The 45985-nt window shown below is 58.1% G+C and carries 42 protein-coding genes, 2 tRNA genes and 2 pseudogenes; 40 read left to right on the forward strand and 6 right to left on the reverse strand.

Translation table 11 applies throughout. From position 1 onward, the window contains the following. A partial coding sequence (locus A7D16_RS12515; protein ID WP_153043143.1) for a transposase occupies positions 1-765 on the forward strand: 765 nt, incomplete at its 5' end. Positions 766-986: 221 nt separating this feature from the next. Here A7D16_RS12515 and A7D16_RS12520 read toward each other — a convergent pair. The 3 genes from A7D16_RS12520 to A7D16_RS12530 all read right to left on the reverse strand — a co-directional run bounded on the left by A7D16_RS12520 (position 987) and on the right by A7D16_RS12530 (position 3258). Continuing rightward, the gene (locus tag A7D16_RS12520) at positions 987-2045 is read right to left on the reverse strand and encodes a DUF2272 domain-containing protein (RefSeq protein ID WP_064633179.1); all 1059 of its coding nucleotides are present in this window, start codon (positions 2043-2045) and stop codon (positions 987-989) included. A gap of 62 nt (positions 2046-2107) precedes the next feature. After that, positions 2108-2992 carry a carboxylating nicotinate-nucleotide diphosphorylase gene (gene nadC, locus A7D16_RS12525; RefSeq protein ID WP_064633181.1) on the reverse strand — a complete coding sequence of 295 codons (885 nt, stop codon included), beginning with the start codon at positions 2990-2992 and terminating at the stop codon, positions 2108-2110. Further along, on the reverse strand, positions 2989-3258 hold the full coding sequence (locus tag A7D16_RS12530) for a Trm112 family protein (protein WP_064633183.1): 270 nt from the start codon (positions 3256-3258) through the stop codon (positions 2989-2991). Before A7D16_RS12530 ends, nadC begins: the two co-directional genes overlap by 4 nt. A 58-nt stretch (positions 3259-3316) precedes the next feature. Here A7D16_RS12530 and purE point away from each other — a divergent pair, with 58 nt between their 5' ends. Both purE and A7D16_RS12540 read left to right on the forward strand, forming a co-directional pair. Beyond that, positions 3317-3820, forward strand: coding sequence for a 5-(carboxyamino)imidazole ribonucleotide mutase (gene purE / locus A7D16_RS12535; protein WP_064633185.1), 504 nt, complete (start codon positions 3317-3319; stop codon positions 3818-3820). Then, positions 3817-4962 (forward strand): 5-(carboxyamino)imidazole ribonucleotide synthase, encoded by a 1146-nt coding sequence (locus tag A7D16_RS12540; protein ID WP_064633187.1) that lies wholly within the window; start codon positions 3817-3819, stop codon positions 4960-4962. Before purE ends, A7D16_RS12540 begins: the two co-directional genes overlap by 4 nt. A 246-nt stretch (positions 4963-5208) precedes the next feature. Here A7D16_RS12540 and A7D16_RS12545 read toward each other — a convergent pair whose 3' ends face one another. After that, positions 5209-5787: a superoxide dismutase gene (locus A7D16_RS12545; RefSeq protein WP_064633189.1), complete on the reverse strand. Its 579-nt coding sequence runs from the start codon at positions 5785-5787 to the stop codon at positions 5209-5211. A gap of 121 nt (positions 5788-5908) precedes the next feature. On the opposite strand from A7D16_RS12545, the gene grxD reads away from it, so the two are divergent. The 12 genes from grxD to A7D16_RS12590 all read left to right on the forward strand — a co-directional run bounded on the left by grxD (position 5909) and on the right by A7D16_RS12590 (position 20043). Further along, entirely contained in the window at positions 5909-6229 is a 321-nt protein-coding gene (gene grxD, locus A7D16_RS12550) for a Grx4 family monothiol glutaredoxin (protein ID WP_064633191.1), read from the forward strand. Further along, positions 6226-6969 (forward strand): SDR family NAD(P)-dependent oxidoreductase, encoded by a 744-nt coding sequence (locus A7D16_RS12555; protein ID WP_064633193.1) that lies wholly within the window; start codon positions 6226-6228, stop codon positions 6967-6969. The genes grxD and A7D16_RS12555 overlap by 4 nt, the downstream gene beginning before the upstream one ends. Then, positions 6966-7565 carry a YhgN family NAAT transporter gene (locus tag A7D16_RS12560; protein WP_064633195.1) on the forward strand — a complete coding sequence of 200 codons (600 nt, stop codon included), beginning with the start codon at positions 6966-6968 and terminating at the stop codon, positions 7563-7565. The genes A7D16_RS12555 and A7D16_RS12560 overlap by 4 nt, the downstream gene beginning before the upstream one ends. A 618-nt stretch (positions 7566-8183) precedes the next feature. Then, positions 8184-11429, forward strand: coding sequence for a TonB-dependent receptor (locus A7D16_RS12565; RefSeq protein WP_064633197.1), 3246 nt, complete (start codon positions 8184-8186; stop codon positions 11427-11429). A 106-nt stretch (positions 11430-11535) separates the two neighbouring features. Continuing rightward, positions 11536-12921 (forward strand): nucleotide 5'-monophosphate nucleosidase PpnN, encoded by a 1386-nt coding sequence (gene ppnN, locus A7D16_RS12570; RefSeq protein WP_064633199.1) that lies wholly within the window; start codon positions 11536-11538, stop codon positions 12919-12921. A 116-nt stretch (positions 12922-13037) separates the two neighbouring features. Next, entirely contained in the window at positions 13038-13553 is a 516-nt protein-coding gene (locus A7D16_RS21615; protein WP_082925796.1) for a GspH/FimT family pseudopilin, read from the forward strand. Then, a complete protein-coding gene (gene pilV, locus A7D16_RS12575; RefSeq protein WP_064633201.1) occupies positions 13550-14023 on the forward strand; it encodes a type IV pilus modification protein PilV in 474 nt (157 codons plus the stop codon). The genes A7D16_RS21615 and pilV overlap by 4 nt, the downstream gene beginning before the upstream one ends. A 3-nt stretch (positions 14024-14026) precedes the next feature. Next, positions 14027-15181, forward strand: coding sequence for a PilW family protein (locus tag A7D16_RS21620; protein WP_082925797.1), 1155 nt, complete (start codon positions 14027-14029; stop codon positions 15179-15181). A gap of 2 nt (positions 15182-15183) precedes the next feature. Then, entirely contained in the window at positions 15184-15702 is a 519-nt protein-coding gene (locus A7D16_RS12580) for a pilus assembly PilX family protein (protein WP_064633203.1), read from the forward strand. A 12-nt stretch (positions 15703-15714) separates the two neighbouring features. Next, a complete protein-coding gene (locus A7D16_RS21625) occupies positions 15715-19461 on the forward strand; it encodes a pilus assembly protein (RefSeq protein ID WP_082925798.1) in 3747 nt (1248 codons plus the stop codon). Further along, entirely contained in the window at positions 19458-19904 is a 447-nt protein-coding gene (locus tag A7D16_RS12585; RefSeq protein WP_275655046.1) for a type IV pilin protein, read from the forward strand. Before A7D16_RS21625 ends, A7D16_RS12585 begins: the two co-directional genes overlap by 4 nt. Before the next feature lie 62 nt (positions 19905-19966). After that, a tRNA-Asn gene (locus A7D16_RS12590) sits at positions 19967-20043 on the forward strand. A 49-nt stretch (positions 20044-20092) separates the two neighbouring features. Here the strand turns inward: A7D16_RS12590 and A7D16_RS12595 are convergent. Then, positions 20093-20632, reverse strand: a complete 540-nt coding sequence (locus tag A7D16_RS12595; protein WP_064633205.1) for a GspH/FimT family pseudopilin — start codon at positions 20630-20632, stop codon at positions 20093-20095. Positions 20633-20773: 141 nt separating this feature from the next. Between A7D16_RS12595 and uvrB the strand changes: the two genes are divergently transcribed. The 25 genes and pseudogenes from uvrB to A7D16_RS21645 all read left to right on the forward strand — a co-directional run. After that, positions 20774-22795, forward strand: coding sequence for an excinuclease ABC subunit UvrB (uvrB, locus tag A7D16_RS12600; protein WP_064633208.1), 2022 nt, complete (start codon positions 20774-20776; stop codon positions 22793-22795). Between the two features lie 95 nt (positions 22796-22890). After that, positions 22891-22965 (forward strand) — tRNA-Val (locus A7D16_RS12605). A 208-nt stretch (positions 22966-23173) separates the two neighbouring features. Then, positions 23174-23416: a hypothetical protein gene (locus tag A7D16_RS12610; protein WP_064633210.1), complete on the forward strand. Its 243-nt coding sequence runs from the start codon at positions 23174-23176 to the stop codon at positions 23414-23416. Between the two features lie 36 nt (positions 23417-23452). Continuing rightward, a complete protein-coding gene (locus A7D16_RS12615; protein ID WP_064633211.1) occupies positions 23453-25126 on the forward strand; it encodes a type IV secretory system conjugative DNA transfer family protein in 1674 nt (557 codons plus the stop codon). Positions 25127-25459: 333 nt separating this feature from the next. Next, a complete protein-coding gene (locus A7D16_RS12620; RefSeq protein ID WP_064633213.1) occupies positions 25460-25870 on the forward strand; it encodes a TcpQ domain-containing protein in 411 nt (136 codons plus the stop codon). Positions 25871-25996: 126 nt separating this feature from the next. Continuing rightward, positions 25997-27016 carry a VirB8 family type IV secretion system protein gene (locus tag A7D16_RS12625; protein WP_064633215.1) on the forward strand — a complete coding sequence of 340 codons (1020 nt, stop codon included), beginning with the start codon at positions 25997-25999 and terminating at the stop codon, positions 27014-27016. Continuing rightward, positions 27013-27780, forward strand: coding sequence for a TrbG/VirB9 family P-type conjugative transfer protein (locus tag A7D16_RS12630; RefSeq protein ID WP_064633218.1), 768 nt, complete (start codon positions 27013-27015; stop codon positions 27778-27780). Before A7D16_RS12625 ends, A7D16_RS12630 begins: the two co-directional genes overlap by 4 nt. Continuing rightward, the gene (locus A7D16_RS12635) at positions 27777-28946 is read left to right on the forward strand and encodes a TrbI/VirB10 family protein (protein ID WP_064633220.1); all 1170 of its coding nucleotides are present in this window, start codon (positions 27777-27779) and stop codon (positions 28944-28946) included. Before A7D16_RS12630 ends, A7D16_RS12635 begins: the two co-directional genes overlap by 4 nt. A 5-nt stretch (positions 28947-28951) precedes the next feature. Next, positions 28952-30001, forward strand: a complete 1050-nt coding sequence (virB11, locus tag A7D16_RS12640; RefSeq protein ID WP_005996067.1) for a P-type DNA transfer ATPase VirB11 — start codon at positions 28952-28954, stop codon at positions 29999-30001. A gap of 61 nt (positions 30002-30062) precedes the next feature. Beyond that, complete coding sequence (locus tag A7D16_RS12645) at positions 30063-30887, forward strand: lytic transglycosylase domain-containing protein (protein WP_064633240.1); 825 nt, start codon at positions 30063-30065, stop codon at positions 30885-30887. A gap of 58 nt (positions 30888-30945) precedes the next feature. Then, positions 30946-31362 (forward strand): TrbC/VirB2 family protein, encoded by a 417-nt coding sequence (locus A7D16_RS12650; RefSeq protein WP_064633242.1) that lies wholly within the window; start codon positions 30946-30948, stop codon positions 31360-31362. Further along, positions 31355-31666, forward strand: coding sequence for a VirB3 family type IV secretion system protein (locus A7D16_RS12655; protein ID WP_064633222.1), 312 nt, complete (start codon positions 31355-31357; stop codon positions 31664-31666). Before A7D16_RS12650 ends, A7D16_RS12655 begins: the two co-directional genes overlap by 8 nt. Positions 31667-31765: 99 nt before the next feature. Continuing rightward, a complete protein-coding gene (locus tag A7D16_RS12660; RefSeq protein WP_064633224.1) occupies positions 31766-34219 on the forward strand; it encodes a VirB4 family type IV secretion/conjugal transfer ATPase in 2454 nt (817 codons plus the stop codon). Continuing rightward, positions 34212-35033 carry a hypothetical protein gene (locus A7D16_RS12665; protein ID WP_409350102.1) on the forward strand — a complete coding sequence of 274 codons (822 nt, stop codon included), beginning with the start codon at positions 34212-34214 and terminating at the stop codon, positions 35031-35033. The genes A7D16_RS12660 and A7D16_RS12665 overlap by 8 nt, the downstream gene beginning before the upstream one ends. A gap of 88 nt (positions 35034-35121) precedes the next feature. Then, a complete protein-coding gene (locus A7D16_RS12670; protein ID WP_064633228.1) occupies positions 35122-36183 on the forward strand; it encodes a TrbL/VirB6 family protein in 1062 nt (353 codons plus the stop codon). Between the two features lie 24 nt (positions 36184-36207). Beyond that, entirely contained in the window at positions 36208-36699 is a 492-nt protein-coding gene (locus A7D16_RS21630; protein ID WP_082925799.1) for a DUF4189 domain-containing protein, read from the forward strand. A gap of 36 nt (positions 36700-36735) precedes the next feature. Next, positions 36736-37362 carry a lysozyme inhibitor LprI family protein gene (locus A7D16_RS21635; protein ID WP_082925800.1) on the forward strand — a complete coding sequence of 209 codons (627 nt, stop codon included), beginning with the start codon at positions 36736-36738 and terminating at the stop codon, positions 37360-37362. 71 nt (positions 37363-37433) lie between these two features. Then, positions 37434-38750: a peptidoglycan-binding domain-containing protein gene (locus A7D16_RS24330; protein WP_330469366.1), complete on the forward strand. Its 1317-nt coding sequence runs from the start codon at positions 37434-37436 to the stop codon at positions 38748-38750. A gap of 43 nt (positions 38751-38793) precedes the next feature. After that, positions 38794-39879: pseudogene (locus A7D16_RS12680) on the forward strand (TraG/VirB4 family ATPase); the annotation flags it as partial. Positions 39880-39943: 64 nt separating this feature from the next. After that, positions 39944-40693 (forward strand): hypothetical protein, encoded by a 750-nt coding sequence (locus tag A7D16_RS12685; RefSeq protein WP_064633230.1) that lies wholly within the window; start codon positions 39944-39946, stop codon positions 40691-40693. Between the two features lie 88 nt (positions 40694-40781). After that, positions 40782-41843, forward strand: coding sequence for a TrbL/VirB6 family protein (locus tag A7D16_RS12690; protein ID WP_064633232.1), 1062 nt, complete (start codon positions 40782-40784; stop codon positions 41841-41843). A 32-nt stretch (positions 41844-41875) separates the two neighbouring features. After that, on the forward strand, positions 41876-42376 hold the full coding sequence (locus A7D16_RS21640) for a DUF4189 domain-containing protein (protein ID WP_082925801.1): 501 nt from the start codon (positions 41876-41878) through the stop codon (positions 42374-42376). 39 nt (positions 42377-42415) lie between these two features. Further along, positions 42416-43294, forward strand: coding sequence for a hypothetical protein (locus tag A7D16_RS12695; RefSeq protein WP_239686997.1), 879 nt, complete (start codon positions 42416-42418; stop codon positions 43292-43294). A gap of 118 nt (positions 43295-43412) precedes the next feature. Next, on the forward strand, positions 43413-44735 hold the full coding sequence (locus A7D16_RS24100) for a peptidoglycan-binding domain-containing protein (protein ID WP_064633236.1): 1323 nt from the start codon (positions 43413-43415) through the stop codon (positions 44733-44735). Positions 44736-44774: 39 nt separating this feature from the next. Beyond that, positions 44775-45203 (forward strand): annotated as a pseudogene (locus A7D16_RS21645) (type IV secretion system protein); the annotation flags it as partial. 17 nt (positions 45204-45220) lie between these two features. Here A7D16_RS21645 and A7D16_RS12705 read toward each other — a convergent pair. After that, positions 45221-45985 (reverse strand): transposase (locus A7D16_RS12705; protein ID WP_153043143.1); only part of this gene is annotated, 765 nt, incomplete at its 5' end.

Below are 45985 nucleotides of genomic sequence, written 5' to 3' on the forward strand. Positions count from 1 at the left end.
CCGGTCTTGAGCCGCAAGGCCGGGCGCTATGCGCATGCGCGCCAGTTCAAGCGCATGCACAAGGTGCTGCGACGCCAACGCACGCTCCTGGGACGCGTATTACGCGATCTGCAACGCAAGCTGGACCCCTTGATGCGTGAGCGCATCAGTGTCTGGCTGGAACGCGCACAACGGGTGTTGACACAACGCCCCAAGGACAAGCAAAAGCTCTACGCCCTGCATGCGCCGGAAGTGGAATGCATGAGCAAGGGCAAGGCACGGACACCTTACGAATTTGGCGTCAAGGTCGGCATTGCGGTGAGTGCGCGCAAAGGCTTGATCGTGGGCGCGCGCAGTTTTCCCGGCAATCCCTACGACGGCGATACGTTGGCCGAGCAGCTGGAGCAGACGCGTGGGTTGCTGCAGGATGTGAATGTGACCCCGCAGGTAGCGATCGTGGACCTGGGGTATCGCGGACGTGAGGTAGATGGCGTGCAGATCCTGCATCGCGGCAAGGCCAAGACGCTGACACGACGGCAATGGAGCTGGATCAAACGCCGGCAAGCGGTGGAGCCGGTGATTGGACATCTGAAACAGGACTGCCGCTTGAATCGCTGCTATCTAAAGGGTGCCCAAGGCGATGCACTACACGTGCTCGGCTGCGCCGCCGGCTACAACCTGCGCTGGCTGCTGCGCTGGATCGCCTTTTTGCGTGCCTGGTTGCAGGCGATGGCAGGGGCATCCTTGAGCCTGGTGCACCGGTCGCCGCTGACCTTTGGTGCTTGAAGGGGGTTTTTCAGGGGCGACTAAGTGGCTTCGCCTGCATCCTCACCCCACCCATCTCCTGCAGGTGAAGGGCTTTGATTCCTGTTCATCTCGGAAGAAGGTGGCGCGCAGCGCCGGATGAAGCTGCGTGCAAAGCCACATGGAGTGGGAGCGAAAAAGGGCTTCGCCCCTTACCCTCACCCCAACCCCTCTCCCGCAGGAGAGGGGCTTTGAACCCGGCTTTACTCAGGCTGCTGTTGCTGCGTCGGCGCAGGTTGCGTTTCCGGGCGCGGCGGCACGACGCGTGGAAAGCCTGGCGGCATCGTTTGTTCTGCGGGCGTGGTGCCGGGTGCCGGCAGCGGCGCCGTCGGTGGCGGTGCGACCATTGCCGCATCAGGCCGCAGTTTCAGCAGTGCGGCCCAATCGCGACGATTGAAATCGCAGAGTTCTTCGTGTGCCGGCGTGCATTCGCTTGCAATGCCCAGGCTGTCTTCGTTCTGATCCTGATTGCTATCCGATTGCGGCGTCGGCAATACCACGCGGCCGGCGCGATCCAACGGCATCTTGCGCATCATCACCGTATTGAATACGTTGCCGCCGATCAGATACAGCGTGCGATCGCCACCGACGTTGGCGGCCACCACCACATCGCAGTGCGATTGCCACGGCATCGGTGCGCTGCCACCCAGCGCAGCCTTCAGACCCGCGTAGCCCAGCGCCACGCTGCGGCCGCGCAGCAGACACAGCATGTCACCGGGCGCGGGTTTTTCGACTGCCGGATCGGTGAACTGGTAAGGGCCGGTGGCGCCGTCGTTGTAGGCGCTGCGGATGTAATCCAGATGGCGTGCGGAGCGATGAAAACCGCTCAGCCCGGACTGTGTCATCACCCAGGAAATGAAAGCGGCCGACCACGGGTTGTCGATCAGAAATGCGCGGCAGTCGCTGGCGGTGTAGCGGGTTCCATCCAGTGCCGCGCAGCTCGATGCACCGGGGCGGCCGCCCATCGAGGCAAGTGTGCCGCTGTCGCGCCAATAGCCTGCAACGCGCTGCCAGGCCACCACACCGTGATCGGCGAGATAACCCGACTCGGCTTCGGTCACGCCCAGGCTGGCAAGACGGCCCTTGGCATCGATAAACGGGTGCTGCCACAAACGGTGCTCGTTGCAGGCACTGCGCACGATGGCGATCGCGGCGGGACTGGTGCCGAACCGCGGCGGCATATCGCAGACTTCTGCAGCTGCTGCGCTGCTTCCCCATCCTGCCAACAATAGGCAGAGCCACGGCCAAGGTTTTACGGTCATCGCAGGTCCTGCACAGAACAATCGCAGCAGGCTGACAGAGCTGCCTGCGTACATGCGTGAAATCAAGCCGGCGGCGGGCCGAGTTTGAGCGACAGATCCACCGCCTGCACGTGCTTGGTGAGCCCGCCGATGGAAATGCAGTCCACGCCGTCTTCGGCAATCGCGCGAATGCCGGCCAGATCCACGCTGCCGGAGACTTCCAGCGGAATGCGCTGTTCGCTCGGTAGGGCGGCAACGATACGCACGGCCTCGCGGCGCATGGCCTGGTCGAAGTCGTCGATCAGGATGCGCGTGCAACCGACCTGCAATGCTTCGCCCAGCTGCTCCAGCGTTTCCACTTCGACCACCAGCGGCAGCTGCGGTTGCTGCACGCGTGCGGCATGCACCGCCGCGCTCAACGATCCGGCGGCGCGGATGTGGTTTTCCTTGAGCATCACCGTGTCGAACAGGCCGATGCGGTGATTGTCGCCACCGCCGCAGCGTACGGCGTATTTCTGCGCGGCGCGCAGACCCGGCAGCGTCTTGCGCGTGTCCAGGATGCGGGTGTGCGTGCCGGCCACTGCAGCCACATACGCAGCGGTGGTGGTGGCCGTGGCCGACAGCGTCTGCATGAAATTGAGCGAGGTACGTTCGGCACTGACCAGGCTGCGGCTGCGGCCCTGCAGCAGCGCCAGCACCGTGCCTGCGTTGACGTGCTGGCCTTCGTGCACCTGCCAGTCGATGCGCACCTGCGGGTCCAGCGCGCGATGCGTGGCATCGAACCAGGGCCGGCCGGCGATCACCGCATCCTGCTTGCACAGCAGGTAGGCGCTGTCGGCCTGGTCGGGCAGCAGCGCGGCGGTGACATCGCCGCTGCCGACGTCTTCGGCCAGCGCGCGCGCCACATCGGCCTCGATCGATTCGGCAGGCGGCGCGTCCGGCACGCTCATGCGCACGGGCGGGCTCACTTTTCGGGGAAGTCGGCGATATGCGTGGTGGCGATGGCCTCTTCGGCCAGCAGCACCGGAATGCCATCGTCGACGCGGAAGATCTGCTTGCGGTCGCGGGTAATCAGCGCTTCGCGCAGTGGCTGGGTCTGTGCGGTGCCATCGGCGCGCTGCAGGGTTCCGCCAGCGATGGCGGTGTTGAGTGCCTCCAGGCCCTTGCCGTCGAGCAGCGAAAGCGGCTGGCGGGTGTCGGGCGAGCACAGCAGGTCGAGCAGTTTGCGATCCATCGAAGTCTTGTCTTGCGTGGAGATTGGCTAGAATACGTCTTTACCGCAGGGCAGGGCCATGACCTCCAACCACTCCGCGCCGCTGGTCGGCATCGTGATGGGCTCCCGTTCGGATTGGGACACCATGCAACACGCAGCTCAGAAGCTCGACGCGCTGGGCGTGCCGTACGAAGTCAAGGTGGTCTCGGCGCATCGCACGCCGGATGTGTTGTTCACCTATGCCGAGCAGGCTGGCGAACGCGGCCTGCGCGCGATCATTGCCGGCGCCGGCGGCGCGGCGCATCTGCCGGGCATGCTGGCCGCCAAGACCGCGGTGCCGGTGCTTGGCGTGCCGGTGCAGTCCAAGGCGCTCAACGGCATGGATTCGCTGCTGTCGATCGTACAGATGCCGGCAGGGATTCCGGTGGCCACCTTTGCCATCGGCAATGCGGGCGCAGCGAATGCGGCGTTGTTCGCCGCGGCCATGCTGGCACCCGAGCAGGCGCAGATCGGGCAGGCGCTGGCGCAGTTCCGCGCCAACCAGACCGACGATGTCATGGCCAGCGACGACCCGCGCCAATGAGCACCGTCGGCATTCTTGGTGGTGGCCAGCTGGCGCGCATGCTGGTGCTGGCCGGTGCGCCGCTCGGCGTGCGCTTTGCGGTGTTCGACCCGGCGGCTGATGCCTGCGCGGCACAGGTGGCGCCGCTGCAGGTCGGCGCGTTTGATGATGCCGCCGCACTTGCCGCGTTCGCCGCGCAGGTGGATGTGATCACCTTCGATTTTGAAAATGTGCCGGCCACCAGCGCGCAGCAGCTCGCCACGCAGGTGCCGGTGTTTCCAAGTCCGGCTGCGCTTGCGGTTGCGCAGGACCGGCTCAGCGAAAAAACCTTGTTCCGCGAACTCGGCATCCCGGTGCCGGAGTTCGCAGCGATCGACGACCGCGCCGGTCTGGACGCGGCGCTCGCGCGCATCGGCACGCCGTGCGTGCTCAAGACGCGTCGTTTCGGCTACGACGGCAAGGGCCAGTTCCGCATCAAGACGCTTGCCGATGCCGATGCAGCGTGGGACGCACTGGGCGCGCAGGCGGCCAAGGTCGGATTGATCGTGGAAGCCTTCGTGCCGTTCCAGCGCGAGGTCAGCGTGGTCGCGGTACGCGGGCGCGATGGCGAATTCCGCGCCTGGCCCTTGACCGAAAACTGGCACGTGGACGGCGTGCTGTCGGCCAGCCTTGCGCCGGCACGGGTGGATGCGGCACTGCAGACCTTGGCCGAAGCGCATGCGCGTGCGGTGGCGGAAAAACTCGGCTATGTGGGTGTGTTTGCGCTCGAATTGTTCGTGCGCGACGGTGAGCTGCTGGCCAACGAAATGGCGCCGCGCGTGCACAACTCCGGCCATTGGACCATCGAAGGCGCCGAGACCTCGCAGTTCGAAAATCATGTGCGGGCTGTGCTTGGCTTGCCGTTGGGCAGCACGGCGATGCGCGGCCAGGCCTGCATGCTCAACTGGCTGGGTGCGATGCCGGACGCCGCGGCGTTTCTGGCGGTGCCCGGCGGGCATTGGCACGACTACGGCAAGCAGGCGCGCGACGGACGCAAGGTGGGACACGCAACACTGCGCGCGGAGACGGCGCAGGCGCTCGCGGCGGCAGTGAGCGACGCAGGCACAGCGCTGCAGCGCGATGCGCAAGTTCGGCCGGTGGTTGCGCGCTTGAACGAAGCGTGATGCGCATAGCGCGCTGACGACAGCGTTTCAGCGCTGGGTGGCCTGGTGGCTGCGATGGCGCCGGATGTGCTGCGTTTGAGACGCTATACACGGCAACGAGCCCTCGCTCGTCGTCGCCCAGCCGGTTACGCAGCGCGTCGCTCATCGTCCCTGCGTTCCGTCGACGAGCCGGAAGACTGCATTGGTGCTGGGCCGAAACGTCGCAGCATGTGAGCAACGTCTCATCTTCTGCGAGCGTGCGAGCGCTCAGCCCAGCCGGCTTGCCACAAAATCCCAATTGATCAGTTTCCAGAACGCGTCCAGGTACTGCGCGCGATCCTGCTGGTAGTCCAGGTAATAGGCGTGCTCCCAGATGTCGCAGGCGAGCAGCGGAGTGTCTGGCCCGGTGAGCGGCGTGGAGGCGTTGGGCGTGGCGACCACCGCCAGCGTGCCGTCCGGGCGCTGCACCAGCCATACCCAGCCCGAGCCGAAAGTGCGCAAGGCCACGCGATTGAATTCCTGCTTGAAGTGCACGAAATCGCCGAACGATGTGGCGATGCCGTCGGCCAGCCGTCCAAGCGGCTCGCCGCCGCCGCGCGGTCGCAGGCACTGCCAATAGAAATTGTGGTTCCACACCTGCGCGGCGAGCTGAAACAACGTGCCCTGCGCCTGCGCGATGATCTCCTCCAGCGTCAGCTCGGCAAACTCGCTGGCTTCGATGCGCGCGTTGAGCCGTTCGACCTCGCTGCGGTGACAGACGCCGTGATGCGCCTCCAACGTTGCCGACGACAGATGCGGCTCCAGGGCGGCGCGGGAATAGGGCAGTGCAACGTGTTCGATCGGCATGATGTCAGTGGCAGCGAAGGGAGTGCGGCGACAGGTCGCGCCGAAGGCTTACAATGCGCGCCTTTGCGGAAGTCTATCCGACCCGGCGGTCGGGCCTGCCGCTCCCAGTCAGGAGAGTCCAATGCCGGTGATGGAACGGATCCAGGCCGAAGTCGAACAACACCCCATCGTGCTGTTCATGAAAGGCACCCCGCAGTTCCCGATGTGCGAGTTTTCCAGTCGCGCCGTGCAGGCCCTGGTGGCTGCCGGCGCCGACCAGCTGCGCACAATCAACGTGCTGGAAGAACCCGAAGTGCGCGCGAATCTGCCGCGCTACTCCAACTGGCCGACGTTCCCGCAATTGTTCATCCATGGCGAGCTGATCGGCGGCTGCGACATCACGCTGGAACTGTTCGAAGCCGGCGAGCTCAAGCGCATTGTCAGCGAGGCGTACCAGCCGTGAGTTCTGCGCAGCTGCAGTCAGAGACCGCTGCCTTGGCTGGCCGCGTAGTGCTGATCAGCGGCGCCGCCGGCGGTCTTGGCGCCGCCGCGGCGCAGACCTGCGCTACTGCAGGCGCCACGGTGGTCTTGCTTGGCCGCAAGCTGCGCCCGCTGGAGCGCGTTTACGACGCAGTCGCCGCGCTGGGGCCGGAGCCGTTGCTGTATCCGCTGGATCTTGCCGGCGCCACGCCCGACGACTACGCCGCGCTTGCACAGCGACTGCAGTCCGAGCTCGGTGGCCTGCATGGCCTGCTGCACTGCGCTGCCGACTTTGCCGGCCTGACCCCGGCCGAACTCGCCGCGCCTGCGGATTTCGCACGCAGCGTGCACGTCAACCTCACTGCGCGTGCGTGGCTTACGCAAGCTTGCCTGCCGCTGTTGCGGCAACAGCAAGACGCGGCGGTGGTATTTGTAGTCGACGACCCCGCGCGCGTTGGCCAGGCCTACTGGGGCGCGTATGGCGCCGCCCAGCATGCGCAGCGTGGTCTGATCACCAGCCTGCACCATGAAACTGCTGCTGGCCCGGTCCGTGTCAGCGGCCTGCAACCCGGCCCGATGCGCACCGCACTACGCGCACGCGCCTTCACGCATCAGGAAGACAGCGACGCGGTCGACGCCGCGCGTTACGCCCCAGCGTGCGTCAGCCTGTTGTCGGATGCCGGTGTGGCGCATCGCGGTGTGATCTGGAGCCCTTCAGCATGACCATTCTCTCTGCGGCGCTGCTGCTGTTCCTGATCCTGGACCCGCTCGGCAACATCCCGGTGTTTCTCAGCGTGCTCAAGCCGCTGCCGCCCAAGCGCCAGCGTTTCGTGCTTGCGCGCGAACTGTTGATCGCCTTGGTCGTGCTGATGGCGTTCCTGTGGGGCGGCAAGTACGCGCTGGAGCTGATGCACCTGCGCCAGGAGTCGGTAGCGATCGCCGGCGGCATCGTGCTGTTCCTGATCGGCATCCGCATGATCTTCCCGCGGCCGGAAGGCCTGATGGGCGAAATCCCCGATGGCGAGCCCTTCATCGTGCCGCTGGCCATCCCGTTGGTGGCCGGCCCGTCCGGCATGGCTGCCGTGATGCTGATGGGCAGCAACGAGCCCACGCGGCTCTGGGACTGGAGCCTGGCGTTGATGATCGCCTGGATCGGCGCCTCGTCGATCCTGGCCTCCGCACCGTTGCTGTACAAACTGCTGGGACACCGCGCACTGACGGCCATCGAGCGCCTGATGGGCATGCTGCTGGTGGCGATTTCGGTGCAGATGTTCCTGGACGGGCTGGGGACGTATTTCAAGCTGCCGGTGTCGATCTAGGGTAGCTGCAGGAGGAGGGCTGCTTCGGGTTCCACGGCATGCGGCCGGTGCCTTGCAGCAGTGGGATTGGTCTGCGTCCCGTGCTCGCTGCCCTGGTGCGATTCGCCCCTAGTGCGGGAGTGTCACAGCGAGATTGAGGCAGCATGCTGGGGCTTGCAGATGCATGCCGCAGATGACGCAGGTACCGGCGCTGGCTACCGTTCTTGATGGCCTCCCTCATCGCAGCCGGGTTGAAGCGAAGTGTCATCTTCGCAATCTGGTTCGACATGCGGCGTCCACAGCTACGGCGTACAGGCAATGGACCAATCGATTTGCGCTAAAAGGCCGAACCCGCTTCCCGGCCAAGCAGCCGGCTCAAGTCGCGACACACGTCTCCCTCCTGCTACGACCTTGCGCAATCTGGCGCTTACGCCTTCACATGCGCAGTTCATGTTGCAGTGCGCGAAGTTTGTCACACCGCCGTCACAATCAGGCCTTAGCGTGTTAATCTGTTGTTAACCGTTGCGGCAGCAACCAGCCGCGCGGCAAGGGACCCCAGATCATCGGCAGCCCACCCCGGGAACGGTTGGGCTGACTGCGCCTTTTTGTCACTGCCCAACCTGTATCGAGGCTACCGAAATGACCCACCCCCGCTGTCTTCGCATGTCCAAGCTGACGCTTGGCCTGGTCGCCGCACTCGCTGCTGCCCCTGTCTTTGCCCAGAGCACCTCCGCCGGCGTCGCTGGTTTGGTCACCAGCAGCGGCGGCCAGCCGGTGCCGAGTGCCGAAGTGACGATCACCCACGTCGAATCCGGCACGGTCAGCCGCGCCACCACCGATGCCAGCGGACGCTACAACGCGCGCGGCTTGCGTGTGGGCGGGCCGTATACGATCACGATTACCAAGTCGGGTGAAGGCACGAAGACCGAAGAGGGCGTATATCTCAACCTCAATCAGGTCAACAGCGTCGACGCATCCCTGGGCGGTGACGTCACCACGCTGGGTGCTGTGCAGGCCATCGGCGGCGATTACGGCTCGGCACTGTTCAGCGCCAACAAGATGGGTACCGGCACCAACGTGACCCGCGAGCAGATCGAATCGCTACCGTCGATCAACCGCAATCTGCAGGACTACGTGCGTCTGGATCCGCGTGTGGCGCAGACCGACAAGGCGCGTAACGAGATTTCGGTGGGCGGCCAGAATCCGCGCTTCAACCTGATTCGCGTTGACGGTATCAGCACCAACGATGCGTTCGGCCTTGAATCCAACGGTCTGCCTACTCCGCGTCAGCCATTTTCGATGGATGTCATCGACGAAATCTCGGTCGACGTAGCGAATTACGACGTGACCATCACCGGCGCCACCGGCGGCGTAATCAATGCCGTCACCAAGTCCGGCACCAACGAATTCCACGGCTCGGTCTACGGCACCTATCGCGAGAACGATTGGTCTGGCAAGAACCAGAACGACATCCGTCCGCAGCTGTTTGACAACGAAACCACGTACGGTTTGACCCTGGGCGGCCCGGTGATCAAGGACAAGCTGTTCTTCTTCGCCAACTACGAAAAGTACAAGGGCAAGGGCGTGTTCACCGGCGCTTCCGGCTACGGTCCCCTGGGGTCGGGCGAGAGCAATATCGTCGGTATTTCGCAGGCGCAGGTCGATCAGATCATCGACATCTCGCGCAATGTCTATGGCTTCGATCCAGGAACCTTGGCACTGCCGGCATTGGATTCGGACTCGGAAGAAAAGGGCTTCAAGCTCGACTGGAATATCTCCGACAAGCACCGTGCGTCGTTTCGTTACGGCGAGAGCGAGCAGAGCACCGCCAATCTCAATGGTTTCGGCAATCAGGCGTTGTCGCTGAATTCGTTTCACTACGTCCGTGATTTCAGCCTCAAGACGTACACGGCGCAGCTTTTCAGTGACTGGACGGACACGTTCTCCACGGAAGCCAAGGTGTCGTACCGCGACTACTCCGCTGTGCGCACTGCGGCCTCGCAGCTGCCGGCCGTAGCGGTGCGTATCGGCAACAACACCGTCAATCTGGGCACCGAGCAGAGCACCCAGGCCAACGAACTGCGCACCGAAACGTGGAATGCCTTCTTTGCGGGCACGTTGTTCTTGAACGACCACACCGTCAAGTTCGGCTTCGACTATGAAGACAACGACCTGTTCAATCTGTTTGGTCAGCGTGTTTTCGGTTCCTACACGTTCAACTCGATTGCCGACTACGCCGCCAATCGCCCGCTGAACTACCGTTATTCGCGCTCCAACAGCGGCAACATCGACGACATCGCGGCGAACTGGGGCATGCGCAATGTCGGCGTGTTCTTGCAGGATACCTGGGCCGTCAACAACAACCTGACGCTGACGTTCGGTGTGCGTTATGACGAGCCGATGGTCAAGAACAGCCCGGCCTACAACGCAACCGCGTCGACGCTGTTCGGCTTCCGCAACGACCAGACCATCGACGGGAATGGGTTGTTCGAGCCGCGCTTCGGTTTCAATTACACCTTCGACAGCGATCGCCCCACCCAGTTGCGCGGCGGCGTGGGCCTGTTCCAGGGTGCTGCGGCAACCGTGTGGTTGTCCAATCCGTACTCCAACACCGGTCTGGCTTACACGGATTACAACTTCTCCAGCCAGACGCTGGTGAACACCAATGGCATCCGCTTCACGCCTGACATCAATAACCAGCCGATCGGTAATGGTTCGTTGAATGGCGCTACGCAGTCCGTCGACTTCGTCGACAGCAAGCTGGGTCAGCCGTCGGTATGGAAGGCCAACTTAGCATTCGATACCGAACTGCCTTGGTACGGGATCGTAGCGTCGGCCGAAGCGGTGGTAACCCAGGTCAACGAAGCGATTTATTACCAGCAGCTCAATCTGGGCAATACCACCCGAGTGGGCCAGGACGGCCGTAATCTGTACTGGAATACCCCGGGCTTGAATCCGGCTTGCTGGCTGGACGACGGCCGCAATCCGACAGGTGCGGGCGCTCCGTCAGCATGTCTGCGTGGCACCGGTTCGTCGGTTGACGCTCGCGGCTCGCGCGATCCTCGCTTCAACGATGCGATCATTGCGCGTCCTACAGATAAGGGCGGCAGCGAGAGCTTCACCGTCGGTCTGAACAAGCCTTTCAATGGTGGCGATTGGTCGTGGGGCCTGTACTACACCTACACCGATGCCGACGAAGTCAGCGGCCTGACCAGTTCGATCTCGGGTTCGCAGTTGGGCAACAATGCGGTCTTCCAGGCTAACGAAAACGTCGCCTCGACCGCTGCGTACGAAGTGAAGAACAGCATTCTCGGCACCTTGAACTGGAAGCATGCTTTCTTCGGCGACTATGAAACCAAGTTGGGCCTGATTTACCAGGGCCGCAATGGTCGCCCGTACAGCTATGCGTTCGACAACGACGCCAATGGCGACGGTCGCTTGAACGACCTGTTGTATATCCCCGCCGGCCGTGGCGATGTGTTGTTCGGTACCGCTCGAGAAGAGCAGGCGTTCTGGAACTACATCGAAGGCAACGAATATCTGGCCGCCCGTCGTGGTCAGGTCGCCGAGCGCAATGGCGCACGTAACTCCTGGATCAACCAGTTCGACCTGCATATCGAGCAGGAAATTCCCGGCTTCTTCAAGGGCAACAAGGCCTCCCTCTGGCTTGACGTCATGAACGTGGGCAACCTGCTCAACAAGAAGTGGGGCCGTGTCGAGGAGTACGGTTTCCCGGGCATGCGTGGTGTGGTGGAATACGGTGGTGTCGATGCGGCTACTGGCAAGTACGTCTACCGCTTCAATACGCCGGACCAGTCCACGGTCTACGACGATCGTGGCATCTCCCGCTGGGCGCTGCAGCTGGGCTTCCGCTACCAGTTCTAACGCTGGCTAGCGTGTCAGGGTTTGCAAAAACGGCCGGGGTCTCCCGGCCGTTTTCTTTTGTGCGGGTGAGTACGCTAAAGTCGTGCAGATACGACAGGAGCAAGCTATGGAACTCAGCAGTACGGCAGCACGGGCGCTGCCGGTGGTGGATGCGCGGATCTATCCGCGCGGTGGCCTGGACGTGCTGTCCAAGGCGGAAGTGGCCCGGTTGCGCGATGCATCCAGCGGCGGCATGCACGAGTTGTTGCGCCGTTGCGCGCTGGCCGTACTCACCAGTGGCAGTGCCTCGGACGACCCGCGCGCTGCGCGCGATCTGTACCCGGATTTCGATATCCAGGTGAACCAGCAGGACCGCGGCATCCGCATCGATCTGAGCAACGCACCGGCAATGGCCTTCGTCGATGGCGAGATCATCCGCGGCGTGGCCGAGCTGTTGTTTGCGGTCGTGCGTGACCTTGCGTACATGGCCATCGAGCTCGAAGCGCAGCGCGCCGATCTCGACACCAGCGAAGGCATCACCAATGCAGTGTTCGGCCAGCTGCGCAATGCGCGCATCCTGCAGCCGTCCGACCCGAATCTTGTCGTCTGCTGGGGTGGCCATTCCATCTCGCGCGACGAATATCTCTACACCAAGCAAGTCGGCTACGAGCTCGGCCTGCGTGGGCTGGATATCTGCACCGGCTGCGGCCCGGGCGCGATGAAGGGCCCGATGAAGGGCGCCACCATTGCGCATGCCAAGCAACGCAAGCATCACACCCGCTACATCGGCGTCACCGAGCCCGGCATCATCGCCGCCGAATCACCGAACCCGATCGTCAACCACCTGGTGATCATGCCGGACATCGAGAAGCGCCTCGAAGCCTTTGTTCGCATCGGTCACGGCATCCTGGTGTTCCCGGGCGGCGTCGGCACCGCGGAGGAAATTCTCTACCTGCTCGGCATCCTGCTGCGCGAGGAAAATGCCAGCTTGCCGTTCCCGCTGATTCTGACCGGGCCGACCATCGCCGCGCCGTACTTCGAACAGATCGACCGCTTCATCCGCCTGACCCTGGGCGATGCCGCCGCCTCCCGTTACGAGATCATCGTCGGCGACCCGGTCGCCGTCGCGCGCCGCATGGCCGAAGGCATCCACGAGGTGCGCGCGCACCGCAAGGACCAAAAGGACTCGTATTACTTCAACTGGTCCGTGCACATCCCGCTCGAGTACCAGCAGCCGTTCGAGCCCAGCCACCAAGCCATGGCTGCCCTGGACCTGCACCACGGCCGCCCGGCACCCGCCCTGGCCGCCGACCTGCGCCGCGCCTTCTCCGGTATCGTCGCCGGCAACGTCAAGGAAGACGGCATGCGCCGCATCGAGGAATTCGGCCCCTTCGAGATCCACGGAGACCCCGACATCATGCAGGCCCTGGACGAACTCCTGCGCGGGTTTGTCGAACAGCGCCGGATGAAGATCTCGGGGGATTACCGGCCTTGTTATCGGGTGGTGACGTGACTCGCTAGCCACGGTGTTGACGTTTGTCGGTCAAGATAGCCGCTTGTCGGTAGATCGCTTGTCTTTACCACTGTAGCCATTCATGCTCCTCTGCACTGACGCTGGGGAGCGTATTGATGCCTTTTTGCCGTGCCCGCGGGTTCACGCTAGTTGAGTTGATGACTACGATTGCGGTGGTCGCGATCGTGGCTGCTATCGGGTATCCAAGTTTTCAAGGTGTCATTCGGTCGAACCGAGCTGTTACCGCAAATAACGAAGTGGTCGGGTTGCTTAACCTCGCCCGGAGCGAAGCATTGCGCTCCGGCCAGAGCGGCGCGATCTGCGGAAGCAGTAATGGCAGTGCCTGCGATGGGAGTTGGGGCGGAGGCATCCTTGCATGGAGCGATATCAATGCAAACGGTGCATTGGATGGCGGAGAGCCGGTCCTGCGCTACTGGCTTGGCAATCCCAAGCTCGTTGTTCAAGGCCCAAGTAGCGGTCTAGTGGCTTTTGACGGCCGAGGGCGAAGAATTTCCGCAGCCGACCAGCAGATCACTGTGCGCCCTGATCAATGTGCTGGCCAGCAATTGATGCGGACGCTGCTCATTAATGCAGCTGGGCAAGTAAGAAGCAGAAAGGATACTTGCCAATGAGACAGTACAGCACTAGACGGGAAGCATCTGGGTTTACATTGATCGAAGTATTGATAGCGATCATTGTTCTCGCGTTCGGGCTGCTTGGCTTTGCGCTGCTACAAACGATGAGCGTGCGCTTCGTGCAAAGCGCCAACTATCGAACACAGGCGACGAATCTCGCCTATGACCTTATCGATCAAATGCGCTCAAATCGCTACCAGGCTAGTCATTATACAGTGGCCAGCTTCGCCGCGGGTTCGGTGCCCTCAAGAGGAGCTTGCGGTCGCCCGACCGGCGAGAGCGTGTCCATCACCCAAAATATTACTCGCTGGAAATGTCAGGTTGCCAAGGCGTTAGGAGACTCTTCATCGGCAAATGTCGTAGTCGCCAACGGACAGGTCACTGTATCCATCTCCTGGGGTGATCAGAAGTGGGATGCGACTGATCCGGACACATCGACGACATTCGCATTGCAGACAGAGATCTGAATCATGACTGCACGTTCCAGAGTGGCGGGTCTATCGCTTATTGAAATGATGATCGCGCTGGTCATTGGCCTTGTGCTGCTGCTCGGGGTGATCCAGGTCTTTTCCGCTTCGAGGACAGCATTTCAGCTGTCTGAAGGAGCGTCCAGAGCCCAGGAAAATGCACGGTTCGCCCTGGATTTTCTGGCGCGTGACATCCGGATGGCGGGCCACTTCGGTTGCGTCAACGATCAAGCGCATTTTGTGAAAGGACAGGGGGATCCTCGCGTCAGCTTATCTGCGGCAACCGGAAGTGGCAGTCCACTGGACTTCTCTGTATCGATTCAAGGGTACGAAGCGACAGGTACATCGCCGGGAACGCAGCTGCGGCTAGGCGGAACGTTGTCCGCCGCTGCTGGCGCGCCTTCGCAAATTCAAGGGCTCAGTCCTGCTCCGCTGCCAGGCAGCGACATTCTTGTACTACGCTTTCTTTCCCCTGAAGGTGTGCCGGTTACTGGACTGGTACGTACAGGTAGCAACTCGATCGCCAGCTTCGATGCAGCGCGTTTGTCGCGCTTGAATGGTGGCGGCGTTGGAACTCCCACTTTATTCGGTATCGCCGACTGCTCGCATGCAGACTTGTTTGCAGGGACGTCTGCTGCAAGTTCCGTAACGACCAGCGTAGATTTGTCGCGGTATACCGCGCAGCCGACAGGGCAAACAATGCTCTACCGTGCCGAGTCACTGGTGTACTACGTCGGCGCTGGAGCCTCCGGTGAGCCTGCACTGCGTCGAGCACGAGCGGCGAGCGATGGCACGTACGCTCAAAACGAGGAGCTCGTCGAGGGCATCGAAAATTTGCAGCTGCTATATGGACTGGATTCGACAGCCAATATCTCAAGCGCCACCCCGCCAGCGGGCAATATAACGTCACAATTGACGGCGTCAGAATTGGGGGGCAGTGCAGATGCAGCCGGCGCTAACCAATGGCGACGGGTTGGGTCGGTCCAGGTAGGAATTCTGGCACGTAGTCCCAATACGGCTAACGCAGTTGTCACGGCTAATGACGATCCGGTAGGTGTACTGGGAGTCGGTATGCAGCCGCCATCTGCACCCGATGGCCGATACCGAGCCAGTTATGAACTGTCCATCGCACTTCGCAATCGCTTGTTTGGTAACTAACCATGACTCACCATCGCGACGTCGTGAATAAAATACGTTTGTCCTCACGCAGTCGGCAGAAGGGCGCTGTCTTGTATGTCGCTCTGATCATGTTGATTCTACTTGCGTTGCTGGGTATCTCTGCAATGCAGGTAGCAGGGATGCAAGAGAAGATGGCCTCCAACTATCGTGCTGTTAACCGGGCTTTTCAACAGGCGGAAGGTGTCGTGCGTAATGGCGAGGCCTCGGTTGAGGCGATTTCTAACCGCACCGCGCTACCGACCGGCAGTACGGTGACTTCTGCCAGCATAAAACGTGGATGCGATGATGGTTTTGATCCAGTGCAGTGGGCTCGCGATCAAACCTCGACCGAAGCCACGAATGTACGCCAGATAGACCAATGCATTGAGGGAGAAGCGAGTATTGGGATGGGGCCGCCAATGGATTCGGCGTCGCCAATCTTTCAAATCACAGGTGTTTCCGTCGACGACGAGACAAACGCCTCGTCGAGATCCGCCATTGACACCGTCTTCAAGCTTTAAAGGCCCACAGTCATGCCATCGCGCAAAGTAAAGCGTATTGCTGTCTCCACTATGGTCAGCCTGCTTGGGCTGGGCTTGGTCTATATGCTGGTTGCTGCGCAAGGCCAAGGGCCGCTCGCGCAGGTGCCGCTCAATAATCAGATTCCTATCCCGCCAGCATTCATTATGACCGTGGATGATTCTGGTTCAATGACGTTTCAGACACAGTTTCCTGGTGCTGATGGGCAGGGATGCTGGAGTGATAATCGACTAAGTTTCTTCTCATCCCCAGGTGTGCTCAATCGCGCTGGTGATGCGTGTGGGTACAATCATGTGATGATTGGTCCTCGTCTCGAATTAGGTCGGCTTGGTATACCGCCGCTTGATATCTATGGATTCGCAAAATCGTCTGCTTACAATCCAACTTACTATAATCCTCAGGTCAAGTACGATCCCTGGATAGGTCCTGACCGAAAGGCTTATCCTGATGCGGATACTGGTTTAACAAAAATTGACCCGCGTCTCAATACGAATAGTAATCTTGTCAATTTGACCGATGATTTATTAATACCTAATTGGCTTGATGCAGGGCTCATGCAGGACCGAATGGTTATTCCGAGCGGGACGCGTTATCAGCGTGTTTTGGTAAATAACAGGGGTGCTGTGACTGGGTATGGATCAATTCAGGTTGCTAATGGCACAGCCTGGAGTGGCGGTGAAGTGCATGTAGTGATTTCGCATAGAAGAGCAGTTTTTTTTGTGCCTTATACGTCAAATAACGATCCACGCCCCGTTCTTCCTGGAGCGCCCAATGCCTACGATGGAGTGGCGCGCACACGTGTGGCTAATGCATGCGGGCAAGGTTGTGATCTTTGGAAGTACACGATTCCTGCGAGTGCGACAGCTGCTTTGAAAAACTTTGCCAATTGGTTTTCGTTTTATGGGAACCGAAACAGAGCGATGATTGCGGGGATGACACGCTCATTTGACGCAGTGGAGGAGAATCTTCGCGTCGGTTATTTCCGAATCAACCAAAATACAAGTTTTGATTCGGTCGATGAGCGCTTAGTGATGAGGAATATAGGTGTTCTGGCTGACCGAAACGCCCTTAATAATGAAATGATTAGTCTCACTGCATCCGGTGGTACGCCAAATCGGGAGGCAGTAAATGCGGCGGGAATTCAGTTTACGCGTTCGGATTCGGGGGCGCCAGTCCAATTGGCATGCCAAAAAAATGCTGTAATGCTTTTTACGGATGGATTTAGTAACGATATCGATAATAATTTTGCTGCTGTTGCTAACGCCGATGGCGATGGTGGTATGGGTATTCCGTTTGCTGACAATTACTCTAACACTATGGCGGATATTGCTGCGCGATATTATAATAACTTCAATGGCGCATCGCCGCTTCGCCCCGACCTGACGGCGGGGCAAGTTCCTGTTCCCAGTGAATGTGCGTCGGCACCAAGTGTTAGGCTTGATTGCCAGAAAAATCTGCATATTAATTTCTTCGGTATAACCCTAGGGGCAAGGGGTAATATTTTTAATCCGGATATAGTTCAGGATGCTTATGCAAGTCCGGCTATTTATCAGAATTGGCCGGCACGCTCCGATAACAACCCCTCTACCGTGGACGACATATGGCACGCTGCCGTTAATACGCGCGGCGAGTACATTAATGCACGTACACCTGCTGATATCACGGCCGCAATTGACCGCGTTCTTGCGTCTGTGACTCAAGGTGAATCCCCGTCGGGAACTTCCGCGCAGACTGGTGCTCGAATTGGAAACGGTTCGTTTGCTGTGACGCCCTCTTATAAGATCGCGACTGACGGCACTGACTGGTACGGCCGCCTGGAGGGTAATCGTGTGGCCCTTGATCCCATATCTCGGTTAGCTACGGCCACACTGGTCTGGGAGGCCAGCGCCCGTCTTGGTGGGACTGACCAAGAAGCGCGTAACATCGTTGTGAACAAGGGGGGCAATGCGGTCAATTTCAATGCCACCAACGTTTCGCTCTCTGATTTGTGTGCCAAACCTGCTGGACTTTATCCCGGAATTACCAAGTGCACTGAGCTTGGCTTGACGCAGATTGGCGCAACTGCGCAGTCTGCCGTGTTTTATCTCAGAGGTGATCGGGAGAATGAAGTTAAAAATCAAGGTAGGTTTCGTGATCGAACTTCTTTGCTTGGCGATATCATTAATTCGTCGCCAGTTATCAGCGCTCCGACCGATGACTACGGCTATCGGGCGCTTCAGGGTGCATTAGGGACGACCTATGGTACTTATCTCGCTGCCAAAACAACATCTGGACGTTATACGGTATATGTAGGTGCGAACGACGGAATGCTGCACGCATTCGATGCGGGTATGACGGCAGATGGCTCGATGGACGTGAATGGGGGGGCTGAGCGTTTTGCGTATATTCCCTCAACTGCACTGGGACACATGGGCGATCTAGTTTTGCCTTCGGATCCCACAAATAGGAATGTCGAGTACGAGCATCGTTATTATGTAGATGGCCCGGTTGTGGTAGGTGACGCTAATTATGGCGGTGGCTGGAGGACGGTTGCCGTCGGAACTGCGGGAGCGGGTGGGCGCAGCGTATTTGCACTTGACGTGACGAATCCTACGGCCTTCTCTACGTCTAGCAAGCTTTGGGAGATTAGTGATCTTGACACCAGCCTTTCGGCTGCGATTAGGAACAATATCGGTCATTTGCTCGGAAAGCCTGTCATCGTGCCGGTTAGAAGTGCTGCAGGAGCCGTCACTTGGAAGGCAATTTTTGGTAACGGCTACAATAGTCAGAGCGGCAAAGCAGTACTGTTCGTGGTAGATATTAAAGCGGGTGCACCTGCTGTCACGATGATCGAAGCGACAGAGGCTGGCGCCACAATTGCCGGCACTAATGGGTTGGGGAACATAGTTGTTGTGGATCGGTGGGGTGGGGTTTCTCAAACCGACGCGGTTCGCGATGGGTTAGCTGATACTGTTTATGGCGCTGATCAAAAAGGCGCTGTTTGGAAATTTGATCTTCGTAGTACGGCAACCGCCATCACGGTGCCATTTTTTACTGCGCGAACCTCCGCAGAGAATGGGCAAACTTATCGCCAGCCGATTACCGGAGGGCTTGTAGCGACCGCCGGAGATGCCGGTGGAGTGATGTTGTTTTTGGGAACCGGAAGTTTTTCGTTCACGAGTGATATTAGGGATGAATCGATCCAATCGCTTTATGGTATTAACGATCTCTCCAGAGGCGCACCCGTTTCCGCGCTCACCCGAGCAAACCTTCAGGGCAGTACGGTCGTTCAGAACGGTGATCGGACTCTGAGCCGTGCTGCGGCTCCTGCTGGCTCACGGGGTTGGTACGTAGATTTACCAGCGAAGGAGCGGATGGTGGGTAACCCCTCGATTGCCTCGGGGATTGTGTTCATTCCGACGTACACGCCGGCCGTGGTTAGTTCGGGTTGTGAGCCAACTGGAGCAAACTGGCTGTTCGGCCTGGATACGCGTACCGGGGATGGCGGTTTGATGGATGCGCGCAAAGGGTCTCCCACGGGCGCTAGCTTTGGCGCAAGAACGGCTGCAACACCGCTAACTACGGGCGGTACCGCTCCAGTCAAGGATGTTGGAGTCTCTGCGATTCCCCGGCTTTCCCCGGCTGAAAGTGATGCTGTGCCTGGCGGGCAGGCCTGCTGGATGGTCGTCACTGCCGCTGGCTCTGGTCCGCTCTATATCCCTTACCCATGCGGCAGGCAGTCCTGGAGGCAGGTCCAATGACAACTTTCTTGCAAGCACTTAGACGGCGGGCGGCTTCAACGCGGAAATCGGGACGAGCCGTCTCCGGGTTCACGTTGATCGAGTTGATGATCGTCGTAGCGGTAATAGCGATCTTGTCTGCTATTGCATTTCCGAGCTACGCAGAGTACGTCCGTAGGTCCCGAAGGGCGCAGGCTAAGGCCGATCTCGTAGAGTATGCGCAGTTGGCGGTAAGGTTCTATACGGTACGGAATACATACGTTGATTTTGCGCTGCCCACGCAAGTCTCGCCTCGGGAGGGGGGGGCGGCCGCGTATCGGCTTGCTCTTCAAACCACCCAGTCGACTTTCTCGATCTCTGCAACAGCACAGGGCAACCAAGTGCAAGATAAGTGCGGCGATCTTGGCATTGATCAAGCTTCAAGGAAGTCCAATTCCAAGGGAACCAAGTCCGACTGTTGGTGATGTAGGAGCCTGTGGATTAGGGGTTGCATCTTTGGAGTGGTCTGTCTAGAATACGCCTCCCCGCCCGAATAGCTCAGCCGGTTAGAGCACTTGACTGTTAATCAGGGGGTCGTTGGTTCGAGTCCAACTTCGGGCGCCAAGTTGTTCAAAAAGCCGCGACGTGTCGCGGCTTTTTGTTTGCCCGGTCATTAGGGCGCGCAGCTCACGGCGCTGGTGTAGCGTACGGTGCGTGCTCTTCCTGAGTTGTTGACCACCACGTCAGCGAGTCGTCTGGCATTGCTGCAGAGGCTGATGGTGATGTTTGTCCCGCTGCTGCGGCCGTTCGGCAAGAAGCGGACGATAGACCTTCCGACTGTACTAGTGATGTCGATCCCGCCGGTGGCGGAGGCATGCTCTACTCGTACGATGGATGCCAGGTGCGTCGGCTGTCCGTCGCGTTCGGGATCCTTGAAGAGGATCCATCCTTGGCTCCAGTTGCGATCTGTTCGGCAGCTTGTCCCGTCCGTGGTGGGGCAAATGCTGACAGGCTCGCCCTGTGTGACGGCAAGACTTCTGGCCATTGCAAGATGTGCGGTCAGCAAATGCACGCGTGTGGTCGCGCGCTGCCACTCCATGAGTCGTGTAAAGCTGGGCATGCCAATGACTGCGCCGATTCCGATGATAGCCATCACGATGAGCAACTGGACCGCGGTGTACCCTCTCGCGCTCGAATAGTCTGCTGCCTCCATTGCGCCGCTCCTTGAAGTGGAGCAAGCAGTCTCAACACTGGTTGCCTGCCAGGTCACGCTGTCTCCACTTGCATGCGTGTCAGAGTTTTACCGATGCTGGCCTCCGTAAATTCGTGCAGCCTGCCCCCCGAGATCCGCTCCATGACCGACCGTTTTCAGCTCGTCTCCCCGTACTCCCCAGCCGGGGACCAGCCCGCTGCCATCGAGAAGCTGGTGGCCAATTTCGAGGCCGGCCTGGCCAAGCAGACTCTGTTGGGGGTGACCGGCTCGGGCAAGACCTACACCATTGCCAATGTGGTCCAGCAGGTGCAGAAGCCGACCTTGGTCATGGCGCCGAACAAGACGTTGGCGGCGCAGCTGTATGGCGAGTTCAAGTCGTTCTTCCCGCACAACGCGGTCGAGTACTTCGTCAGCTACTACGATTACTACCAGCCGGAGGCGTACGTGCCGTCGTCGGACACCTTCATCGAGAAGGACAGTTCGATCAACGAGCACATCGAGCAGATGCGCTTGTCGGCGACCAAGACCTTGTTGTCGCGGCGCGATTCGCTGGTGGTGGCGACGGTGTCGGCAATCTATGGCCTGGGCGCGCCGGAAGACTATTTGTCGCTGCGCCTGATCCTGTCGGTCGGCGAGCATATCGATCAGCGTCAGTTGATCCGGCACCTCACCGATCTGCAGTACATCCGCAACGAATTCGAGCTCACGCGCGGCGCGTTTCGCGTGCGTGGCGAAGTGCTCGATGTGTTCCCGGCCGAGTCGGACACCGAAGCCCTGCGCATCGAGTTGTTCGATGGCGACATCGAGCAGCTGACCCTGTTCGACCCCTTGACCGGCGAGACCTTGCGCAAGCTGCAGCGCTACACCGTGTACCCGAAAACGCACTACGCCACCACGCGCGAGCGCACATTGAGTGCGGTGGACACCATCAAGGAGGAGCTGAAACAGCGCCTGGAGCAGCTCTACTCGCAGAACAAGTTGGTCGAGGCGCAGCGTCTGGCGCAGCGCACGCAGTTCGATCTGGAAATGATGGCCGAAGTGGGCTTCTGCAACGGTATCGAAAACTATTCGCGGCATCTCACCGGCAAGGCGCCAGGCGAGCCGCCGCCGACCTTGTTCGACTACCTGCCGCCGGATGCGCTGCTGGTCATCGACGAGTCGCACGTGACCATTCCGCAGATCGGCGCGATGTACAAGGGCGACCGCTCGCGCAAGGAGACGCTGGTGGAGTTCGGCTTCCGTCTGCCGTCCGCGTTGGACAACCGGCCGTTGCGTTTCGAAGAGTGGGAGGCGCGTTCGCCGCGTAGCATTTACGTGTCGGCAACGCCCGGTCCCTACGAGTTGCGCGAGTCGGCCGGCGAGGTTACGGAGCTGGTGGTGCGCCCGACCGGCTTGATCGACCCGGTGGTGGAGATCCGCCCGGTCGGCACGCAGGTCGACGACCTGATGTCCGAGATTCACGAGCGCATCAAGCTCGGCGACCGCGTGCTGGTGACCACGCTAACCAAGCGCATGTCGGAAAATCTCACCGAGTATCTGGGCGAACATGGGATTCGTGTGCGCTATCTACACTCGGATATCGACACCGTTGAGCGGGTGGAGATCATTCGCGATCTGCGTCTGGGTAAGTTCGATGTGCTGGTCGGCATCAATCTGCTGCGCGAGGGCTTGGACATGCCGGAAGTCTCGCTGGTAGCCATCCTGGATGCCGACAAGGAAGGCTTCCTGCGCTCGACCGGTTCGCTGATCCAGACCATCGGCCGTGCCGCGCGCAATCTGCGTGGCAAGGCCATTCTGTATGCCGACAAGATGACGCGTTCGATGCAGGCTGCGATCGACGAGACCGATCGTCGCCGCGAGAAACAGGTCGAGTACAACCTGGAACACGGCATCACACCGAAATCCGTCGAACGGCCGATCTCCGACATCATGGAAGGTGCACGCGAAGATGCGGCCGAGAAAAAGTCGGGCAAGGGGCGCTCGAAGTTGCGCCAGGTTGCTGAAGACGCGCCCGATTACCGCGCCATGAAGCCTGCGGAAATCGCCGGCAAGCTCAAGAGCCTGGAGCAGAAGATGTATCAGCATGCCAAGGATCTGGAGTTTGAGGCTGCAGCGCAGATTCGCGACCAGATCCAGAAGCTGAAAGCGGCGAGCCTTGCGTAGGGGGAGGGGACACTCGAACGCTGGGAGGGCTTGTGGTCCACGAAACCCTGCGCTAGAATGCGCGCCCTGCACAGCGCAATGCTGACGCAGGAACCGGGCGGTTAGCTCAGCGGTAGAGCACTACCTTGACATGGTAGGGGTCACAGGTTCGAACCCTGTACCGCCCACCACTCCAAGTCCAGATAGCACAGCGACTTGAGTGGTTAGAGGAAAATCATCTGGTGTTGAATGCGACTAGAGGGCCTTAGGGCACACTGGTCGCGACGTTGTGCGTCAGTGCTTTTGAGTGGCGTGTTTACAGGTCTTGTTGAAACCGCTTTCTCCGTCACACGTCTTGCTTTAGCATCGCCTCCGCGCTGACGGAAAGGAAGGCTGGCGATGGACGAATATCAGCACACCGTGCTGACCAGGGGTGGGTACCGCGTCGTGGCCATCACGCGTGACGAGGTGTATGCCCCCGACGCGGTGGTGGCATACGCTGTTGTAACCGATGCGGGGACCCGAATCACGCCGGATCTATCGCTGGATCAGGCCAAGGTCTGGATCGATTCGTTGGTGGAGAGCGAGAGTGGCGGACGCAAGTCCGACCTTGTCGCCCATAAGCCCGTCGTACGTCGCTAAACCACCATCGTTGTGCAAGCCTAAGGAGAAGGGCGCATGTCCAAACCCAAAATCATCGCAATCGCCACGATCGTGGCAGTGCTCGTTGGATACTTTTTGTCCGGCTATCTGACGCTGCTGTTGTTGCGGCTCGATACCGGCCTGTACGCGTGGGACACCTACTACCGCTATTTCAGCGCGCTGGGGCTATCCGAAATAGCGCCATTCGCGACCAAGATCAAGATCGCCGGCGTGCTCGGGTTCGGCCTGCCTGCACTCATCTGGGCAATTGCTGTCGTGCTCATGGTGAAGCCCAGGGCGCGCGCCCTGCATGGCGACGCGCGCTTCGCCGGGGCTGCCGATCTTGCCAAGCATGGCCTGTTCAAGCCGAGCGGAAACGGCATTGTCGTCGGCAAATTCAATGGGAAGCTGGTGCGATTGAGCGGTCAGCAATTCGTGATCCTTGCTGCGCCAACGCGCTCTGGTAAGGGTGTCGGTGTCGTCATCCCGAATCTGCTCGAGTATCAAGAGTCGATCGTTGTGCTGGATATCAAGCAGGAGAACTTCGACCTGACCAGTGGCTGGCGCGCCAGTCAGGGGCACGAAGTTTTCTTGTTCAACCCGTTCGCCGAAGACCGTCGCACGCATCGCTGGAATCCGTTGACCTATGTGTCCAACGACCCAGCGTTCCGCGTCTCGGATCTGATGAGCATTGCGGCAATGCTGTATCCGGATGGATCGGACGACCAGAAGTTCTGGGTGAGCCAGGCACGCAACGCGTTCATGGCGTTCGCTCTGTACCTGTTCGAAAACTGGGACGAAGAGCTCTCGCTGGGCTTCCCGGGCGGGGCAGGGGCGCCCACGCTGGGCGGAATCTATCGGCTCTCGTCGGGCGACGGCACCGACCTGAAGAAGTACCTGAAGTCGCTGTCGGAGCGGCGGTTCCTCAGCAGTAACGCCAAGTCGGCTTTTGCCAACATGCTGTCCCAGGCGGATGAGACCTTCGCCTCGATCATGGGCACCTTGAAAGAGCCGCTCAACGCGTGGATCAACCCCGTCCTGGACGCCGCCACCAGTGCAGACGACTTCATGCTCACCGATCTGCGCAAGAAGAAGATGACGATCTACATCGGCATCCAGCCGAACAAGCTGGCCGAAAGTCGCCTGATCATCAACCTGCTCTTCAGCCAGATCATCAACCTCAACACCCGTGAGCTGCCGAAGTCCAACCCGGAGCTCAAGTATCAGTGCTTGCTGCTCATGGATGAGTTCACCTCGATCGGCAAGGTGGACATCATCGCGACGGCCGTGGCCTACATGGCCGGCTACAACATCCGTTTGCTGCCCATCATCCAGAGCATGGCGCAGCTGGACGCCACCTATGGCAAGGATCTGTCGCGCACCATCATCACCAACCACGCCCTGCAGATCCTCTATGCACCACGCGAGCAGCAGGACGCCAACGACTACTCAGAGATGCTGGGCTACACCACCATCAAGAAGAAGAACGTCACCCGGGGGCGGGAGACCACGCATAGCGTGTCGGAAGAGCGTCGGGCGCTGATGTTGCCGCAGGAGCTCAAGGCCATGGGTAACGAGAAGGAGGTGTTCCTGTACGAGGGGATCCCGCACCCGGTGAAGTGCGACAAGATCCGCTACTACGAAGACCGATATTTCACGGCTCGCCTGTTGCCAAAGACAGATGTGAAAACGCTTACGATAAGATTGTGATGTGCATCACACAAGTCGCGCGAAGCGAGCTCGGTAATTCTTGACGGATCCATCCGTTAAGAGCAAAGTTGTCAAGAACCTGCGGTATAGATACATCGGTGTAGGGGGGCGGCGCTGGACGGGGCCGTACTGGAGTAAGGCTATGGACGGTTTGCTAACGTATTCATCTTTTTCAAAAATGTGTTGCGGCACCTGGGGCGACTCGGTGGCGCACGTGTGTGCGAGTGGGACACTAACAACAACTTTCCTCCGGTACCCACTGGTACGCGGAGGTGTATCGCTGCCCGTTTTAAGACCGAAATTTCATAAGTTGGAGAAGTCAGAGTGAATCCGATGTATGTGTCCAAGCTGTCGTTGGTGCTAGTGGCTGCAGCATTGGTGAGCGCCTGCGCGACCAAGCCTGCTCCCGATTTTGGCGGGCGTTGGAAGCACGTCAATCACTTTGACGAGGCGCCAACCGAAATTCCGCTCTACACCTCGTACACATATCAGGCCACGCCGATGGACGGCACGCTGAAGACGATGCTGGAACGGTGGGCCGCGGATTCCAATATGCAGTTGTCGTACAACTTGCCGTCCGACTACACCTTGATTGGGCCGGTTTCCACTATCAGCACCACCAGCGTCCAGCAGGCTGCCACCGAACTAAGTGCCGTGTATGCAGCCCAAGGTGTTTCGGTGTCGGTTTCCGCCAACAAGCTGCTGGTACAGCCGGTACCGGTATCGTCCGGCTCCAAGCTCTAAAGGTCCGCCGTCTGATTCATGCCTTCCAGGCATCGAGCCTTCGGTACTCCTGCCTTCTCAAGTGCCCGCAACGTGTTGCGGCAATAGTTTCAGGCCTGACAAGGCCCTACGGTGACGGATCTAGACATGTTGCGTAAGAAGGTCAGTGAAAAGGACGGTTCCGCCCAAGTGGGTGCGGCCGTCCAGAAAGCGGTGAATTACGAGGTCAGCATCGCCGACCTCGCACGACGCAGCGAAAAGCGTGCCTGGATTGTGGCCACCCTGTCGATGCTGGTCACCGTCATGACAGCAGGCGGCTACTACTACATGCTGCCGCTGAAAGAGAAGGTGCCCTATCTGGTCATGGCAGACGCCTATTCTGGTACAAGCACTGTCGCCAAGCTTGAGGCGAATTTTGGTGGGCGGACCATCAGTACAAGTGAGGCGTTGGCGCGCAGTAATATTGCGCGCTTCATCATCGCCCGAGAATCATTCGATTTGTCGATCATCGGCCAGCGTGACTGGAATACCGTGTCAGCAATGGGTACGACAAATGTGGTGAACGAATATCGGGCGCTGCATTCGGCAAATAACCCATTAAGGCCCTTGAATACATACGGCAAGCTTCGAGCTGTTCGCGTCAATATCCTGAGCATCACACTGATCGGTGGGAAGGGGCAGCCTTATAAAGGTGCGACCGTGCGCTTCCAGCGGACCGTATACGACAAGAATTCAACTGTCTCTACATTGCTTGATAACAAAATTGCGACCATGGGATTTGTTTATCAGGACAATCTGGAGATGAGTGATAGTTTGCGGGTCGAAAATCCCCTGGGATTCCGTGTCACCGATTATCGGGTTGATAACGATTACTCGTCGCTCCCGGCCGCTCCTGCAGGTGGCGCCGTCATAAGTGCGCAGCCTCAAGCAGCGCTTCCGCAGCCTGGCGCGGGCGTTGCCGACCCCAATGCTGCAAATGTTTCTGGTGCGGCCCCGCCTGGAGGCGTTCCGCTCCAGCAAGGATCCGCACCCCAGGGCGGCGTGCCGCTACAGCAAGCACAGCCAGCGTTTCCCGATCAGATGCAGCAGCCAGGTCAGTCCGGGGCGCAGCCCGCGATTCAACCTCAAGGGATGCCGAATAATGTCAATGGAGCAAGCGGTCGATGAAACTTTTTAATCGGTACAGGGCTTCATTATTTTCAGCGCTGCCACTTGCGCTATGTGCCTTTTCAGTAACGGCCCAGGTAGTTCAGGAATATGAGTATGCGCCTGACCGTATCTATCAGGTTCGCACGGGTCTCGGGATTACTACCCAGGTCGAGCTAAGCCCGAACGAAAAAATCCTGGACTACAGCACCGGCTTTACCGGTGGTTGGGAGCTTACGCGGCGTGAGAATGTCTTTTATCTCAAACCGAAAAATGTCGATGTCGACACGAATATGATGATTCGTACGGCGACGCATTCTTATATTCTTGAGCTCAAGGTGGTTGCAACGGATTGGCAGCGCCTGGAGCAGGCGAAGCAGGCGGGTGTTCAATACAAGGTCGTGTTTACTTACCCGAAAGACACGAGTTTCCAGAATGTGGAAGATGCGGACGCATCGAAAAAAGGTCCATTGCTGAATGCAAAGATCTTGAAGGATCGTCGTTATTACTACGATTATGATTACTCGACACGCACCAAAAAATCCTGGCTGATTCCTAGCCGTGTTTATGATGACGGCAAGTTCACCTATATCAATATGGATTTGACGCGCTTTCCGACTGGGAATTTTCCGGCGGTCTTCGCTCGCGAGAAAGAACACTCCGAGGATTTTCTCGTCAATACGACGGTGGAAGGCAACACCCTGATCGTGCACGGAACCTATCCTTTCCTGGTGGTTCGCCACGGCGATAACGTCCTCGGTCTGCGAAGGAACAAGCAAAAGTGAACTCGAATATTCCAAACGGCCCAGATGATCGCTCTCCGAACAACCGCGGAGAAGAGTCGCGAAACGGCGAGTATGACGAGCGCAATAATCCGTACTTTGCGCGTCAACAGGCCAGTGCCGCCCCTGACCTGGATGCCAATGAGCCAGTGCTGCGCTCCAGCGACATCAAACGCCTGAATCGTAAGGCGCTTGTATTCCTGGCTGCCATCGCAGCTCTGCTGATTCTCGTCATCTTCTGGCTGGCGACGCAAAGCGGGGACGATTCGGCGCCGCCAAAGCCGCGAGCCGAGACAGTTGTCGCACCTGCGCTGCCACAGAACATGACTGCGCCCGTCGAAGAGGCACCGGTTCCCCTCGCGCAGCAGCCCAGTCTGCCGCCACTGCCGCCGATGCCGACAGATGATAATGAAGAGGTGAGTTCTGCGCCCGAACGTCCGCGTGGCCCCACATTGTTGGAGCGTCGAATCCTTGCCGAATCCGCTGTCAACGGCGCGGGCATGCCAGGCCAGCCCGGTCAGCCAACTGCACCCGGAGAGGAAGACACTGCGGTCACGCTAGCGAAGCCCATTAGCAACCCGGATGGTTTATTGGTGCGTGGTACCTACATTCGTTGCATTCTGGAGACCCGGATCATTTCCGATTTCGGTGGCTACACATCGTGCATCGTGACCGAACCGGTGTACTCAATCAACGGACATAACCTGCTCCTGCCGAAGGGTTCCAAGATGCTTGGTCAGTATGGCGCCGGAGAGCCGACGACACGCCGCCTGCAGGTGGTCTGGGATCGTGTTACGACGCCTACGGGACTGGATGTCATGCTTGAGGGGCCCGGCATTGATACGTTGGGTAGTGCAGGTCATCCAGGTAATTACAACGCGCATTGGGGCAACAAGATTGCATCAGCGCTGTTTATCAGCATGCTGAGCGACGCCTTCAAGTACGCGGCTGCCGAATACGGTCCGGAGACGACCACAATCGGTGTTGGCACCGGGACTGTCACTCAGCAACCCTTCGAGAGCAATACTGCACGAAGCATGCAGCAGCTCGCCGAGCAGGCAGTGGAAAAGTCTGGGCGCCGTCCGGCAACCTTGACGATCAATCAGGGCACGGTGTTGAACGTATATGTTGCCAAGGACGTCGATTTCTCGGCGGTCCTGCCGAAGTGAATGACGTGGCTGCCATGACGATCGACGATTCACCAACGGCGCGTATTTCGAACGACTTCTTGGACTACCAGTACTCTGTGCTGGGAATCCTGGATTATCTAAATTCGCCTGATGTGACCGAAATTTGCATCAACCGTCCGGGTGAGTTGTATCTCGAGACCATTCATGGGTGGCAGCGGGTCGACGTGCCGTCCCTCACCTACGACCGTGCTCGGCAGTTCTGTACGGCGGTCGTCAATGAGAGCAATACCGGGCAGCGTATTACCGACGCTGACCCGGTCGTGTCACTCACGTTTCCGACTGGGCAGCGCGCGCAGTTTGTGATGCCGCCTGCATGCGATGCCGGCAAGGTATCCATCACGATCCGGCTTCCCTCAAAGCACACCAAGTCGCTGGAGCAGTACAAGCACGATGGGTTCTTCGACGAGGTGCTGGAGCAATCGGCAGATGTCAGCGACCACGATCAGGAGCTGCTGGAGCTACGCCGCAAGCGTGACTACGCCGAGTTCTTCAAAAAGTGCGTGTTGTACAAGAAGAACGTGGTTGTTGCTGGAGCGACTGGCAGCGGCAAGACGACCTTCATGAAGGCATTGGTGAATCACATTCCGAACGAAGAGCGCCTGGTGACCATCGAGGACGCTAGAGAGCTGTTCATCAGTCAGCCTAATTCCGTGCATCTGCTGTATTCAAAAGGCGGGCAGAGCGCCAGCAACGTGACCGCCAAGAGTTGCATGGAAGCGTGCCTGCGCATGAAGCCGGATCGCATCATCCTGGCAGAGTTGCGCGGCGACGAGTCGTTCTATTTCATCCGTAACTGTGCTTCGGGGCATCCAGGTTCCATCACCAGCTGCCACGCCGGTAGTGTCGAGCAGACCTGGGACCAGTTGGCGTTAATGGTGAAGGCATCTAACGAAGGCTCTGGCCTGGAGTTCGAGGTGATCAAGCGTTTGCTGAGAATGACCATCGACATCGTGGTCCACATCAAGGCGCACGCGGGGCGCCGGTTCATCACGGGCATCGACTTCGATCCTTTGAGAACCTTGCGCGGCGGTTGAAAGTAACTTCTTAAGTTGGGGCTGGTTTGGTTTTGCAAGGAGGAATGACATGTTGCCTGGCATGGAACTGATGGGGTGCACTGGACTTGCTGTTCCTGGCGAGGTGATGCAGCACGTTGTCCGTGTCGAGTCGTCGCGCAATCCGTATGCCATCGGTGTGGTTGGCGGGCGCTTGGTGCGTGAGCCACGCGGCTTGGCTGAGGCGGTCGCCACTGCCAAGATGCTGGAACAGAAGGGTTACAACTTCTCACTCGGGTTAGGCCAGGTCAATCGCTACAACCTGCAAAAATACGGGCTGACCAGTTACGAGATGGCATTCGACAAGTGCCCCAATCTTGTCGCTGCCTCAAGGATTTTGGCGGAGTGCCATTCGCGCTCAGGCGCTAATTGGGGCAAGTCGTTCAGCTGTTACTACTCCGGCAACTTCGAGACCGGCTTCAAACACGGTTACGTCCAGAAGATCTATGCGTCCATTCGTCAGTCGGTAGCATCCTCTGGAGCAGAGCCCATCACGGTCGTGCCGACGCGGCAAGTGCAGTTGCGGCCTGCCAATCCGCTCAAGCAGGCGGCCGCCGAATTGGCGGATGCAATTGTCGCGCGTCGCATTCAGGATCTCTCGGGAGCGGGCAACACGGTGGCTTCACCGGCAGGGCCTATGCTACCGGCACCGTCAGCACCTTACTCTCTGCCGAGCCGGGCCACCCCTGTGGCTCCTGCGGCGGAGAACGAGTTGTATGTGATAAAGCCGACAGGTCAGGGGCGTGGGGTGGCGTTGCCCGCCGCCGCACCGAAGGCCTCGACGCAGACCGACCAATCCGTAAGTCCCGTCTCCATGCCACGTGCACCACAGACGGCGCCGCAAGTAGATAGTGCATTTGTTTTTTAGGATGGAAGATCGCCAAGGAGTTGGCTGCTGGACCCCCTCTGTTCCCAAGGAGTTAGACATGAAGTTTGAAATCGACAAGAAAACAATGGCAGACGCCAAGATGGTTGGCGCGCAGGCATTCAAGGCGTTGGTATTTACCTCTCTTTTGGTGATAGCTGGCGGCGCAGGCGCAACCACTGGCGGCAACGGCCTCGGCGGTACTGACACTCAGGTTTGCGGCTTTCTGAATAATGTGAAGAAGCTTCTGAATATGGGTTCGATTGCAGTGGTCACCATTGCAGTTATCGTGGCCGGGTATCAGATCGCTTTTGCACACAAGCGCATCTCCGAGGTGTCCCCGATCCTCATCGGTGGTGTGTTAATCGGTGCTGCCGGCCAGATTGCCAACATGATCCTGCAGAACAAGGACGCTAATAACGGAGATTGCTCGGGAGTCGGCGCTTCGTTGGTGCAGATCGCTCAGTACTATGCATAAAGACGTCCTTTTCCGCGGCTGCACCCGCCCGGCGATGTTTCTGGGGGTGCCTTACATCCCCTTCTTCGTCGGTGCCGGTGGTGGCCTGCTGTTGGGGATGTACATCGATCTTTGGTACCTGCTCACCATTCCCGTCATCATTTTCGCCATGCAGCAGATGGCCAAGCGTGACGAGATGATCTTCAGGTTGCTCGGGTTGCGCTGGCTGTTCCGCATGCGTGCCCGAAACCTCCAGCGTTATTCGGGAATGTGGGTATTCAGCCCTAATGAATACCGCAAGAGTCCCCCGGGTAAGTCGCGGTAAGCAAGTGAATTGTTCAACCGACCCCACGCGCAAACCCGCGTGGGGTTGGTGCTTTCGATACTCCCTGGTGTGATGCTTCCTTCTTAACTCGGTAAGACCATGTTCAGCCCAGACAGTCCAATCAGCGAATTTGTTTCCATTTCGACACACGTCGCGCCGTCTGTCGTCAAGACGACCGCAGGCGACTACCTGTTGATCTGGCATCTGGCTGGCCTGCCGTTCGTGGGGCGGGACGAGTTCGAGCTGGAGCAACGGCACAACACCTTCAATCGTCTGTTGCAGACCCTGCGTGCTCCTGACTTTGCCAATGTCGCCTTCTGGGTCCATGACGTGCGTCGTCGTCGCAAGATTGGCAGCGGTGGGCGTTTCAGACAGTCCTTCAATCAAAATCTCTCTGACGAGTACTACGCAGCGCTGTCCTCGCAAAAAATCATGCAGAACGAGCTGTACTTCAGCATGATCTATCGGCCGGTCGTGACCGGGCGACGCTTGGTCGAAAAGTCGGCAAATCCAGACAGGATCCGTGCCGAGGAAGAGCAGGCGGTCGCCAAGGTCGTCGAGCTTGCCACCAATGTGGAGGCGGTCCTCAAAGACTATTCGCCGTATCGGCTGGGCATGTACGAGGCCAAGAACGGCGTCGTGTTTTCCGAGACCCTCGAATTTCTAGGCTATCTGCTCAACCGTATCGATGAGCCGGTGCCGGTATTGCAGGCTCCCGTGCCCGCGTACCTGCCTGTCAGCAAGCACATGTTTGCCAACAAGACGGGCGATTTTGTCATCCGCACACCGGATGGCGTCAATCACTTCGGTGCGATCCTCAACATCAAGGAATATGCCGACGGGACCTACCCCGGCATTCTCAATGGTCTGAAGTACCTTGATTTCGAATACGTCATGACGCATTCGTTCAGCCCGGTTGGACGTCATGATGCGTTGAAGGTGCTGGAGCGCACCAAGGGTATGATGATTTCGTCGGGCGACAAGTCGTCCACCCAGATCCGGGATCTTGATGTCGCCATGGATGACGTGGCGTCGGGCAACTTTGTGCTGGGCGAGTACCACTTCACGTTAGCGGTATACGCCGACAGCCAGGAGAAACTGGCCAGGCAGATCGCCACCACCCGTGCCGAGCTCTCCAACGCCGGTTTCGTTTCGGCCAAGGAAGATCTGGCGATCGCTTCATCGTTTTACGCGCAGTTGCCGGGCAACTGGCGCTTCCGTACCCGCATCGCCAACCTGAGCTCACTCAATTTCCTGGGCTTGTCGCCGTTGCACAACTTCGCCCAGGGCAAGCAGCACAACAATCCGTGGGGTGATTGCGTCACCACGCTGCAGACCACCAACGGCCAGCCGTATTATTTCAATTTCCATGCCACGCATCCGGCCGAGAATTCGCTCGGCGAAAAGGCGATCGGCAATACGATGGTGATCGGTAAGTCCGGTACCGGTAAGACGGCGCTGATCAATTTCCTGCTGAGCCAGGTGCAGAAGTTCGATCCAATCCCGACGATCTTCTTCTTCGACAAGGACCGAGGCGCGGAGATCTTCGTGCGGGCCTGCGGCGGTAACTATCTGGCGCTGGAAAACGGCTCCCCGACTGGCTTCAACCCGTTCCAGTGCGAGCGCAACGAGGCCAACACGCAGTTTCTGGCCGAGCTGATCAAGGTGCTCGGCGGCAAGGCCGAATACAGTGCCCGCGAGGAAGAAGACATCTATCGCGCAGTGGAGGGCATGCTGGACACCCCCATGCATCTGCGCAGCATGAGCAACTTCCGCAAAAGCCTGCCCAATATGGGCGACGATGGCCTGTATGCGCGTCTGCGCCGCTGGACTGCCGGCAATTCGCTAGGCTGGGTGTTCGACAACCCGGTCGACACGATCGATCTGACCCGTGCCTCCATCATCGGCTTCGACTACACCGATGTGATCGACAACGCCGAAGTGCGCGTGCCGGTGATCAACTATCTGCTGCATCGCCTGGAAGCGTTGATTGACGGCCGCCCGCTGATCTATGTGATGGACGAGTTCTGGAAGATCCTGGACGGCAAGGGGGGATTGAAGGAATTCGCCAAGAACAAGCAGAAGACCATCCGTAAGCAGAATGGTCTGGGCATCTTCGCCACGCAGAGCCCGGAAGATGCGCTGGCTAGCGACATTGCCGCCGCCTTGATCGAACAGACCGCCACGATGGTGCTGTTGCCCAACCCCAATGCCAGCCGCGACGACTACATCGAAGGCCTCAAGCTGACCGATGCCGAGTACCAGGTAGTGGTGTCGCTGGATGAGCGCTCGCGTTGCTTCCTGGTCAAGCAGGGCCACGCCTCGGCGGTGTGCCAGCTCAACCTGCGCGGCATGGACGATGCGCTGTCGGTGATTTCGTCTTCGACCGACAATATCGAGATCATGCATCAGATCCTGGCCGGCAAGGCCAGCAAACTGGGCGTCAGCGTCGATCAGCTGACGCCCGAGCAGTGGTTGAACGATTTCTATGCCAACCGCAAGGGCTCGGGCAAGCGTAAATCGGCGAAAGACAAGGAGGCCGAAGATGCATAGTCCCCATCATCGTCAGATCACTTTCCACGCATCAACTTCATCTGTGTCAGGAGGCAAAAACACCATGGCAACCACGTTCAGACATTTTTCCCGAGTCTTCATGGGACTGGTGCTGCTTAGCATGGCGGGAGCGGCCAGTGCGCAGTGGGAGGTGGTGGATAAGGAGCTCAATAAGACTGCCGAGAAGATTCTGGACAACCAGAAAGTCGGCAAGGGCAAGGGCAAGGAATCCAGCGGCAAGGAAGTGGATGAGCCCAAGGAAAAACTGGCGAAAGTAAAAGACGATCAAGGTGTGGCGTCGTGTGCGGCTTCAACGAAGGGAACGCCTGTGTCCGACTCGCAGAAGGAATCTTGCGAGTTGATTCAGCGCACGCTGAACTCGCAGTACAACTATGTGGTGGCAATGTACGAAATCAGTGCCAAGCGGCTTGAGAAGCTGCGCGAGATCGAAGAAGAACGAGAGGACATCAAGGACGGGGAGATCGGCTTGCTGGAAAGCAATACCAACAAGCTATTGGCGCTAAAAGCCTTGATGGATATCGACCGCCAGCAGATGGAATCGGCAATGTTTGCCTATGACAAGCGCATTGCCTATCTAACCGGGCAGCAGACAGCAGCGGCCAAGGCGGCAATGGCGGGTAAGGAACCGCCAAAGGGAGATGGCACAGATTCGTGGCTGCCGGCTTGGATCCCCGATGATCTGTTGAGTCTGGGCAAGACCGTCGCAGCCGGTCTGGTGATGAAAGGGGCGTTCGAGACGATCAAGAGCGACACGCCATCTGGCATGAAACCGTTGGCGATCGACAAAGACTGATCTCGCAGCACGACCGAATCATGCAACGTAATCAACCCCGGGGCAGCGACTGCCCCACGGCGTAGCCGTTAAGTGGATGTGGTGACATATGGACTTTTTGACGAACATCGCCAACTACGAATTTTTTCGTCTGATCAACGATTACCTGCGCGACGAGATCGCGATTTTCCAGTGGAATCTGTTGCAGCGGACGACGGCGTGGGTAGGAGTGGTGGCGCTGACGGTGCTGACGCTGTGGATCTTGATCCAGGGCTACCGTCTGGCGACGGGCCAATCCCGTGAGGCGGCGATGGGCCTGGTGGTGACGGCGCTGCGTGCAGCGTTGATCATCGGCTTGGCCACGAGCATGGCGCAAGGGTCCTCGCAGTTGTATTGGACCTTGACCGACGGGGTCAGCCATGCGATCACCAAGACGGTGACAGGCGATTCGGACAGCCCATACGAGGCAATCGACAAGAACCTGATGCTGATGCAGGTGGCGATGTCGGGTCTGGATCAAATCAAGACTGGTGGCGATGAAGAAAGCAAAGACGAAAAAGACCGTGCCCGTTGGTTCACTGGTATCGGGATGGCCGGGCCGGGGGTCGTGGCCGGCTCTATGTTGTTGCTGAACAAGCTGGCGATGGCACTGGTGGTAGGCTTCGGGCCGCTATTCATCCTGTGTCTGTTGTTCCAGGCCACGAAGTCATTGTTCAGCAAGTGGCTGCTATACGGAATAGGCACTGTGTTTTCGCTGTCGGTATTGACGTTCACGGTAAGTCTTGCGACCAAGGTGGTGGGCGCAGTTGGTGCGGCCTTTGTGGCAAAGTGGGCAATGAACGGCGGCAGCGGCGAAGGCATCAGCAGCATGGCGCTGCAGCAGGGAGGATTGGGCTTGGTGTTGACCACATTGATCATCACGGCTCCCCCGATGGCAGCCGCTTTCTTCCAGGGTACGCTTGGCCAGTTCTCGGCTTATTCGGCGTTAGGGCAGCTTGATCGAGCGGGCCAATCACCAGGCGCTGGGCGGCCGTATGAGCCGGGGGCGCCGGCTACTAATGCTGGCGATACGTCTGATCGTGATAGAACTGCAGCCACTACCACCATTAATAGAGATACGACTTCATCTTCAGAACCTAGTTCTGGTAGTCGCGGTCTTGCGCAGAAATAATTTGCTAACTTCTTGGTGAAAATTATGGTCCGTATCTTTTTGTTTATTTTTTTGAATGCAATTTCACTTGGCGCTGCTTTTGGTCAAACAGCTTGTCCGGTGGGGATTGCTCCCGGCAGTCCGCAATGTGGATCTGATTCTGGTACATCGAGAGGTGATGCTCCCGCGCCTCCACCAAGGCCAACCGGTGAGTGGATAAAAACTTGGGGCGCAATTGCTAACTCAAGTACTACGGGAGGGGCCGGCACCACTGTGGGGAAATTGTCTGAAAATGAAGCAAGGCAGGCGGCTCTTCGTCAATGTGCTGCAGGTGGGGCAACTGACTGCAAAGTTAAATTGACTTATCAAAATCAATGCTCTGCTTTAGTTTCTTCGAGTTCAGAGACTTTCTTCCAAGCATCTCCGACAGAGACACGTGCAATTAATTTGGCAACGAAAAGCTGTGAGAAGAGTGACGGCGGTTTATGCAAGGTAATGTACTCAGAGTGTACGAAGCCAATCTTCAATAAATATTGATTGTAGCTTTATAATTCTTGGGTAAGAAGGAATTTCATGCGCCTATGTTTTCTTATTCCTCTTTTAGTGGTTGCTGTTGCGGGTTTTGGCTGTGAAAGCGGGGCTCAGCAATCAGTGAATGTATCAGTTGAAAATAAAAATGAAGTTTCCGCTCGTTTGTCAAAGCCATCTTCACAAACTTCGGGAGCTCTATCTTCCGAGAAAAGCATGGCCGGTAAAGAGGGTCAGAATAAGGCTGCTTCAGCAGAAGTTCTTAAGCAAAAACAGCTCGCGCAACAATATGACGATGAATTAGAGAATGCACTGAAAGGACCTCTTGACGCTGAGCGAGTGAATTTTGGTCGGCCTACCAAGTTGCGAGATTCTCATGCTTTATGCGTAGAACGATCTGGCGGTGCTACGCCAGATTTAATTGATTGTGATAGCGAGGAGTACAAATACCAGGATCTTCGTTTAAATCGTGTTTATCGCTCTGTGATGGCGAAGCTTGATGTCGCAAAAAAACAGAAGCTGCTGAACGAGGAAAGGGCATGGATAGTCAAGAGAGACCAGCTGTGCAATTTGAACGGTCAGCTCGGTGGCGGACAAGCAGAAGATATTGAGGAAAGTAGTTGCCGGCTGAATGCTACAGCGAGGCGTGCTGATGAGTTGGAAAAGCGATAGGTGTCTAAGTGAATGTTTTTCTAAAGGAAGAGAGTTGATAAATGTCAGAGATAACGGGTTGGCATATTGGAATGACCTCATCTAGCTACGAAAGTAGTGGTCGAGGTGCCGGTACTATCTCAACCGGGAAAAACGACCATGGTGGTGTCTCATATGGGACCTATCAATTGTCTACATCCCAAGGAACATTACAGGAGTACTTGGATCAGTCTCGCTATGGCTCTCAGTTTTCTGGTCTTGTCCCCCAAACTGATGCATTCAATGAAAGATGGAAGTCGCTTGCCAATAAGGATCCCGCATTCGCGCAGGATCAGCATGAATTTATTCGCGAGACTCATTGCGACAAGCAGGTTGCACGCCTTACTGCAGTTGGAATGGATTTAACTGATCGAGGGCTTGCGGTACAGGATGCACTTTGGAGCACCTCGGTCCAGTTTCGGAATTTAACTCCAGGAATATTTCAAAAAGGGTTATCGGAGAAGTTTGGTGAGGGTTATCGACTCTCTGATCTTTCTGATAAGCAGATAGTGGAGGCGGTTCAAGATTATAAATATTCTCATACCGAGACATTGTTCAAGAAGTCTCCTGGCTCATGGAGCCAGCTTCGTGATCGTGCTTTAAATGAGAAACATGATCTGATGGAGCTCGCAGAAGGCCGATTGCCGACTCATCCCTCAGCATCCAGACACCAGGCTGGACCGTCATCCAATGATGGTAAGTTAGAACAAGGCGAGCGCGATGAGCAGGTGAAGCAGTTGCAAGGCCAACTTACGCAACTCGGTGCTGTTGGCCGCGACGGCGAGCCCTTGCACGCTGATGGTGACTTCGGCGCCAACACCAAATACGCGGTCGAGCAATTCCAGCACGCGCGTGGTTTGCACGTAGACGGCGTGGTTGGCCAAAAGACGCAGGCAGCATTGGAACAGGCGTTGTCCCAGCATTCCAACAAACACGCGGAGCAAACGGCTTCTCCCTCCGCGCAAGCTTCATCCTCATCCGGCCCGTTGTTGTCCGACCCGCGTCATCCAGACAACGCCATGTTCGTCGGTGCTGTCGGCAAGCTGGAGGCGTTGGGCGAGCGTGGCGGTTTCTCCGACCGTAGAGAGCTTGAACAGGCGGCCGGTCAGATCGTGTTCGAGAGCAAGGTCGCCGGCCTTCAACGCATCGACCATGTCGTGCCCAACAAGAGCGGCGACGGCTTCTTTGCAGTCCAGGGCGAGATGACCGACCCCGCGATGCGGCGTGTGTTTGTCGATCGTGATCAGGCGCAAGGACAATCGTTGGAGCAGAGTAGCCGGCAGGTCGCTGAGGAAAGTCAGCGTCAGGTACAGCAGACAGCGCATCAGACACAGCAACACGCTGAGACGCGCAGCGGCCCGACGCTGTAAGACAGATACCATTGGACATGTGGCCCTGGCACTGCCAGGGCCATTTTTTTGTGGCCAATTGCAGAAGTTCGCTCCGATCCCGACGATCTTTTTCTTCGACAAGGACCGCGGCGCGGAGATCTTCGTGCGGGCCTGCGGCGGTAACTATCTGGCGCTGGAAAACGGCTCCCCGACTGGCTTCAACCCGTTCCAGTGCGAGCGCAACGAGGCCAATACGCAGTTTCTGGCCGAATTGATCAAGGTGCTCGGCGGCAAGGCCGAATACAGTGCCCGCGAGGAAGAAGACATCTATCGCGCAGTGGAGGGCATGCTGGACACCCCCATGCATCTGCGCAGCATGAGCAACTTCCGCAAAAGCCTGCCCAATATGGGCGACGATGGCCTGTATGCGCGTCTGCGCCGCTGGACCGCCGGCAATTCGCTAGGCTGGGTGTTCGACAACCCGGTCGACACGATCGATCTGACCCGTGCCTCCATCATCGGCTTCGACTACACCGATGTGATCGACAACGCCGAAGTGCGCGTGCCGGTGATCAACTATCTGCTGCACCGCCTGGAAGCGTTGATTGACGGCCGCCCGCTGATCTATGTGATGGACGAGTTCTGGAAGATCCTGGACGGCAAGGGGGGATTGAAGGAATTCGCCAAGAACAAGCAGAAGACCATCCGTAAGCAGAATGGTCTGGGCATCTTCGCCACGCAGAGCCCGGAAGATGCGCTGGCTAGCGACATTGCCGCCGCCTTGATCGAACAGACCGCCACGATGGTGCTGTTGCCCAACCCCAATGCCAGCCGCGACGACTACATCGAAGGCCTCAAGCTGACCGATGCCGAGTACCAGGTAGTGGTGTCGCTGGATGAGCGCTCGCGCTGCTTCCTGGTCAAGCAGGGCCACGCCTCGGCGGTGTGCCAGCTTAACCTGCGTGGCATGGACGATGCGCTGTCGGTGATTTCGTCCTCAACCGACAACATCGAGATCATGCATCAGATCCTGGCCGGCAAGGCCAGCAAACTGGGCGTCAGCGTCGATCAGCTGACGCCCGAGCAGTGGTTGAGCGATTTCTACGCCAATCGCAAGGGCTCGGGTAAGCGTAAATCGGTGAAAGACAAGGAGGCCGAAGATGCATAGTCCCCATCATCGGCAGCACACTTTCCACGCATCAACTTCATCTGTGTCAGGAGGCAAAAACACCATGGCAACCACGTTCAGGCATGTTTCCCGAGTCTTCATGGGACTTGTGTTGCTCAGCATGGCGGGAGCGGCCAGTGCGCAGTGGGAGGTGGTCGACAAGGAGCTCAATGAGAAGGTTGAGGCAATCCGCAAGAACCAGACCATCAAGAATGGCGATGGAAAGGAATCCAGCGGCAAGGAAGTCGAGAAGCCTAAGGAAAAGATCGAGAAGATTCCCGATGACCAAGGTGTCGCAGCGTGTGCTGCTTCAACGAAGGGAACGCCCGTGTCCGATTCGCAGAAGGAATCGTGCGAGTTGATTCAACGCACTCTCAATTCGCAGTACAACTACATGGTCGCCATGTATGAGATCACCACCAAGCGTCTTGAACGCCTACGCACGATCGAGGATGAACGCAAGAAGATCGGCGACCAGAAGATCGGCGAGCTTGAGAGCAACACCAACAAACTGCTGGCGCTGAAGGCGATGATGGATATTGACCGCCAGCAGATGGAGTCGGCGATGTTTGCCTATGACAAGCGCATTGCCTACCTGACTGGGCAGCAGACAGCAGCGGCTAAGGCGGCAATGGCCGGCAAGGAACCACCAAAAAGCAATCGTTGGAGTTGGGTGCCGGACTGGGTGCCCGACGATGTGCTGAGTCTAGGTAAAACGCTCGCGGCCGGTGCAGTGATGAAGGGCGCGCTCGAGGCGATCAAGAGTGACAAGCCATCTGGCATGGAACCGCCGTTGGCAATCGATAAAGACTGAAGATATGGCACGACCGGATCATGCAACGTAATCAACCCCGGGGCAGCGACTGCCCCACGGCGCAGCCGTCTAGTGGATGTGGTGACATATGGATTTTTTGACGAACATCGCCAACTACGAATTTTTTCGTCTGATCAACAACTACCTGCGCGATGAGATTGCGATCTTTCAGTGGGAGTTGTTGCAGCGCACGACGGCCTGGGTGGGTATGGTGTCCCTGACGGTGTTGACGCTTTGGATTTTTATCCAGGGTTATCGCATCGTGACCGGTCAGTCGCGCGAGGCGGCGATGGGCTTGGTGGTCACGGCGCTTCGCGCGGCGCTGATCATCGGATTGGCGACCAGCATGGCGCAAGGCTCTCCGCGTTTGTATTGGACGCTAACAGACGGGATCAGCTCGGCGATCACCCGGACAGTGACGGGCAGCTCAAAAAGTCCCTACGAGGCGATCGATAAGAATTTGATGCTGATGCAAGTGGCGATGTCGGCGTTGGATCAGATCAAGACGGGCGGTGACGAGGAGAGCAAAGATGAAAAAGACCGGGCTCGGTGGTTCACCGGTCTCGGAATGGCCGGTCCAGGCGTAGTCGCCGGCTCGATGTTGCTACTCAACAAACTGGCCATGGCGCTGGTAGTAGGATTTGGGCCTCTGTTCATCCTGTGTCTGCTGTTTCAGGCGACGAAGTCGTTGTTCAGCAAATGGCTGCTATACGGATTGGGCACTGTGTTTTCGTTGTCGGTGTTGACCTTCACGGTGAGCTTGGCGACCAAGGTTGTGGGCGCAGTGGGCGCAGCCTTCGTTGCAAAGTGGGCATTGAACGGGTTTACGGGCGAAGGCATCAGCAGCATGGCGCTGCAGCAGGGAGGATTGGGACTGGTGCTAACGACATTGATCATAACCGCACCACCCATGGCCGCGGCTTTCTTCCAGGGCACGCTGGGCCAGTTCACGGCCTACTCGGCGCTGGGGCAGCTGGATCGAGCGGGCCAGTCGCCGGCAGCTGGGCGGCCTTATGAGCCTGGGGCGCCGGCTAGAGATAATGATCCTAGAGATACTCATGAAAAGCACAATAGAAACGCCACAGTTCGTACTGAGACTGTTCCGAATCAGGAGCCAAACACCGGTAGCCGTGGTATTGCAGTTAAATAGCTTTGTGAAATTTAACGAGATATGATTAAGTCATGAAATTAATATTACTGGTTATTTTAGTCTGCATTTCAGCAAGTTTATTTCCGCTGGCTGTTGGCCAAACGGCATGTCCAAGTGGTGTGGCGCCTGGTAGCCCGCAATGTGGGCCTGACTCTGGCACATCAAGGGGCGACATTCCATCGCCCCCGCCTAGGCCAACCGGTGAATGGATAAAAACTTGGGGTGCAATTGCAGGCTCAAATTCTACTGGTGAATCGGGAGCTGTTGTAGGAAAATTGTCTGAAAATGAGGCAAAAGAATCGGCGCTTCACCAATGTAATTTAGGTGGGGCAGATGATTGCAAAATAAATCTCACTTATCGCAATCAGTGCGCCGTTATGGTTTCATCGCCCACCGATAGTTTTTTTCAGTCATCCTCGAGTGAAAAAGCAGCTGCCGAACTGGCTATGAGGAATTGTGAAAAAATTGGTGGTGGCTCATGTAGGATATTATATTCCGCCTGCTCTGATCCAATTTTTAGAAAATATCACTAAATTTTATTTTTTGGCAGATGCCGTAAGAACTGAGGGGTTATGAAGGAATTTATTAAAAATGCGGATAATGGAAAATTCTTACCGTTAAGCAAATTCTTCAAGGCTTCTGTTCTTTTTGTGTGGGCTGCTTCCCTTGTTGCTTGTGCTCCACAGACTGATACGCCACGAGATCAGGTTAATTCTTCTAAAACTGCTACGGAAGCAGCTAGCGCGAGTGGATCGGCTAGCTCTACTGTGGATGTCAACAAGCATTTCACTCCGAATTCAACAGAAATTCATTCGATATTACAGGACGCGATGGACTCCGCTTACGGAGCTGCTAACTTTGATTCATCGCGCCAATGTTGGAAGTACGAGTTTCAGGCGGGTAACGAGTCATTAGACTACTGCATGCTTGGCGTGGTCTCAAAAATTTTCAGTGACGCCGATGGGAAAACAGTCTATGTGCAAGCTCATAGTGATCCACAGGCTGAAATCTATTCGCAAGTAGACCCGGGCCTGCAGGGGCTGTTCGTTGTCGGTGTGGAGGCTGGCAGAAAAGTCAAAATGCTAGCCGCGAGGCCTGCCATCGATATGGGGCAGGCAGGTGATTGCGGTTGTCTCGATGCGAAAGTCATTCAAGTTGGGCCTGCTCGTTATGGCTGGCTTTCCACCTCGGGTGGGATATGGCAAGGGGTGCACGTGACGCGCTATTCACTCCACGTTCCCCTGGGTACGGAGATTCGTGACGTTTCGACGATCCCCCGTGTGAGCGAGAAGTCTCCTGACGAGACCAATGATCTGAAAGTCGAAACTGGCGGTAAAGTGATTGCCGGAATGTATCCGTTGGAGGTTACGCATAAGCGTGGCGACACCATCCTGGAAACTCGGTTGGTGTCTTACGACGAAGAAAAAGGAATTTACCCCTGGAGTCCTTGAGTTAATTTTAGATTTGGATTAAGGAGAAAAGTGCATGGCAAGGATTGATGACAGATGGGCGGAGCATCGGCAAGAGCTTGTAAATGCTGCGCATGCCGCGGGCATTGACCCGGGCGTGATGGTTAAAATTGCTGGATTTGAATCTGGGTTCAACCCAGCGGCGAGACCGGTCGCGATCAGCAATCCTGAAAATAATACGGTCAAGCAATTTGATGGCACCATGGCCATCTCGTCTGCCTATGGTTACGGCCAATTCTTGAATAGTACCTGGCAACAGATGATCAACACATACGGCGAAAAATACGGCGTTGAAAACGCTGCCGATCTTACGCGAGCTCAGGCAAATGCGCCTGCGCTTCGTCAAGATACACGCCTACAAGCTGCGATGTTGGCGGAGTTCACACGTGAGAACATTGATCGTGCTGCAAAGTATGGTGGGAAGGATGTAGCGGCGAACGTGTATGCGATGCACAACCTTGGCACAGGCGATGGACCGAAGTTTCTGCAGGCCGTGCATGACAATCCAAATGGGAAAGTCAGCAGTGTCTTAAGTGTGGATGTTATCAAGGGTAATTCGTCTCTTTATGGCGATGGCAACATCACCAATGCCCAGGCATATGCTGCCATGGGACGCAAGATGGATCAGTACGCCGTCTATGCGAACAGCGTGGGTAACAGCTTGCCGGACCGCAACTCGATAGAAGCCAATAGAAGGGCTGCGCTTTCGCATCCGATCGAAGGTGCCTCGCCCAAGTCTCATGCCGGTCCCTCACCGCACGACGGCAAACTGGAACAAGGCGAGCGCGGCGAGCAAGTGAAGCAGCTGCAAGGCCAACTCGCCCAACTCGGTGCCACCGGCCGTGACGGGAAGCCGCTCCACGCCGATGGCGATTTTGGCGGCAATACCAAATATGCGGTCGAGCAATTCCAGCGCGAGCATGGACTGCAGGTCGATGGCGTAGTGGGACGGCACACGCAAGATGCATTAGACCAGGTATTGTCGCAGCACACCGCCAAGCAGGCCGAGCAGAAGGTCATTCCGGCAGCGCCGGTGCAGGCATCCAGCCCCTTGTTATCCGATTCCCGCCATCCAGATAACGCGATGTACAACGGCGCGGTCAGCAAGCTGGAAGCGTTAGGCGAGCGTGGCGGCTTTGCCAGCCGCAAAGAACTTGAGCAGGCAGCCGGGCAAATCGTGTTTGAGTCCAAGGTTAGCGGTCTACACCGCATCGACCACGTGGTGCCCAACAAAAGTGGCGACGGCTTCTTCGCGGTACAGGGCGAGATGACCGACCCGGCGATGCAGCGGGTTTTCGTGGATCGCGCCCAGGCACAGAACCAGCCCTTGGAACAGAGCAGCCGGCAAGTGGCTGAGGAAAGCCAGCGTCAGGCCTCCCAGGTGCAGGCTCAGGAAACTGCCTCGCGGTCGATGTCGATGTAATTCGCGAGTGTTGGCCGTTGCGATTTAGCTACCTGGTAAATCGCCAGGGCGGTCAGGAATGGCCGCCTTGGCTCGACTTCTTATCACTTGCGTGATGAGATTGCGATCTTTCAGTGGGAGTTGCTGCAGCGGACGACGGCGAGGGTAGGAGTGGTGGCGCTGACGGTGCTAATGCTGTGGATCTTGATCCAGGGCTACCGTCTGGCGACCGGCCAATCCCGAGAGGTGGCGGCGGGCTTGGTGGTGACGGCACTGCGTGCAGCATTGATCATCGGCTTGGCCACAAGCATGGCCAAGGGCTCGCCACAACTGTACTGGACCTTGACCGACGGGATCAGCTCGGCCATCACCAAGACGGTGACCGGCGACTCGGACAGCCCGTACGAGGCGATCGACAAGAACCTGATGCTGATGCAGATGGCCCTGTCCGGGCTAGATCAGATCAAGACCGGGGGGGATAAAGAGTCGCCCCTGAAAAACCCCCTTCAAGCACCAAAGGTCAGCGGCGACCGGTGCACCAGGCTCAAGGATGCCCCTGCCATCGCCTGCAACCAGGCACGCAAAAAGGCGATCCAGCGCAGCAGCCAGCGCAGGTTGTAGCCGGCGGCGCAGCCGAGCACGTGTAGTGCATCGCCTTGGGCACCCTTTAGATAGCAGCGATTCAAGCGGCAGTCCTGTTTCAGATGTCCAATCACCGGCTCCACCGCTTGCCGGCGTTTGATCCAGCTCCATTGCCGTCGTGTCAGCGTCTTGGCCTTGCCGCGATGCAGGATCTGCACGCCATCTACCTCACGTCCGCGATACCCCAGGTCCACGATCGCTACCTGCGGGGTCACATTCACATCCTGCAGCAACCCACGCGTCTGCTCCAGCTGCTCGGCCAACGTATCGCCGTCGTAGGGATTGCCGGGAAAACTGCGCGCGCCCACGATCAAGCCTTTGCGCGCACTCACCGCAATGCCGACCTTGACGCCAAATTCGTAAGGTGTCCGTGCCTTGCCCTTGCTCATGCATTCCACTTCCGGCGCATGCAGGGCGTAGAGCTTTTGCTTGTCCTTGGGGCGTTGTGTCAACACCCGTTGTGCGCGTTCCAGCCAGACACTGATGCGCTCACGCATCAAGGGGTCCAGCTTGCGTTGCAGATCGCGTAATACGCGTCCCAGGAGCGTGCGTTGGCGTCGCAGCACCTTGTGCATGCGCTTGAACTGGCGCGCATGCGCATAGCGCCCGGCCTTGCGGCTCAAGACCGG

The organism is Xanthomonas nasturtii (genome assembly GCF_001660815.1).
GTDB lineage: Bacteria > Pseudomonadota > Gammaproteobacteria > Xanthomonadales > Xanthomonadaceae > Xanthomonas > Xanthomonas nasturtii.

Excerpts from the sequence above, each read along its gene's own strand:
- A7D16_RS21640 (WP_082925801.1), top strand. The coding sequence starts at position 41,876 with ATGAAATTAATATTACTGGTTATTTTAGTCTGCATTTCAGCAAGTTTA.
- A7D16_RS12645 (WP_064633240.1), top strand. The coding sequence starts at position 30,063 with ATGGAACTGATGGGGTGCACTGGACTTGCTGTTCCTGGCGAGGTGATG.
- A7D16_RS12655 (WP_064633222.1), top strand. The coding sequence starts at position 31,355 with ATGCATAAAGACGTCCTTTTCCGCGGCTGCACCCGCCCGGCGATGTTT.
- A7D16_RS24330 (WP_330469366.1), top strand. The coding sequence starts at position 37,434 with ATGACCTCATCTAGCTACGAAAGTAGTGGTCGAGGTGCCGGTACTATC.
- A7D16_RS12615 (WP_064633211.1), top strand. The coding sequence starts at position 23,453 with ATGTCCAAACCCAAAATCATCGCAATCGCCACGATCGTGGCAGTGCTC.
- grxD (WP_064633191.1), top strand. The coding sequence starts at position 5,909 with ATGCCGGTGATGGAACGGATCCAGGCCGAAGTCGAACAACACCCCATC.
- A7D16_RS12580 (WP_064633203.1), top strand. The coding sequence starts at position 15,184 with ATGACTCACCATCGCGACGTCGTGAATAAAATACGTTTGTCCTCACGC.
- A7D16_RS12695 (WP_239686997.1), top strand. The coding sequence starts at position 42,416 with ATGAAGGAATTTATTAAAAATGCGGATAATGGAAAATTCTTACCGTTA.
- A7D16_RS12560 (WP_064633195.1), top strand. The coding sequence starts at position 6,966 with ATGACCATTCTCTCTGCGGCGCTGCTGCTGTTCCTGATCCTGGACCCG.
- A7D16_RS21635 (WP_082925800.1), top strand. The coding sequence starts at position 36,736 with ATGCGCCTATGTTTTCTTATTCCTCTTTTAGTGGTTGCTGTTGCGGGT.
- ppnN (WP_064633199.1), top strand. The coding sequence starts at position 11,536 with ATGGAACTCAGCAGTACGGCAGCACGGGCGCTGCCGGTGGTGGATGCG.
- purE (WP_064633185.1), top strand. The coding sequence starts at position 3,317 with ATGACCTCCAACCACTCCGCGCCGCTGGTCGGCATCGTGATGGGCTCC.
- A7D16_RS12620 (WP_064633213.1), top strand. The coding sequence starts at position 25,460 with ATGTATGTGTCCAAGCTGTCGTTGGTGCTAGTGGCTGCAGCATTGGTG.
- A7D16_RS12660 (WP_064633224.1), top strand. The coding sequence starts at position 31,766 with ATGTTCAGCCCAGACAGTCCAATCAGCGAATTTGTTTCCATTTCGACA.
- A7D16_RS12650 (WP_064633242.1), top strand. The coding sequence starts at position 30,946 with ATGAAGTTTGAAATCGACAAGAAAACAATGGCAGACGCCAAGATGGTT.
- A7D16_RS12665 (WP_409350102.1), top strand. The coding sequence starts at position 34,212 with ATGCATAGTCCCCATCATCGTCAGATCACTTTCCACGCATCAACTTCA.
- A7D16_RS12520 (WP_064633179.1), bottom strand. The coding sequence starts at position 2,045 with ATGACCGTAAAACCTTGGCCGTGGCTCTGCCTATTGTTGGCAGGATGG.
- A7D16_RS12685 (WP_064633230.1), top strand. The coding sequence starts at position 39,944 with ATGGCAACCACGTTCAGGCATGTTTCCCGAGTCTTCATGGGACTTGTG.
- A7D16_RS12530 (WP_064633183.1), bottom strand. The coding sequence starts at position 3,258 with ATGGATCGCAAACTGCTCGACCTGCTGTGCTCGCCCGACACCCGCCAG.
- A7D16_RS12690 (WP_064633232.1), top strand. The coding sequence starts at position 40,782 with ATGGATTTTTTGACGAACATCGCCAACTACGAATTTTTTCGTCTGATC.
- A7D16_RS12565 (WP_064633197.1), top strand. The coding sequence starts at position 8,184 with ATGACCCACCCCCGCTGTCTTCGCATGTCCAAGCTGACGCTTGGCCTG.
- A7D16_RS21630 (WP_082925799.1), top strand. The coding sequence starts at position 36,208 with ATGGTCCGTATCTTTTTGTTTATTTTTTTGAATGCAATTTCACTTGGC.
- A7D16_RS21615 (WP_082925796.1), top strand. The coding sequence starts at position 13,038 with ATGCCTTTTTGCCGTGCCCGCGGGTTCACGCTAGTTGAGTTGATGACT.
- A7D16_RS12545 (WP_064633189.1), bottom strand. The coding sequence starts at position 5,787 with ATGCCGATCGAACACGTTGCACTGCCCTATTCCCGCGCCGCCCTGGAG.
- uvrB (WP_064633208.1), top strand. The coding sequence starts at position 20,774 with ATGACCGACCGTTTTCAGCTCGTCTCCCCGTACTCCCCAGCCGGGGAC.
- A7D16_RS21620 (WP_082925797.1), top strand. The coding sequence starts at position 14,027 with ATGACTGCACGTTCCAGAGTGGCGGGTCTATCGCTTATTGAAATGATG.
- pilV (WP_064633201.1), top strand. The coding sequence starts at position 13,550 with ATGAGACAGTACAGCACTAGACGGGAAGCATCTGGGTTTACATTGATC.
- A7D16_RS12610 (WP_064633210.1), top strand. The coding sequence starts at position 23,174 with ATGGACGAATATCAGCACACCGTGCTGACCAGGGGTGGGTACCGCGTC.
- A7D16_RS12595 (WP_064633205.1), bottom strand. The coding sequence starts at position 20,632 with ATGGAGGCAGCAGACTATTCGAGCGCGAGAGGGTACACCGCGGTCCAG.
- A7D16_RS12670 (WP_064633228.1), top strand. The coding sequence starts at position 35,122 with ATGGACTTTTTGACGAACATCGCCAACTACGAATTTTTTCGTCTGATC.
- A7D16_RS24100 (WP_064633236.1), top strand. The coding sequence starts at position 43,413 with ATGGTTAAAATTGCTGGATTTGAATCTGGGTTCAACCCAGCGGCGAGA.
- A7D16_RS12585 (WP_275655046.1), top strand. The coding sequence starts at position 19,458 with ATGACAACTTTCTTGCAAGCACTTAGACGGCGGGCGGCTTCAACGCGG.
- A7D16_RS12625 (WP_064633215.1), top strand. The coding sequence starts at position 25,997 with ATGTTGCGTAAGAAGGTCAGTGAAAAGGACGGTTCCGCCCAAGTGGGT.
- A7D16_RS12540 (WP_064633187.1), top strand. The coding sequence starts at position 3,817 with ATGAGCACCGTCGGCATTCTTGGTGGTGGCCAGCTGGCGCGCATGCTG.
- A7D16_RS12630 (WP_064633218.1), top strand. The coding sequence starts at position 27,013 with ATGAAACTTTTTAATCGGTACAGGGCTTCATTATTTTCAGCGCTGCCA.
- A7D16_RS21625 (WP_082925798.1), top strand. The coding sequence starts at position 15,715 with ATGCCATCGCGCAAAGTAAAGCGTATTGCTGTCTCCACTATGGTCAGC.